Annotated in this window: 58 protein-coding genes and 1 tRNA gene (1 of these 59 cut by a window edge); 41 read left to right on the forward strand and 18 right to left on the reverse strand. The window is 38.7% G+C overall.

Features of this window, described 5'->3' with window-relative positions; translation table 11 throughout:
• Positions 1 to 337 precede the first annotated feature (337 nt).
• Positions 338 to 550 (reverse strand): ribosome-associated protein YbcJ, encoded by a 213-nt coding sequence (gene ybcJ, locus GWI58_RS07940; protein WP_004244244.1) that lies wholly within the window; start codon positions 548 to 550, stop codon positions 338 to 340.
• Between the two features lie 3 nt (positions 551 to 553).
• The gene (gene folD / locus GWI58_RS07945; protein WP_049197194.1) at positions 554 to 1,426 is read right to left on the reverse strand and encodes a bifunctional methylenetetrahydrofolate dehydrogenase/methenyltetrahydrofolate cyclohydrolase FolD; all 873 of its coding nucleotides are present in this window, start codon (positions 1,424 to 1,426) and stop codon (positions 554 to 556) included.
• A 190-nt stretch (positions 1,427 to 1,616) separates the two neighbouring features.
• Here folD and GWI58_RS07950 point away from each other — a divergent pair.
• The 23 genes from GWI58_RS07950 (at position 1,617) to GWI58_RS08055 (ending at position 18,646) form a co-directional block, all read left to right on the forward strand.
• Positions 1,617 to 1,693: transfer RNA gene (locus tag GWI58_RS07950), tRNA-Arg, on the forward strand.
• 165 nt (positions 1,694 to 1,858) lie between these two features.
• Entirely contained in the window at positions 1,859 to 3,070 is a 1,212-nt protein-coding gene (locus GWI58_RS07955) for a tyrosine-type recombinase/integrase (RefSeq protein WP_049257510.1), read from the forward strand.
• 207 nt (positions 3,071 to 3,277) lie between these two features.
• Positions 3,278 to 4,195, forward strand: coding sequence for a hypothetical protein (locus GWI58_RS07960; protein WP_152691671.1), 918 nt, complete (start codon positions 3,278 to 3,280; stop codon positions 4,193 to 4,195).
• A 116-nt stretch (positions 4,196 to 4,311) separates the two neighbouring features.
• Positions 4,312 to 4,530 (forward strand): helix-turn-helix transcriptional regulator, encoded by a 219-nt coding sequence (locus GWI58_RS07965; RefSeq protein ID WP_049257508.1) that lies wholly within the window; start codon positions 4,312 to 4,314, stop codon positions 4,528 to 4,530.
• On the forward strand, positions 4,530 to 4,925 hold the full coding sequence (locus GWI58_RS07970) for a hypothetical protein (RefSeq protein ID WP_049257507.1): 396 nt from the start codon (positions 4,530 to 4,532) through the stop codon (positions 4,923 to 4,925). Before GWI58_RS07965 ends, GWI58_RS07970 begins: the two co-directional genes overlap by 1 nt.
• 14 nt (positions 4,926 to 4,939) lie before the next feature.
• Positions 4,940 to 5,533 carry a BRO-N domain-containing protein gene (locus GWI58_RS07975; protein WP_049257506.1) on the forward strand — a complete coding sequence of 198 codons (594 nt, stop codon included), beginning with the start codon at positions 4,940 to 4,942 and terminating at the stop codon, positions 5,531 to 5,533.
• A complete protein-coding gene (locus GWI58_RS07980) occupies positions 5,533 to 6,561 on the forward strand; it encodes a host cell division inhibitor Icd-like protein (protein ID WP_237611674.1) in 1,029 nt (342 codons plus the stop codon). The genes GWI58_RS07975 and GWI58_RS07980 overlap by 1 nt, the downstream gene beginning before the upstream one ends.
• Positions 6,554 to 6,727, forward strand: coding sequence for a DUF4222 domain-containing protein (locus tag GWI58_RS07985; RefSeq protein WP_071843629.1), 174 nt, complete (start codon positions 6,554 to 6,556; stop codon positions 6,725 to 6,727). The genes GWI58_RS07980 and GWI58_RS07985 overlap by 8 nt, the downstream gene beginning before the upstream one ends.
• A 2-nt stretch (positions 6,728 to 6,729) precedes the next feature.
• A complete protein-coding gene (locus tag GWI58_RS07990) occupies positions 6,730 to 6,987 on the forward strand; it encodes a hypothetical protein (RefSeq protein ID WP_046334702.1) in 258 nt (85 codons plus the stop codon).
• Complete coding sequence (locus GWI58_RS07995) at positions 6,984 to 7,163, forward strand: hypothetical protein (RefSeq protein ID WP_036918882.1); 180 nt, start codon at positions 6,984 to 6,986, stop codon at positions 7,161 to 7,163. Before GWI58_RS07990 ends, GWI58_RS07995 begins: the two co-directional genes overlap by 4 nt.
• Positions 7,160 to 7,369, forward strand: coding sequence for a hypothetical protein (locus GWI58_RS08000; protein ID WP_036900274.1), 210 nt, complete (start codon positions 7,160 to 7,162; stop codon positions 7,367 to 7,369). The genes GWI58_RS07995 and GWI58_RS08000 overlap by 4 nt, the downstream gene beginning before the upstream one ends.
• A complete protein-coding gene (locus GWI58_RS08005; protein WP_161769066.1) occupies positions 7,366 to 7,950 on the forward strand; it encodes an ORF6N domain-containing protein in 585 nt (194 codons plus the stop codon). The genes GWI58_RS08000 and GWI58_RS08005 overlap by 4 nt, the downstream gene beginning before the upstream one ends.
• A complete protein-coding gene (locus GWI58_RS17710; RefSeq protein ID WP_162837557.1) occupies positions 7,947 to 8,120 on the forward strand; it encodes a hypothetical protein in 174 nt (57 codons plus the stop codon). The genes GWI58_RS08005 and GWI58_RS17710 overlap by 4 nt, the downstream gene beginning before the upstream one ends.
• Positions 8,120 to 8,305: a hypothetical protein gene (locus GWI58_RS08010; protein WP_049257504.1), complete on the forward strand. Its 186-nt coding sequence runs from the start codon at positions 8,120 to 8,122 to the stop codon at positions 8,303 to 8,305. The genes GWI58_RS17710 and GWI58_RS08010 overlap by 1 nt, the downstream gene beginning before the upstream one ends.
• A complete protein-coding gene (locus GWI58_RS08015) occupies positions 8,305 to 8,901 on the forward strand; it encodes a hypothetical protein (protein ID WP_161769067.1) in 597 nt (198 codons plus the stop codon). The genes GWI58_RS08010 and GWI58_RS08015 overlap by 1 nt, the downstream gene beginning before the upstream one ends.
• 14 nt (positions 8,902 to 8,915) lie before the next feature.
• Complete coding sequence (locus GWI58_RS08020; RefSeq protein WP_036900269.1) at positions 8,916 to 9,260, forward strand: hypothetical protein; 345 nt, start codon at positions 8,916 to 8,918, stop codon at positions 9,258 to 9,260.
• Positions 9,257 to 12,004, forward strand: coding sequence for a DUF927 domain-containing protein (locus tag GWI58_RS08025; protein WP_161769068.1), 2,748 nt, complete (start codon positions 9,257 to 9,259; stop codon positions 12,002 to 12,004). Before GWI58_RS08020 ends, GWI58_RS08025 begins: the two co-directional genes overlap by 4 nt.
• A 319-nt stretch (positions 12,005 to 12,323) precedes the next feature.
• On the forward strand, positions 12,324 to 12,761 hold the full coding sequence (locus tag GWI58_RS08030) for a ProQ/FINO family protein (RefSeq protein ID WP_161769069.1): 438 nt from the start codon (positions 12,324 to 12,326) through the stop codon (positions 12,759 to 12,761).
• 207 nt (positions 12,762 to 12,968) lie between these two features.
• Complete coding sequence (locus tag GWI58_RS08035; protein ID WP_152964302.1) at positions 12,969 to 13,145, forward strand: hypothetical protein; 177 nt, start codon at positions 12,969 to 12,971, stop codon at positions 13,143 to 13,145.
• Between the two features lie 9 nt (positions 13,146 to 13,154).
• Positions 13,155 to 13,496 (forward strand): phage tail assembly chaperone, encoded by a 342-nt coding sequence (locus GWI58_RS08040; RefSeq protein WP_115286920.1) that lies wholly within the window; start codon positions 13,155 to 13,157, stop codon positions 13,494 to 13,496.
• The gene (locus GWI58_RS08045) at positions 13,484 to 16,492 is read left to right on the forward strand and encodes a phage tail tape measure protein (protein ID WP_161769070.1); all 3,009 of its coding nucleotides are present in this window, start codon (positions 13,484 to 13,486) and stop codon (positions 16,490 to 16,492) included. Before GWI58_RS08040 ends, GWI58_RS08045 begins: the two co-directional genes overlap by 13 nt.
• A 65-nt stretch (positions 16,493 to 16,557) precedes the next feature.
• Positions 16,558 to 17,028, forward strand: coding sequence for a hypothetical protein (locus tag GWI58_RS08050; RefSeq protein ID WP_151252797.1), 471 nt, complete (start codon positions 16,558 to 16,560; stop codon positions 17,026 to 17,028).
• Between the two features lie 685 nt (positions 17,029 to 17,713).
• Positions 17,714 to 18,646, forward strand: a complete 933-nt coding sequence (locus tag GWI58_RS08055; protein WP_157742853.1) for an Abi family protein — start codon at positions 17,714 to 17,716, stop codon at positions 18,644 to 18,646.
• A gap of 235 nt (positions 18,647 to 18,881) precedes the next feature.
• Here GWI58_RS08055 and GWI58_RS08060 read toward each other — a convergent pair whose 3' ends face one another.
• The gene (locus GWI58_RS08060; protein WP_151252798.1) at positions 18,882 to 19,301 is read right to left on the reverse strand and encodes a hypothetical protein; all 420 of its coding nucleotides are present in this window, start codon (positions 19,299 to 19,301) and stop codon (positions 18,882 to 18,884) included.
• 810 nt (positions 19,302 to 20,111) lie between these two features.
• Between GWI58_RS08060 and GWI58_RS08065 the strand changes: the two genes are divergently transcribed.
• Together GWI58_RS08065 and GWI58_RS08070 are read left to right on the forward strand one after the other, a co-directional pair.
• Positions 20,112 to 20,300, forward strand: coding sequence for a hypothetical protein (locus GWI58_RS08065; protein ID WP_151252799.1), 189 nt, complete (start codon positions 20,112 to 20,114; stop codon positions 20,298 to 20,300).
• Between the two features lie 525 nt (positions 20,301 to 20,825).
• The gene (locus GWI58_RS08070; protein ID WP_129765454.1) at positions 20,826 to 21,113 is read left to right on the forward strand and encodes a hypothetical protein; all 288 of its coding nucleotides are present in this window, start codon (positions 20,826 to 20,828) and stop codon (positions 21,111 to 21,113) included.
• A gap of 611 nt (positions 21,114 to 21,724) precedes the next feature.
• Here the strand turns inward: GWI58_RS08070 and GWI58_RS17835 are convergent.
• Complete coding sequence (locus tag GWI58_RS17835; RefSeq protein ID WP_071593066.1) at positions 21,725 to 21,868, reverse strand: helix-turn-helix transcriptional regulator; 144 nt, start codon at positions 21,866 to 21,868, stop codon at positions 21,725 to 21,727.
• 5 nt (positions 21,869 to 21,873) lie between these two features.
• On the opposite strand from GWI58_RS17835, the gene GWI58_RS18010 reads away from it, so the two are divergent.
• Positions 21,874 to 22,059 carry a phage tail fiber protein gene (locus GWI58_RS18010; RefSeq protein ID WP_442958941.1) on the forward strand — a complete coding sequence of 62 codons (186 nt, stop codon included), beginning with the start codon at positions 21,874 to 21,876 and terminating at the stop codon, positions 22,057 to 22,059.
• Positions 22,060 to 22,136: 77 nt separating this feature from the next.
• Here GWI58_RS18010 and GWI58_RS08075 read toward each other — a convergent pair whose 3' ends face one another.
• Positions 22,137 to 22,832: a type 1 fimbrial protein gene (locus tag GWI58_RS08075; protein ID WP_161769071.1), complete on the reverse strand. Its 696-nt coding sequence runs from the start codon at positions 22,830 to 22,832 to the stop codon at positions 22,137 to 22,139.
• Positions 22,833 to 23,234: 402 nt separating this feature from the next.
• Between GWI58_RS08075 and GWI58_RS08080 the strand changes: the two genes are divergently transcribed.
• Complete coding sequence (locus tag GWI58_RS08080) at positions 23,235 to 23,906, forward strand: DUF7424 family protein (RefSeq protein ID WP_036895498.1); 672 nt, start codon at positions 23,235 to 23,237, stop codon at positions 23,904 to 23,906.
• 303 nt (positions 23,907 to 24,209) lie between these two features.
• Here GWI58_RS08080 and GWI58_RS08085 read toward each other — a convergent pair whose 3' ends face one another.
• Positions 24,210 to 24,836 carry a GrpB family protein gene (locus GWI58_RS08085; RefSeq protein ID WP_049219026.1) on the reverse strand — a complete coding sequence of 209 codons (627 nt, stop codon included), beginning with the start codon at positions 24,834 to 24,836 and terminating at the stop codon, positions 24,210 to 24,212.
• A 438-nt stretch (positions 24,837 to 25,274) separates the two neighbouring features.
• On the opposite strand from GWI58_RS08085, the gene GWI58_RS08090 reads away from it, so the two are divergent.
• Together GWI58_RS08090 and GWI58_RS08095 are read left to right on the forward strand one after the other, a co-directional pair.
• Positions 25,275 to 25,610: a metalloregulator ArsR/SmtB family transcription factor gene (locus GWI58_RS08090; RefSeq protein ID WP_036895495.1), complete on the forward strand. Its 336-nt coding sequence runs from the start codon at positions 25,275 to 25,277 to the stop codon at positions 25,608 to 25,610.
• Between the two features lie 75 nt (positions 25,611 to 25,685).
• Positions 25,686 to 26,975: an arsenic transporter gene (locus GWI58_RS08095; RefSeq protein WP_161769081.1), complete on the forward strand. Its 1,290-nt coding sequence runs from the start codon at positions 25,686 to 25,688 to the stop codon at positions 26,973 to 26,975.
• A 130-nt stretch (positions 26,976 to 27,105) separates the two neighbouring features.
• Here GWI58_RS08095 and GWI58_RS08100 read toward each other — a convergent pair whose 3' ends face one another.
• Positions 27,106 to 27,993: a PhzF family phenazine biosynthesis protein gene (locus GWI58_RS08100; RefSeq protein WP_094960078.1), complete on the reverse strand. Its 888-nt coding sequence runs from the start codon at positions 27,991 to 27,993 to the stop codon at positions 27,106 to 27,108.
• A 604-nt stretch (positions 27,994 to 28,597) separates the two neighbouring features.
• Between GWI58_RS08100 and GWI58_RS08105 the strand changes: the two genes are divergently transcribed.
• Positions 28,598 to 30,013 carry an NAD(P)/FAD-dependent oxidoreductase gene (locus tag GWI58_RS08105; protein ID WP_004248621.1) on the forward strand — a complete coding sequence of 472 codons (1,416 nt, stop codon included), beginning with the start codon at positions 28,598 to 28,600 and terminating at the stop codon, positions 30,011 to 30,013.
• Between the two features lie 86 nt (positions 30,014 to 30,099).
• Here the strand turns inward: GWI58_RS08105 and GWI58_RS08110 are convergent, their stop codons facing one another.
• From GWI58_RS08110 to GWI58_RS08140, 7 genes are all read right to left on the reverse strand, one after another.
• Positions 30,100 to 30,681: a DJ-1/PfpI family protein gene (locus tag GWI58_RS08110; protein ID WP_004244223.1), complete on the reverse strand. Its 582-nt coding sequence runs from the start codon at positions 30,679 to 30,681 to the stop codon at positions 30,100 to 30,102.
• Positions 30,682 to 30,686: 5 nt separating this feature from the next.
• On the reverse strand, positions 30,687 to 31,325 hold the full coding sequence (locus tag GWI58_RS08115) for a bifunctional 4-hydroxy-2-oxoglutarate aldolase/2-dehydro-3-deoxy-phosphogluconate aldolase (protein WP_004244222.1): 639 nt from the start codon (positions 31,323 to 31,325) through the stop codon (positions 30,687 to 30,689).
• Complete coding sequence (locus tag GWI58_RS08120) at positions 31,306 to 32,277, reverse strand: sugar kinase (RefSeq protein WP_094960081.1); 972 nt, start codon at positions 32,275 to 32,277, stop codon at positions 31,306 to 31,308. The genes GWI58_RS08115 and GWI58_RS08120 overlap by 20 nt, the downstream gene beginning before the upstream one ends.
• Entirely contained in the window at positions 32,274 to 33,128 is an 855-nt protein-coding gene (locus GWI58_RS08125; protein ID WP_004248618.1) for a tagatose bisphosphate family class II aldolase, read from the reverse strand. Before GWI58_RS08125 ends, GWI58_RS08120 begins: the two co-directional genes overlap by 4 nt.
• 114 nt (positions 33,129 to 33,242) lie before the next feature.
• A complete protein-coding gene (locus GWI58_RS08130) occupies positions 33,243 to 34,718 on the reverse strand; it encodes a DUF2264 domain-containing protein (protein WP_004244217.1) in 1,476 nt (491 codons plus the stop codon).
• Between the two features lie 53 nt (positions 34,719 to 34,771).
• A complete protein-coding gene (locus GWI58_RS08135) occupies positions 34,772 to 36,382 on the reverse strand; it encodes a sulfatase family protein (protein ID WP_094960083.1) in 1,611 nt (536 codons plus the stop codon).
• A 40-nt stretch (positions 36,383 to 36,422) separates the two neighbouring features.
• Positions 36,423 to 37,658: an anaerobic sulfatase maturase gene (locus tag GWI58_RS08140; RefSeq protein ID WP_004248616.1), complete on the reverse strand. Its 1,236-nt coding sequence runs from the start codon at positions 37,656 to 37,658 to the stop codon at positions 36,423 to 36,425.
• Positions 37,659 to 38,194: 536 nt separating this feature from the next.
• On the opposite strand from GWI58_RS08140, the gene agaR reads away from it, so the two are divergent.
• The 11 genes from agaR to GWI58_RS08195 all read left to right on the forward strand — a co-directional run bounded on the left by agaR (position 38,195) and on the right by GWI58_RS08195 (position 48,225).
• On the forward strand, positions 38,195 to 38,974 hold the full coding sequence (gene agaR, locus GWI58_RS08145; protein ID WP_004244214.1) for a transcriptional repressor AgaR: 780 nt from the start codon (positions 38,195 to 38,197) through the stop codon (positions 38,972 to 38,974).
• 54 nt (positions 38,975 to 39,028) lie between these two features.
• Positions 39,029 to 40,309: a tagatose-bisphosphate aldolase subunit KbaZ gene (gene kbaZ / locus GWI58_RS08150; RefSeq protein WP_004248615.1), complete on the forward strand. Its 1,281-nt coding sequence runs from the start codon at positions 39,029 to 39,031 to the stop codon at positions 40,307 to 40,309.
• 12 nt (positions 40,310 to 40,321) lie between these two features.
• Positions 40,322 to 41,512 carry an SIS domain-containing protein gene (locus GWI58_RS08155; protein WP_004244212.1) on the forward strand — a complete coding sequence of 397 codons (1,191 nt, stop codon included), beginning with the start codon at positions 40,322 to 40,324 and terminating at the stop codon, positions 41,510 to 41,512.
• A gap of 24 nt (positions 41,513 to 41,536) precedes the next feature.
• Positions 41,537 to 42,031, forward strand: coding sequence for a PTS N-acetylgalactosamine transporter subunit IIB (agaV, locus tag GWI58_RS08160; RefSeq protein ID WP_004244211.1), 495 nt, complete (start codon positions 41,537 to 41,539; stop codon positions 42,029 to 42,031).
• Between the two features lie 49 nt (positions 42,032 to 42,080).
• Positions 42,081 to 42,848, forward strand: coding sequence for a PTS N-acetylgalactosamine transporter subunit IIC (gene agaW, locus GWI58_RS08165; protein ID WP_004244210.1), 768 nt, complete (start codon positions 42,081 to 42,083; stop codon positions 42,846 to 42,848).
• Positions 42,838 to 43,728: a PTS system mannose/fructose/sorbose family transporter subunit IID gene (locus GWI58_RS08170; RefSeq protein ID WP_004244207.1), complete on the forward strand. Its 891-nt coding sequence runs from the start codon at positions 42,838 to 42,840 to the stop codon at positions 43,726 to 43,728. The genes agaW and GWI58_RS08170 overlap by 11 nt, the downstream gene beginning before the upstream one ends.
• Positions 43,729 to 43,827: 99 nt before the next feature.
• On the forward strand, positions 43,828 to 44,262 hold the full coding sequence (gene agaF, locus GWI58_RS08175) for a PTS galactosamine/N-acetylgalactosamine transporter subunit IIA (RefSeq protein WP_004244205.1): 435 nt from the start codon (positions 43,828 to 43,830) through the stop codon (positions 44,260 to 44,262).
• Positions 44,259 to 45,428: an N-acetylglucosamine-6-phosphate deacetylase gene (gene nagA, locus GWI58_RS08180; protein WP_004248614.1), complete on the forward strand. Its 1,170-nt coding sequence runs from the start codon at positions 44,259 to 44,261 to the stop codon at positions 45,426 to 45,428. The genes agaF and nagA overlap by 4 nt, the downstream gene beginning before the upstream one ends.
• Before the next feature lie 42 nt (positions 45,429 to 45,470).
• Positions 45,471 to 46,301, forward strand: a complete 831-nt coding sequence (gene kduI, locus GWI58_RS08185; protein ID WP_004244203.1) for a 5-dehydro-4-deoxy-D-glucuronate isomerase — start codon at positions 45,471 to 45,473, stop codon at positions 46,299 to 46,301.
• Between the two features lie 80 nt (positions 46,302 to 46,381).
• Positions 46,382 to 47,137: a 2-dehydro-3-deoxy-D-gluconate 5-dehydrogenase KduD gene (gene kduD / locus GWI58_RS08190; RefSeq protein ID WP_004248613.1), complete on the forward strand. Its 756-nt coding sequence runs from the start codon at positions 46,382 to 46,384 to the stop codon at positions 47,135 to 47,137.
• A 17-nt stretch (positions 47,138 to 47,154) separates the two neighbouring features.
• Positions 47,155 to 48,225 carry a glycoside hydrolase family 88/105 protein gene (locus GWI58_RS08195; protein WP_094960085.1) on the forward strand — a complete coding sequence of 357 codons (1,071 nt, stop codon included), beginning with the start codon at positions 47,155 to 47,157 and terminating at the stop codon, positions 48,223 to 48,225.
• Positions 48,226 to 48,633: 408 nt separating this feature from the next.
• On the opposite strand, the gene GWI58_RS08200 is transcribed toward GWI58_RS08195, so the two are convergent.
• The 4 genes in view from GWI58_RS08200 to GWI58_RS08215 are tightly spaced (at most 57 nt apart) and all read right to left on the reverse strand, a layout consistent with a single transcriptional unit that may run on beyond the window.
• Positions 48,634 to 51,675, reverse strand: a complete 3,042-nt coding sequence (locus GWI58_RS08200) for a chondroitinase family polysaccharide lyase (RefSeq protein WP_161769072.1) — start codon at positions 51,673 to 51,675, stop codon at positions 48,634 to 48,636.
• Between the two features lie 57 nt (positions 51,676 to 51,732).
• A complete protein-coding gene (locus GWI58_RS08205) occupies positions 51,733 to 54,798 on the reverse strand; it encodes a chondroitinase family polysaccharide lyase (RefSeq protein WP_161769073.1) in 3,066 nt (1,021 codons plus the stop codon).
• Positions 54,799 to 54,810: 12 nt separating this feature from the next.
• Positions 54,811 to 56,976, reverse strand: coding sequence for an autotransporter family protein (locus tag GWI58_RS08210; protein WP_017827203.1), 2,166 nt, complete (start codon positions 56,974 to 56,976; stop codon positions 54,811 to 54,813).
• Positions 56,977 to 57,013: 37 nt separating this feature from the next.
• Positions 57,014 to 57,671 carry the 3' portion of an OmpG porin family protein gene (locus tag GWI58_RS08215; RefSeq protein ID WP_004244192.1) on the reverse strand. Its footprint extends 227 nt past the window's final position, so the window shows 658 of its 885 coding nt (coding positions 228-885); the start codon falls outside the window, past its right edge; its stop codon occupies positions 57,014 to 57,016.

Here is a 57,671-nt window from a genome sequence, read left to right on the forward strand (position 1 = left end):
AAAAGGTTGCTGAAATTCTTACTACTAGCAGACTAAGCATTATTTATATAAAAAATAATAGGTTATGTAATCAATATTTAACTTATTCTTTATCAAAGCGTTAATGTGCTGAAACGAGATAAAGTATTATCACTGATATGAATAGCAAAAATAATAACCTACTATTATTATCTTAAATTGATGCAATTAAATCAATTTAAAATCAATGGATTAGTCCACTAATTTTACAGGCTTAAATAAAAGCTCGAAAAATAGCGTGTTTAGTAAAAAAAGGGTAGAAAGATAAAAAAAGCGTTACTAAAGAGTAACGCTTGAGTAACGAGTATGATTAGCTGAACTAGTTGCTGACAGTGACAGCAAACTCACCGAGTGTGACGACTTTACCGGCAGTAATTTTACAGCGTTTACGTGTTTCTACTTCACCATCAACGCAAACGAGGCCTTCAGCAATAATATTTTTTGCAGCGGCTCCGCTTTCTGTCCAGCCTTGGAGTTTTAATAGATCACACAGTTCTACATAGGGGTGACCATCTAATTGAAATGTTTCCATTGATTAATTATTTCCTATATCAGGATCGTGATATTCTTCGCAGGCTTGCAACGTATTTTGAATCAAAGTCGCTACAGTCATTGGACCTACACCACCCGGAACAGGGGAGATCCACCCCGCGCGTTGAGAGGCTTGTGCGAAATCAACATCACCAACCACTTTACCGTTTTCAAGGCGATTAATACCGACATCAATGACAATAGCGCCAGGTTTTATCCATTCACCAGGAATAAAGTTAGGTTTACCAACTGCCACAACCACCAAATCAGCATGTTCAACATGAAAACGTAAGTCTTTAGTAAAACGATGAGTGACAGTCGTTGTACAGCCTGCAAGCAGTAGCTCTAAACTCATTGGGCGACCAACAATATTTGAAGCACCAATAATTACCGCATTTAAGCCATTCATTGGAATATTGCAACGCTCTAAGAGTGTGACAATACCACGAGGGGTGCAAGGACGTAGCTTAGGTGCGCGTTGGCATAATCGACCAATATTGTAAGGATGGAAGCCATCAACATCTTTATCAGGATGAATACGTTCTAATACTTTGACGTTATCAATTCCTGCAGGTAAAGGGAGCTGCACTAAAATACCATCAATAGTATTATCTTCATTTAGAGTATCAATGAGATTGAGTAATTCTGCTTCACTTGTAGTATCCGGTAGATCGTAAGAGCGAGAGATAAATCCTACCTCATCACAAGCTTTACGTTTACTGGCAACATAGATTTGCGATGCAGGGTTATCACCGACTAAAATAACCGCTAAACCCGGTGCACGTTTTCCTACCTTAATACGTTGTTTTACTTTTTCTGCCACTTCACTTCTGATGGTCTGCGCAATCGTTTTCCCATCTATAATTCTTGCTGACATCTATACATCCAAATTATTCAATTATGGTATTGCTCTATTTTGTCAGATCATAAGCAATCTGTCAGTTGATTACTTACCATATTTTAACCATCTAGTTTGATTTTGTGGAAAAATCGTTGACTCTCAGAATGTTGAAAGTATAATTCACACCCGTTATCAGCATAAATGCTAACGTCTATTTCCCCTCTAGGCGCCCTTAGCTCAGTTGGATAGAGCAACGGCCTTCTAAGCCGTAGGTCACAGGTTCGAATCCTGTAGGGCGTACCATTCTCAAGTATTTCAACGTCTACAATAGTCCATAAAACCCTTATAAAATCAGCTATTACAAGAATTCCTAGTATTTCAAGGTCTAGTTACGTCTATTGAAATCTACATATATGTGGGGGCATAATTGGGGGCATTACCCCGTTCAATGAAAATTGGTGCCCCCAGATGAAGCTAACAGCCAGACAAGTAGAGACTTCCAAGCCAAAAGAGAAAGCTTATAAACTTTCTGACGGAGGGGGCATGTATTTAGAAGTTGCTCCGAATGGTTCTAAGTATTGGCGTATGAAATATAGATATGCTGGTAAAGAGAAAAGGCTGGCTTTCGGTGTATACCCATCAATATCACTCGCACAAGCTAGGGCGAAGAGAGAAGAAGCCAAGCGCATATTAGCGTTAGGTGATGATCCATCTTTAGTTAAGAAAGCAGAAAAGAGAGAGAAAGAATCTCAAGTAAATAATAGCTTTGAAAAAATTACGCTTGAATGGCATGACTATAAAAAGCCGAATTGGTCAAAAGGTTATGCGGATGATTTACTAGAAGCCTTCCAGAAAGATATCTTTCCTTATATTGGTAAAGTTAGCATTACGGAAATTAAACCGTTAGATATGTTAGAAGTGCTTCGGAAGTTAGAAAAACGCGGCGTGTTGGATAAGCTTAAAAAGATAAGGCAGGCATGTAACCAAGTATTCCGCTATGCAATTGTGACAGGACGGGCTGAGTATAATCCCGCATCAGAATTAGCCGGCGCACTGTCTACTCCAAAAGCTAAGCATTTTCCTCACTTAAATGTGAATGAGTTACCTGAGTTTTTACAGGCACTATCTGTATGTAGTGGAAGTAAGATCACTCAGATTGCGACAAAGCTATTAATGATAACAGGCGTTCGTACTATTGAGCTTAGAGCGGCTGAATGGTCAGAAATTGATTTTGATAAAGCTATTTGGGAAATTCCAAAAGAACGTATGAAAATGCGTCGCCCTCACATGGTGCCATTATCTACACAGGCCTTAGAATTATTCAAAGAAATACAAACCATAACAGGAAAGTTTAAGTATATCTTTCATGGTAGGAATGATGCTTCTAAGCCAATGAGTGAAGCGGCCATAAATCAGGTTATCAAGCGTATTGGTTATGATGGTAGAGCCACAGGTCACGGATTCAGACATACAATGAGCACCATCCTACACGAGCAAGGCTATAACACTGCATGGATTGAGACACAACTTGCACACGTTGATAAAAACTCTATTCGTGGAACGTATAACCATGCTCAGTATATTGATGGACGTAGAGAAATGCTTCAATGGTACGCTGATTATATGGATACTTTAGAGAACGGGGATAATATTATTTATGGCAAATTCAAACAGCCCTAATATAACTTGATACTTTATAGAACAAACAGCCAGCGATAAATAGCTGGTTTTTTTTATATAATTCATTGTAATTTAATTTAAAATTATATTTATTCACAGGTTGTTCACTTGAATGTGCAGAATAATAGTATTGTATATTATATATTTAGCTTTAGAATAGTTTTTAATATACTTCAATAGACCACAAGGAAACTCAAGGAAATGAGCGTGGATATATCTGCATATCGTGAATGGTTGAGTTATTCAGAAATAGTAACGCTTTTGGCGGATAAACATGGGATAGAAATATCTATTGGCGATATTGCAAGACTTGTTGCAGATGAGGCAATTTCTCCATCTATATACTTTCAAACTCCAACTCCAGCAAGAAAGGTTTCATTGAAAACTGTTCCATTATCAGTAGCACTAGATGATCCTGACGCATTGATAAAGGCTAATTTAGAAATGCTGAATAGCGACGCCGTAATGCCAGAAACCTTAATTCAGCACGCAATCCCAATAAATAATGAGATAGTTAGAATTGATGGACTATGGGATGCTATGTTTTGTGGTGTGATTAAGCACTTCAATGAATGCCTTTATAGCCAAGGAGTTGGACTTAATGAACCATTGAGAAGTTTGTATGGTGTAAGAGGGATTGTGTTAATTAAAGGAAATGACTTATACCAGATATTATCTCCCGTTGATATTGGTGAGTCTTTAAAGATAGTAGAGGCTATGAAATTAGCTCATGCAGATCGTTTGAATCCTTTAGTTGACAAACATATAGCTCAATTAACCCATCTTCTTAATTTGGTAAATAATGGCGATTACGCTCATCAACTCATGCCTTGCACAAGGTTGCCAAGTGGCGCATTACCTGTAATTAAAAGAGCTAATATTTTAAAATTAATAAATAAGAATAGCTGTAAAGCAGATAAAAAAGAGTCACCTAAAACCATTAATGCTATGGCTCAATATATATATGGATTAACTTGCGTGAAATATGGGAAGGATATTGCAGATAACCCTCGTTCTCATATTGATAACCCTAGAGGGGAGATAAAAACTGATTTTGACTTATTAAAACTTCCTTTACCTAGTGGCAATACTGTTTCCAGCTGGCTTAAGAATATTGATTCGTAATATTACGAACTATTTTTGTCATATTACGAAAACCTCCAATCTAAAAAAGTATATTTCCTCCTGAGATCTACGGACGTCTACTAAGACGTATCAAAATTGAACTAACAGGAGGCGTCATGCCAACAGCAACAACCTTAAAAGAAAACCTTATTCGCTTACCAGAAGTTATGCGTCGTACTGGCTATGGTAAGGCGTGGATTTATCGCCTCATTGAAGCAGGTCAATTTCCTAAATCAGTAAAAATTGGCGCTCGTTCTATTGCTTTTGTTGAATCAGAAGTAGATGAATGGATTGCTAATAAGATTGCTGAATCACGTTCTGGTGAGGTGGCATAATGGAAAAGAAAAACCACCCATCACAGGTGGCTTCTCAGAATAACGTAGCGTCGTCTATTCTATCAAAGAACCCACCTAAAAAACACCGTGCCCGTTTATATATGTTAGGTACTGGCATTAATGGCTTTACCGAGAATGAAATATTAATTCATTGCCGTTTATCGTCAGGCCGTAATTACCCGAATGAATTAGAGCGTTTATTGAATATCGAACTAGAACGCATTGATGAGCCTAATCCTGATGGTATCGGATCACATTATCGTTACCGCTTTAAAACGGCTCAAGATGTGCAGAAGGTTATTAACTTAATAAATAAACGTGCTGAACAAGGTAATTACCAACCCATAGATAACGAACTCATAAATAATATTTTAAGCCTGTACCCGACAAAATAACGGAGTAATAAATAATGAAATCAAAAAATAACAGCTTAAATGCTGGTGGATTCGCTCACCCTAAATTCAGCGACGAGACTATTTTAAATATTAACTCAGATGATATTTCCGTTATTCGATTTGAAAATGTTCAGGTGCGGATAGTTAAAATTAATAACAATCCTTGGTTCGTCGCTAAAGATGTTTGTGATGCTCTACAACTAACTAACTCAAGGGCTGCTTTGCTGGCTCTAGATGAGGACGAAAAGGATGTAAGTTTAATTTACACCCTTGGCGGTAATCAGAAGTTGAATATTATTTCTGAGTCTGGATTTTATAAACTGATTGCCCGCAGCCGTAAGGCAACCACTAAAGGCACATTCGCGCACCGTTTTACTAATTGGGTATTCCGTGACGTTATCCCATCTATTCGTAAAACTGGCGCGTATGGTGTGCCATTCTCAGCGTTAAATGATTTCACCAAACGTCAGCAACAATACCAAATTACAGCCTCAAAACATGGGCGTGATTTGCAATCATGTAAGCAAAAGAAAGCTGATTTACAGCGTGAAGAACGCGAATTATGGAAGAAGTACCAGCCTGATTTTCTTGATGGAGAAATCCACTAATGACGGCTATTAACTTACAAATGTTTGGTACACCCAAAGCGGTGTATCAAAGTTCAAATATTAATCAATTATCCCCAGAGTTGGGGAATATTGCCTACCAAGTGAATAATTCCCTACTGGCAGGTAATAACGTAAGTTCAACTTACACCAAGACTAATACTGTAGCTTTAAACTACGGTATTACGGGCAATCAATCAGCGAAAATTTACGCCAATCAATCAGGGCAATATTTCTCAGGTTACAAATCTGCTGATATTTTGCGCTACTCAAATTTGAGTCACTCAAAACGTGGGGAATTCACACCATTTGCTAAAGGTGATTTTTCTCACCTTTCTAAAGTCGGGAAATCTCGCTATTTATCGAGTGGAATTGAGCTTTTACAGTCCATAAAAAAGGGCGGCCAATCGGCTACCCTTGGGAACGTCGATATTAAATACCGAGCAAGTGAGAACTATAAGAATAGTATTCATCTTGTTATCGGTAAAGATGACAACCTTGAGTTAATACAAAAATGTGCAATACATCACTTGCACTTATGGGTAATTGTTGGCTATAGTGATCAGGCACTAGCAAAATCTAGTGTCAGGATTGAGACCCTGAGCTTACAAACGGCGACACATGACGCGCCTTGCGTCTTTTTTTGTGTCTATGCCTACGCATACCTATTAAATGCGGTATTATATCGCTCTTATTCAATGGTGGCGTTGGTAAGGCAGCCTTCGGGCTGGCTGGTTTCCGTTTGTGCCAGTAGTCTCAACCTTGCTAACGTCACCACCCCCATAGAGATTGAGACCTCTGGTGGTGACTCCGAGTTAATACAAACGGAGATCATCGTTATGATGGCAACCCCTACCCACACTCAATTCAAATTTTTGTTTCTGAGTATTAAACGCTCAGATACAACCGCTAAACCTTGTCGTATTGCTGTTACAGCATCGAATGAACACGATGCAAGACTGATGCTTGTACGTGATTATATCCTGTCATTCGCTGGTCGCTTACCTGCTCAGGAGGTGGCTCATGCGTAACCCTCAACCTAACGATTTCTACACGCATAAAAATAATAGCGAAACCGTCAAAGTTCTATCAGTTCAATTTAACCGTGTGACCTTTCAGCGAGACGGCTTTGATAGTCCTGTCATTGTTCCATTAAGCCAGTTCAGCAACGAATACATTTATTCGGGGAGGGCTTAATTATGGGCCGTTATCCAGAAAACTATAAGCGTATTCAAGCCGAAATTTCGAACATGTTAGGCAATGACCTCCTTTTATCTTCAGAAGAACGTAGCCGTGACCGATTACTTAGGGTTCGAAAAGGTATGGCTCATATTCTTAGTGAAGTATTTCCTCTAATTGATGATCCAAAAAAACAAGAACTCTATTACTGGTTGGAAGCCATTAGCCGTATCAGTGGCGCAGAAGCCGTAGACGCTAAATCGAAGGGGGAAGCATGAGCAAACCTATTCCATTGGACATAGCTGCATACAAGGCGCAGCAAAATAATTCATTACTTGCCGTTATCTTAGAGTTAGCAAGTAAAGATTGTTCGCGGGAGTTAATCGACCTCGTTTCTATTGCGTATGACTTTAATGCGGAAATATGTGAATCCCTCGAGGAGGCGACCAAATGAAAACAATCAAATTAAATGTTGGTCACTTATCTACCTTGGAAGAAGTCGAACACATCAACGAAGAACTTCAAGCGTTGTTAATCCCACTGTTAACAGCTGTAGAGAATGAAGCTGAGACGGATACGCATTTTATGCTGAGAGCAGTCAACCGCTTAGTGTGTGCTCAAGGAAAAGAAATCACAAGGTTGGTGGAGGTGATGAAATGAGACAAGTCACTATCAATGCCACCAGCTTAAGCCCATTCATGTATCAAGGTAAGCGAGTTGTCACCTTTGCCATGATTGACGAGGTACACCAACGCCCGAAAGGTACAGCAAAGCGCACATTCAACACGCATAAAAAGCACTTTATTGATGGAGTGGATTATTTTTTGCTCACTAAGTACGTCATACGTACCGAGTTACCCGAACTGGAAATAGCTGGAAAAGCAAAAGAGTTAATGCTTATCACTGAATCAGGTTACTTGATGATAGCCAAGCCATTTACAGATGATTTGTCGTGGCAGGTTCAGCGCTCAATGGTTAACAGCTACTTTCGTTTGTCTGACTTTCCAGAAATTAAACACATTCAGATACCCTCATTGACAGAACTTGAAGCCATGCCAATTGGTGAGGCTCAGAACTTGATTAGCCGCTTAGAGGCTGATTCTTATCAAGGGCACGGTAGGCGTGGCAGCTATGCCATGAACCTACGTCGCAAAGAGAAGAAAGTACTTAAACCAATGGTAATCGCCATTGAGCAAGCCTCGCAGCTACACATTCAGGATATGGGAGATTATCGCTCATGAGAACGTTTCTAATTGCAGGTTATGGCACAACACTAAAAGGCCTAACACTAGGCATTAACAAGCAAGTGATATCTGCCAGCCTAAAAGATGCTCAGTCACAAGTGGTGCGAGAGGCGCAACGTGACGGTTTAATTGATATCCGAATCAACTATGTGCGTGAGGTGAAGTAATGGCGAATAAAGAGATAGTTTTATCACTGGAAGTACCCCGCATGAAAATAAACCGAGTGCTGACGCTCTTAACTGTTTGGCAAGAAGCAAATCAGGACGAGGAAACAGCCCATATGATAGCTATTGCCTTCGCTGCCGTGAATGACGCACTCAAGGATATTGATTCTGCTATGGAGGGTAAGTAATGAATATTTCTAATATTAACGCATTCGAACACAGTGAACAGGGTGTGATCCTCATTACTGAAGCCGCCAACCAAGAGGCTATCAGTTATACCGAAGCATTAGAGGCATTAAACGATGGTAGCTTTGATGGTGATCTGATTTTTGGCTTTGAATTGGTTTTATCTATCTGCAAGGGAGAGTGTGACGGCTTTTTTAATCCAACTAATCAGCAGCGTGTGATCTTGTGGCGTTGGATTGTAGCCGCTTCGTTTGTCGCAGAGCAAGCAGACAATAACGGGACGCATCAAGTTGACAACGGCAGAGGTAAAACCATTACCGCCGCTATTTATCGCAACAAACATGCAGCGTTAACCGTCTATGCCGCAAGTGAACGTATGTTACTAGCTAATCACATTGAGGGCGCTGCTTATGAGCACTATGGGGCAGAGAATGGCGCAATTATGGCAGTAAAGATATATAGGGATTTTATCAATCTTGAGCCTAAACGTGGTTGCCGACTATCAGAGCGAGGGCGTGAGGGGTTATCTGTTCTTCATGATGATCTCATTAGGGCGATAGAAGATGGTGAATTTAGCGACACCGTAACCATTCATTAAAAGGACGCAATGACATGATAACGAAGAATTTTAAAGTTAATTCACTAGCGAATAGCTACGCAGCCGCTATTTACCACGATATTACCACACGTAATGGCGGTGATTGGTTTTCGATGAAGGTAGGCAACAAAACGATTGAAGTTGCCATTATTGACGGTGTGAAAGGTATTCGAATGCTCGTTGATAGCTATTTGCTGAAAGCCTTAAAAGGGCAATATCCCACATGGGAGGCAGTTGCTATTAGCTTGATAGAGCAATGTGTCATTAATGGATATGTCACAGGTTATGGTCGAGAGGTGTGGCAAAGCATGATTAATGATATGGGCGACTCTTTAGCTGATAAGGGGGCGTTTCAATGAAGCCGATTGATGTTATCCGTGAGGTGAAGCTGAAAGCTAACGGACAATGGCAAGCCATATTATCTCACCTTGGGGCAGAAGTGCCCCTAAACACGCACACAGCTTGTCCTGCTTGTGGTGGTAAAGATCGTTTTAGGTTCGACAACAAAGACGATAACGGCACGTTTATTTGTAATCAGTGTGGTTCAGGTGATGGGTTGGATTTAGTGCAAAAAATATTAGGTGGCAGTGTGACCGAGGCAGCGTATGAGGTTGCTAACATAATTGGTATTGATACCCGTTCAGCGTGTCCACCAGCCTACCGTCGTTCTGAGATAAAAGCACAACAAGACGAGCTGAAAGCACAGCAAGCCGAAAAACAAGCTAACGAGAAGAGAGAGAAGCATAAACGCTTTATTGAACGGTATAACCGCACTATTGCCAATGTTCAACGTGGGAGATCTGACTATCTCAAGGCTAAGGGGCTGCATGGTTTTGAAATGGATTTATTACAGGACGGTTCTCTTATCATTCCATTATTGGATGCTGGTGGCGTTATTACTGGCGCACAAACTATTAAGCCTAATGGTGATAAGCGTTTACTGTCAGATAGCTCAAAGTCAGGCAGTTATTACCCCATCAATGAGCCTGTAAACGTCTCTACGGTGATTATCGCTGAAGGATTAGCAACCGCCCTAACGTGTCACTTAATCCAACCAGAAGCGCACACAGTTGCGGCAATTGATGCGGGAAACCTCATTCATGTAGCTAAGGTAATGCGGGTTAAGTACCCAGAGAGCAAGATTATTATTGCTGGGGATAACGATATTAAGCCAGACCAAGACAATACAGGGAAATTAGCGGCAGAAAAGGCAGCTAAGGCGGTTAATGGTGTCGCTGTTTTACCCCCAACTGACGATAAAGCCGATTGGGATGACTACCGCCTATCACACGGTATTGAGGCGGCAAGACAGGCATTTAATGGCCAAGTGAATCAGCAAGCAGGTGAAATAGTGGAAGCGAATAACGTGATCCACATTGACGCAAAAAAGAAAGTCAGACCTCACGATGACTTAGCCCCATTTTTTGATAAGCGTCATGGTGGTTTGTATTACATCGAACGCAAGCAAAACAATACGACGGGTGAGATTGACGAAAAAGAAACGTGGTTTTCGGATGAAATGGCTACGGTAGGTATTGGCTCTGATGGCAAAGACAGCTATTTAGTTATCGAGATGAAGCAAGAAGGTAGCAACCGCATAATTTATGAAGCCATTCCGAGACGTGAACTAGGTTCGCCTCAAGGGTGGGGGAGGTTACGCTCCCGTGGCGTTAATATTACAACAAAGCGTGGTCAATTGGATTTATTAGCTAACTACCTTCAACGGAAAGGAAAGCGCGACGAATGGACGATCACACATACCGCAGGTTGGCATGATGGAGCGTATGTGATGCCCGATGGTCATATTATTGGTACACCTAGCCGCCCTGTTGCCTTTTGCGGCGGAACGTCTGCCGTTGCGGGTTATATCGTCAGGGGAACCGCTGAAAGCTGGCGGAAGAATGTCGGTAATTTAATGAAAGGCAACCAATCTATGATTTTAGGTGGTTTAGTTGCGTTAGCTGCCCCACTAAACTCATTATCGGGCGGTAGCTCGTTTGGCATTCACCTATTCGCTCAATCCTCAGCAGGGAAAACAACGACTGTAGAAGCGGCTTCAAGTATCTACGGTGTACCCGATGAACTGAAATTAACATGGGATGCGACAAAGTACGGGTTAACGATTGAAGCCGCCTCTCGAAATGATGGATTTATGCCAATTGATGAAATTGGGCAGGGTAACGATGTGCGGCATGTGGCAGGAAGTGCCTACAGTTTATTTAATGGTACAGGGCGCATTCAAGGTAATAAAGACGGGGGAAACAAAGCCGTTTTACGTTGGGCGATTGTGGCGTTATCAACGGGTGAGGAAGATTTTGAAACTTACCTCATTCGTAATGGTGTTACCCCAAAAGCAGGGCAATTAGTGCGACTGGTGAGTGTGCCATTTACCGATACTGTCGAGTTTCACAGCCTTGATGATGGTGATTTGCATTCACGAGCAATAAAACGCGCATCAACGCAGCATTGCGGGGCAGTTGGTAGAGCATGGATTGAGTATTTAGCCAACAATCAGGACATGGCCAACCAGAAAGTGACCTTCAAAGAAAACGAATGGTTATCGAGTTTACCCGAAGAGGTGTCACCACAGGTTAAGCGAGTCGCTACCCGTTTTGCCATGTTGGACGCTACCGCAGAGTTATCAGCCTCAATTACGGGTTGGGATAGTGGCGAATGTAGCCGATTTATTCGTAATAGCTTCAATGAATGGCTAGAGAACTATGGCACAGGAAACCGAGAAAAATACCAAGTCGTTAAACGGGCAAGGGATTTTATTCAACGCTATGGATTAAATCGCTTTCAGCCATACACCTATGGGAAGCGCAACGGAGATTTAGACCGAGTTTACGCAGGAAGAATAACAAACCTTGCGGGTTACTTGGTTTCTGGTCGCAGAGAGGACGGCAAGGACGAATATCATATTATCCCGTCAGTATTTGAAGATGAAATACTCTCAGGTATTCAAAAGAAATTGGGGGCGGAGGCGCTCGAAGAGGCAGGTATTTTAGTCAGACCGGAATCAGGGCGTGTAGACGGTAAAACTATCAGCATTAATGGTAGTCAGCAGCGATTTGTTGTCTTAATTGATAGTGAGGAAGAATAACCAGCCAGAACAGAATCCCCGTGATGAATTAAAAACGTTGGGATAAGTGGGATAACGGGATAAGAATTAAAAAAGATAATAATATTATTAAGTTAAGTTACTTCTATTTATCCCATGTTATCCCAAGTTACCCCAAATCAAATGATAATAATTTGTTACAAATGTTAATCAAAAAGCAAAGTTATCCCAAAAATAAAAAGTCTGGGATAAGAAATCGAGGTGTTTGGGATAAGTTAACTTGATGATATTAAATGAAAATAAGCAACTTATCCCGTTATCCCAAAGAAAAATCGTTTTTCGCCTATAGAGAGATATTTAAATGAGCACTCAAATACTCACACTAAAACGTAAAAATCCACCAGCAACGAACACACCAAAAAGCTTGCAAACTAAAACGCCACAGGAAGCCTCGCAGCAACCGAAGAAGAAAAATAAGGCAGATGTTCACGCGAAGAAGAAACAACACCGTATTGACCGTATAGCGAAGCACTGGACGATATTTAATGAGCCAGAGGCTAAACCACTGATGATAGGTATCAAGGAAGTCATGATTGCTGAGGTTAAAGATAAAGGGTTGGATATTCCAGAGAGCCATATTAAACAGGGATTACGATCATACATTAGTCGTAAAACCTATCTGAAAGCCCTTACTCTGGGCGGTAATCGTTTTGATATGAACGGGCAGCCTAAAGGAGAAATCACACCTCAACAACAAGCATTAGCAAAACAAATGCTGGTGGAATGGGGGAGACAATAAATAAAAAATACCGCCAGAGCGTGAGCAAAGGCGGTCACTAGAAGAAAAAATGTATAGACATAGCCTTCCTATCCTAATATCAAACAACAAATAAGTCATCAAAAACTGGTTATAAATACAGTGTGTTGATTTAAATTTATACCAGAACAGTTATAATGTTTCACAATACGCAATGAATTAATAAATTGATGCAAAAGGTGAAATGTTATGAGCCAATCTCAAAAAAAACATTCAGTCATTCTTACCCCGTCACAATCTGAGCTATTGAAATTTTTGTTACCCAAAGAGCAAGCAAACAACCCTAGCCACAGAAAAGTAACGTTACATAGTATTGCACGTAGAGCATTAGATATAGGTTTAGATATGATGCAAAAAAATCATTAAGGAATATTTATGACAGGAAAATTTATTCAACAATTTGAGCGTAAAAATGCCATCGTGAATATAAATACATCGGATGGCATAAAGTCACTTGCTGTCGTGTTTCGTCTCCCCAAAGACCCTAATACACAAAGTTATCTTCGAATGATCCAGGCTATTCCTGAAATGTCACCTACGGAAATTTTGCTTGAGGTTATCGAAGCATGGGAATTTGATGAGTCGCTTAACTCAGCCAATATGACTAAGTTGATTGATAATTGTCCTCAGGCCGCATTTGCCATCATGGAAGCGTTTGGGCGTTTGATTCACTCTCGTGAAATACAACAAATCTGGGGGCAAAAATGGCTGATGTAGCAACAATTTCGCTTGAGGTGAGAACGTCTGACTTAGAGCGCGGTACGCAAAAGTTAAAAGAGTTTGGAGATACAGCCGAAAAGGTGAGTAGTTCTTCGCGAAATTTAAATGACCAGTTTAATAAAGGGGTTGGTCACCAAAAAAAAATTTCTGATGTAATAAAAAAGCAAAGGGAAGAATTTGATAATTTACTTAACTCGATAAATCCAACCAATAAAGCGTTTCAAAAACTAGATGAATGGCAAGCTAAATTAGCTAGCGCTAGCAAAAAAGGTATTTACCCAAGTGATGAGATTGCAAAGTATAACGCCATACTTGAGCAGACTAGAGATAAATTAACACGAGTTAATATGTCCCTTACTGCTGAAGGGCAGGCGCTATTAGCTCAAGAGGCGGCAACAAATAGAGCTAAGCGAGCTGCTGATGATTTTTTAAATTCACTGAAAAATCAAACTGAAATCATAGGAAAAACGAGGACAGAGATTTTAGAGTTAAAAGCAGCACAACTTGGTGTGTCGCAACAAGCCGCGCCGATGATCAATAAGCTAAAAGAGCAAGAAAAAGCCTTTATGAATGGCTCAATTACCATTGGCCAATATCGAAACGCTATGCGGCAATTGCCAGCCCAAATGACAGATATTGTTACGTCATTAGCATCAGGAATGCCTGTTTGGATGGTGATGATACAACAAGGGGGGCAGATAAAGGACTCATTTGGTGGTATAGGTAATTCATTGAAGGCTGTAACTTCATTAATCACTCCGTTAAATGTAGGGCTTGCTGCCGCTGCTTTAGCCGTGGGAGGTTTGAGTTATGCGACATTCAAAGCCCAGATGGTACAGGAAGCCTTTAACCGAGCATTAATAACATCAGGTAAGTATGCTGGGCTTTCTCGAGGGGAAATTATTGGTTATGCGAACACCATTACTCAAGCTGGGCTAAGTGCTGATTCAGCCACAGAATCACTTACTAAGCTATTAGACGCGGGGTTAAAAATAGGTGTCGACATTGGCAAGGCTGGAAATGCTATTGCGGAATTTTCCCGTTATTCAGGTAAAAGCATTGATTCGCTTGTCTCGCATTTTGCACGATTATCTAATGATCCGTATGGTGGTTCTATTGAACTAAATAAACAGTATCGCTATTTAAGCGCTTCTGTATTACAGCACATTAAAGAACTAGAAGACCAAGGAAAGACCACGGAAGCCGTAACATATGCTACTGACGCATTAAGTGGAGCGATGGCAGATCGCGCAAATGAAATACGTTCAAGCATGGGGACACTACCAAGCTTTTTTGATGAGATTGGACGTGCTGCTAATAAAATGTGGGATTCGGTGATGGGGCTTGGTGCTGATCCTTCCAAAGCTGAACGATTAGCTAAACTAGAACAACAAATAAAGTTTGCTAAATCTGATCCTCGGAGGGGTACAGATAAAAGAAAAGGGCTTTCTTATAAAGATGATAAAGAATTGGAACTTCTAGAAAAGGAAAGGGATGAGTTACTAAAATCAATTGAAGCTGATAAAAAGGCAGCAGAACTCCAAGAGCGTAGTATTAACAACCAAGTATATTTTAATCAACTGGTTGATAAAGGCACAGATAATGCCGAGAAACGCAGGAGGGAGCACGAAAAATTAAATAAAGCTATACAGGATAATATTGAGCTAGCGAAAAAAGGTGAAGTCAAACTCTGGACAGATGAACAAATAAAAATGGCCAGAGAAGGAATTGATAAAGCTTTTAAGGATCCGGTTAAACGTAAACCGACTTTTCATAAAGCTGCTTTTGCAGGAATGCGCCGTGATGAAGGCACTCAAAGTCATGTCATTGCGTTAAAAGCTGAGCTTGAGATGTTGAGTCAAGAAAGCCGACATATAGGCACAATTAGTCAGCAACGTAGGGCATTATGGCAAGAGCAAGCTAAGTTTCAAATTCTTGAGCAAGCCAATAAAGAACGAACACTGAGCTTGGAAGAACGAGCCTTATTAGCAAGAAAAGACTCAATATTGGCAGAAAAAGAAAAGGCCGCCAGTATTGGAGATCAGATAGAGCAACAGAAACAGTTAAATCAGTTACGTTATTCCAATGATGACCTTAAAGCTGAGATCGAACTACGCAAAGCAACGATAGGAATGACTAACGAACAAATAGCACAACAAAGAGAACTACTCAAATTAAAAATGGAGTGGACTAAAAAAGGAGGGGCTGAAACGGATGAAGAATACCTACGTGGTGTAGATTTAATTCAGGAAAAATATGAAACAGAAAGCTGGCTACGTGAGCAATGGCGCGAAGGAGTTAAGAAAGCATATGCAGAATATGTGATTAGTGTTACAGATGCAAATGCGGCAGCACAACAATTAACTAAACAAGCTTTTGATAGCATGACGGGGGCAATGACTGACTTTCTAACGAAAAGCAAAGCTAGTTTTAAAGATTATGCTGCTAGTTTCTTTAATTTGGCAACAAAAATGATCGTCCAGCTTACAACGATAAGAATGTTAGAGGCTGGGCTTGGTGGTACAACACTTGGTAATTTTTTAGGGATAAAAGGGCATGCCACAGGTGGCTATACTGGTGATGGTGGTAAATATGACCCCGCAGGTGTAGTACATAAAGGCGAGTTCGTCTTTACCAAGGAAGCAACGCAACGACTAGGTGTGGATAATCTCTATCGACTAATGGATGCAGGAAAGCGAGGTTATGCTTCAGGTGGTCATGTCGGTGGTTCTGCTCCAATGTCGGTTATACAGCCAACAGCATTTATCGCCCGCAATCCTCAAATTGCTGGTGGTGTTAATGTCAATATCAACCTTGGAGGGATTAATGTTCCCCCTCAAAACGGTGAGAGGGAGCGATCATCAAATAGCGGTATTAGCAGTAGCCAAGCAGATAGGTTATTTAAAAGCAAATTAAGAAAGTTTGTTGAAGAAGAAGGTAGAGAAGGGGGATCATTAGATTTATTGATAAAAACAAAAGTAAGACGTTTTTAATGTGTAATTGCTAATACTACTTACAAAGTTATAATTAAAGCTAAATAGTGAATAAAGGGTTAATGATGAAAAAGTTACTGTTTGGCTTTATTTTTTCTTTGATATGTTCAACTCCTGTATTAGCAGGGTGGCAGTATACTACTGATGTGGATGAGATGAGAGGGAATACATCCTATTATGGTGTGTTATCTAATGAAACTAATTCAAAACTAGATGATGAGAAATTAAATATTATTTTGTTTAGCCCTGATGATGAATTAATTACCTCCATGGAGATACAAACACTTAAATCACCAATTAACTGTACTAGTTCTAATTGCAAAGCCTTAGTTAAATTTGGAGATAATCCTATAGAAACTATTTTATATGCAGTGGTAACTCCAGAACGCAATTTTATTGTTCCTATCGAATATATGGAATTTGTAAGAAAAATAAAAAATTCAGAAGTGGTTTATATTGAACTCCCTATTGAAGGCAAGGGAACACAGCAGTTTAAATTCAAAACAGCCGGCTTAAAATGGGAAGTAGAGCAATAGCAATACCTCATCATTTCATCATTGGCTGAATTTTATTATTTGATGAGTTCAGCCTCTTACTTATCTGCATTATTAAACTAATATCCTATCGTGATAGCTTTCTGTTATTAAGATAACTAGAGCTTAATATATTTAAAAGGGCAGAAATCTGCCTTTAACTTAGATACTTTCGTGAACAGTACGCGCGTGGAAGGAAATATGCAAAAAACAACCAAAAAGAAACCAACCATTATTTTTATGATGTACCGACAATGCGCCTAATTGTGACGTGTGAACAATCCATCAACATTCACATAAGAGCCGATAGAGTAACAGGGGCAATCATGAGGAGTTTGTGAGGCAAGCAATCATTGAGAAGCTAAAAAAAGCAACAGCACAAATAGCTAAATCGCTATATGTATGTGTAAATAACTTGGTTATAGCTATATATATTGTGTTTACGTTAAAAAAATAGACAGGTAATTACAAGCTCATAATGATTAGCCCCTAGACAAGATAAATATATTCAGTATTATTTATCTCAACAGTGCCCCTCATAACCTCTACGTAGAACGGAGAAATCTGGTTTGCGATACGTTTGGGGCTTTCTTTTATCTACTATCTGATAATTTTCCATGCTGCTATGCACCCTCTAAAACCTCATCTAACGTATTTTGACCAAATAAAAAAGCTAGAAAAACGAGGAATGAGTTTTGAGGATCTACCTCCTGAGCAGGCGGTAAAGAAAATAATGAATATTGGATATTACAGGCTATCTGGGTATTGGTATCCATTCCGTAAGTTAAAGTTAATCCCACCAGTAGCACCCGATGAAGCCAGACGCGAAGAAACATTCCTTGAGGGTACAACCTTTACAACGGTATACGCACACTATTTATTTGATGTAAAACTAAGAAGTTCTATTTTTTATGGAATAGAACGAATTGAAACTTATCTTAAAGCAAAAATAGCTTACGAACTAGGTAAAGTATCCCCTACGGCATACAAAGATAAGAATATCATCCAATACAGACATCACTACCGACATGATACATGGCTAGAAAAGTTAGATTCTTTAATAGAGCGAAATAGTGATAAAGATTGTATACGATGGAATTTAGATAAGTATGGGGATATTCCTATATGGGCTATCGTTGATATTTGGGATTTCGGTACAATGTCTCGCTTCTACGGAATGCTTGAAGATAAATACAAACATCAAATTTGTAAATCGCTTGGCTTTCTAAAGCCTAACTCAGCAAATGTAAGAGATGGACTGAAAACAGCATTAGAGCATCTTAATACAGTTAGAAACAGGTGTGCCCACCATGCGCGTTTATGGAATACCGATTTTTCAGACTCAAAAATTAGCATCGATGTGTTAGATAATATTGATTTAACAGCCTCGCGCTTGTCTCCAAAAAGCCCTGAACTATCAAGAATGGCAGGTATCATATTTTTAATATGGAGTCTGACCAAGAGAATAAGTTGTAATTCTACATGGCTAAGTTCAGTAAATGATCATTTAGAAAAACATCAGGGCGTTATTCCGTTTAATTCAATGGGATTCGATAATAACAATATCTCAGGATTAAAAAATCTATTGGATAAGGAAAAAGAACAATCAGCCCAATCATAAGCCAACCCAAATCAAATAAACTTTAATGATTTTCAGGCGCGCTAGCAATAAGTTTTCGGACACGTTAGAAAGGTTGTAAATAGAGGCTGATAGCGACAAATATAGACATTAAATCCTAACAAATCCTAACGTTTTTCTAATGCCTAGATCCTAAGTTTTCCTAAGGTAAATTGCGCATTCAATGCTAAGATTTGCTAAGTTTTTTCACAATGAATTTTCAGTGATATGAAAGTAGTTAGCTAACCAGCTTGTCAGTAATATCTTTATGGCGCTTCCACGCTGAATAAATATCTTTATCCCACGCTTTACCTGCCTTAGTTTGATAGCCTGCCTCATTAATTCGTTCAGCAATAATGCGCCCATTGGTTACACCCTCAGACAGCACAGAATTAACCACAGAAACAACAGTAGACTCATTATAGGTATACGGTGGGATATCTGCCTTACCAGCAATTAAAGATGCCACAGACGATTCTAGGCGCTCCACTAGCGACAGTATGCGAGCGTCAGGATTACTGTCTGGACGGTTTAACTTCTCTTTGATAGCGGAGACTATCCACGCTGTTTTATCGCTACCAGAGTTCGATACAGCCTCATTAAACAGGGTTTGTAGTTCAGCAGGGAGACGAAAGGCAATAAGATTAGATTTACTCATAATAATAGTCCTTTATTAACTCAGTGAGCGCTTATTATATCAGTGTATAACACTGTTATACAGATTAGGAAATGTATCATTGCTAGTGGATTTAACGAATAAGTCCATAACTTAAAGTTAGAGTAACCTACAGTAAAACAAGCAAAGCGTATTATTGCGCCTTGTAACTGATTGAATACATAGCAAAGCTCAAAAATGAGTGCTGTACTGTGGTGATTATCGCCATAGTCGGAAAGGGTAACAGTTGAAATGCTACCCTTGGTATCAAAACCACAAATTAGTGATTTTAGCTAAAGTAGCTAAATATTAGCCAATACAGCTAACCACATAAACATAGTGGTACTATGATGATCCGTTGGCTTTCAAACGTGAGGTATCCACTAAGGTATCCACCGAAAAGGCTATATTTTATTGGATACTTTACCCGCTAAATGTTGACAATTGTTAACATCAGAACCTGACAAAACCTGACATCGTTTATTTATTTTAGGTACGCAGTGGGTATGTGTTTAATTCTAACGATTCGTTATAATCAAATAAAATCAAGATGTTGTGGAAAAGTACGCAGAATGGTACGCAGCAAAATGATATTGCCCGCATCGGTAACTGTTTGATTATTCCAAGGCCGTCACTTTGGGTACGTACTGAAATAGCGTATTCAATCTGCTAACGTGGTTGCCACTTTGATGGTTGCCACTTTGGTTGCCAGCAAAACGGCATATTTTACGCTAGTGGATTGATAACCTTTGATTGTTCCAATTCAGCACAATCAAGGTATGGCGGAAATAACCACTCCTTTGAGGTATAGCCATGTTACAACGAGAAGCAATAGAAGTCGTTATGATGGAGTTAGCCCACCAGCAAGGGCAATCACTCAACGGACGTGATCGATTAGCGATTAGAACAGGTGTAGCACAGACAATGCAGGCTAAAGAACGTCACAGACGAAGAATGACAGCACCTACCTACCAATGGACGAAGCCAGCACCAAAAAGATAATAGGTCGCCTTGAAATTAAGGGGACGTGAGGCTCTGAAATCGGAGGCTCGTCACTGGCTGGCAATATTCCAATAATGGCTACGAGGTAAAAGTAACCACAATGCAAATAAGCACTCTGGATAAATATCAATAAGTTATCTATGCTGAGAGATAAGATTACAACAAAGAGCGACGGCAAGATTACGGCAAGGTATTAACAATCAGGTTTCAGTCGGTCAATTTGACCGTTAGCAATAAAAACAATGTGTTGCCAACTCTTACCATTGGTCACTGAAACGATGACCAATGAGCGTTAATCTGGTTTTGTTACAGAATTAAGTATTATCAATCAGTTGTATTTTGATTCCGTCGATTTACCGGAATTAAGTATAATCAACAGGTTATATCTACATACGGGATAATCCCGTATCATCATGGATAAATTAACGTTTAGATCACCTCTATAAGTTGGAATTATTATCCGATCTTCCAAAGTCCAATCAGCATTTTATTTTAGTCGATGGCTTATATTGTGATGGTATCAAGATGAATAAACCAAAAATGAGAAAAGCAAAGTTAATCAAGATCACCACATCAGGAACGGTAATAAAAGCACCTGAGAGAGTTAAAACAGCCACTGGTAAAGTTATGGCCACGATGACTATTCAGGCTGAAAGTGACAAGCGTAGTCCATACCCATTAAAAATAGTGGCATTCGATATTAACGCACTGGAGCTAATGACCTACCAGAAAGGAAATAAAGTAACTGCTACAGGTCGCTATGAATGGTTTAATGGTTATCAGCTAACAGGGGCGCAGATAGTTGCTGGTTAGTAAAACTTAGTATCAATAAGCTGATTTGAAATCGGTAAAGCTAAAGAGGACATTTTACCTCTTTAAACTAACCCACAATTAGTTACCTACCTTTAACCGACCCTCTTTAAGATGACCAGTTCAACTAACCAAAAAATATCGAGGTAGTTCGAATATAGCCACCAGCCTACCTATTCTGTTTTGTACACCTCATATTGAGGTGCGCAAATTAACCACACCTTTTAAAGAGGGTAGCCTATCGGATGAAAAATACTTTTCGGTTGCTATCGTTCCGTTTGAAACGGAGGCGGTAAAAAACGCGGTGAGATTACGGTGAGGGTTATTTCTGGTTGGTGTTTCGTTATCTGCAATAAAATCACTATTAATGATATTTATGCAACACTAGTAGCTTTGGGAAAACTGAAGCCTGAACTTCTTAACTTTTGAGTCACAAAATAAAAAGGGGGCATAATTGGGGGCATGATACAAAATTGAATGAAATTAAGATGTTTATAATCAATGTCATACGTCGTTATATTGAATCCTGTAGGGGCCATTTAAAATCAATAACTTATGCGATTTTTAAAAGAAACCTGCGAGATATGCGGGTCAAGTAACGGGTCAAATTAGCATTACCATTTTTCGCTTTTAACCCACTCTTCATAGACATGTTCAGGCCAACCTAAAAATGTACCGCCTTTCGTTTTTTGTGGTTTTGGAAACTCCTTTCTCTTTGCATACATTCTCCATAACGTAGTTTTACTTTTCTCTGTCAACTAAATTGGGCTGTGTTGATAACGGTATTGAAATTCCACTCGACGTTAATAAACAGTCACTTATTTGGGGCGACTGTGCAGTTATAGAGAACGGTTCTATTCTCGTGAAAATGCGTGAGATAGAAGAAGCACAGAAAGCGGAAAAAATGCAGACGGAAAGAAGAGGAAGAAAGCTAGGATGGCATAAATAACATTCATTCATATTAATATAAAAAGATAATCACAATATAATAAATCTTTATATTGTGATTATCAATTATTCTAAAAATTAGACACCAAAGTTAAAAGTGAGAACAGCCTCCCCGATAAAATCTAAACCATTAGATAAATCTATTCCTTTTTTACTTAATTCATCTTTAGATAAAATAAAGGTACCATTTGAATTACCATGCTTGAAATTTGATTGGAAAACTTGACCAGGAATTAGAGCCAGGGCATTTTTATCAACGCCTGATTGTTTTTCTGATGTCCAACCATTAGTTGGCCCTTTGTATAAGACGTTGGTGTAGATTTTTCCTGTAATTGCAACATCGTTTGCCCGTGAAATAAAAGCTGGCTTACCATCGACCGTAGCATCACTCCATATGAAATCAGCCGCTCCAACTGTATTTTCAGGATTTGCTTTATCAACTAAATGAAACCAGCCTGATGTATTATTAACACTTAATTCCGTGTCACCATAAGTATCAGACGCAACAAAGGTTAAATATATTTTTGCATCGCATTCAACCGTAACGACATTATGAGCTACAATGCCAGAGTAAGAGTAAATTTTCGATTGAGGGATAAGTGATGGGCTTATTCTTCCATAATCAAAAAGAACATCACTTTGTGTCGCCCCATTAATAGTACAAGTTGGTGGCTTAATATCACCGTTGATTTTTAAGTTAGCTACAGGGGATTTAGCCAATACCGGCGTTGATATTATAGCCAACATAGTAAGGCTAAGTAATACTTTTTTCATAAAATTATTCCTTTTTAGAGGATAAATAATAAAACAATATTATATAATACACCTTCTGTTTATTTGTTTAATATTAAAAGAATATATATTTTTAATATGTCTAATTAAGACTTTCTTAAAGTGAGTTTATTTTACTATCCGATATTCTTTAAAAGAAAGAATTAAAAATAGAGTGTTTACTTAGATGTTGTAAGTGTGGGTTTTATATTTATTAAATAAGACATGTAATTAGATACTCTTATTTTGATAGTTTTATATTGCCATATAAATATAATTAAATTAACAAGATTTAGAGCACTTATCTTTAATAAAATCCTCTTCTTTATTTTTTGCTTGCTATAAGCCCTTGTGATGGTTAAATAGAATTGTAAATTTTTGTTTAATTATCATAAGGGCTTTTTGATGAAAAAAATATTTATGGTTGCCGTTATATCTTCCTTATTAGTTGGCTGTAAGGTTGATTTAGAAACGAAAATAAATACAGATAACTTATTGTCTAGTGAGCAAAGTATTGTTAAAGGAGATATTAATTTCGAAGTCTCTTCATGTAATGATTTTGAAGACTCAAGGAAAGAGTCTAAATCATTGATAGAATTAAAAAATAAAGTTCCTGAGATTTTCAGAGATGCGGAATATGTTGAATGTTATAAGCAAAAACTTAATTCATTCGCCCATTTCTCAATACCTGTTGGTGTTGGCAAGGTTGAAGACGGCCAAAATACTGTTGATACGGATCTAATGGTCTTCTCTTACAAAGAGATATTGGCGGGGGTTTATGCTTCAGAAGGGGTAATTAAAAGGATCAAGCAAGCAGAAAAAAATTCACATCAAAAGATGGATTTTAGTATCAGCATTATTCTTATACCCGGTAACGTGAAAATGGATAAGGTAGTTGCGTTAGGCGTGACATTTACAGGAGATACATCTAAAAATGATCCAGTATTAATAAGCAGAATTAAATTTGGCAATAAACCACTGACTTTTAAATTATCAGATGTATCAGTAAACCAATTAATGCAATACGGTATGGTTCCATTCTTAGTAACTCCTGAATATTTCACACTATATAAGTAACAGATATATCATCATATTAAAGCCCTTTAACGGTGAGTTGGGGCTTAATTATGATGAGTAAATAGTTAGTCATCAACAAGTTGGCATTGAAATTGAGGTAACCGAGTCACTAGTGTGGATATGTAAGATAGATATTTTCGAGAACAGCACGTGCATAAGTGAAATGACTTTTGCACATGTTAGCTATAACGATTTATACGAACCATAAAAATAGTTTTTGGACACCTTAGGAAACCTATAAAGACGGTCTAAAAAATTGATATACAGAACATCAATAGCGCACTGTGCACTGATAACGGGTTATTAGTCGCCAATCAATGAGGTAAAAATCTTCTGATAAATTGCACGTACAATGCTCTGTTTTTTCAGGTTATAATCTTGAGTCGTCTTTACATTATGCTTAGCAAGCTGTTTAATCGCCTCATAATTGGCTAAATCTTCAGGATGTGTTGTTAACCATTGCTTGAATAATAGGTGACGCCAATGTTCGGGACAATTTTTTCCAAATACATGTAAGTTAACCATCGGATTACTCAGTTTAAGCATACGGTGCTGATACCATGAAGGCTCACGAATAATGAGTTCATAGCCCAATGCTTCTAATTGAGGAATATAAGATGATTCATCTTTAGGATTTTCTATAATTAAATCGATATCGATTATTGGTTTAGCAGCCAATCCTGCAACCGCAGTAGATCCTATGTGCTCAATTGATAATGCTATATCTGACAATGCATTCTGAATTAACAATTTTTGTTCATTAAATTGTATAAGCCAATTAGGATTATGGGGGACAATTTCAATGTGTATTTGGGCAGGTTTCCCTTTAACCCAAGGGTTTTCCGTCGGATCACCTTCTTCAAAAGTGCAAATATCCATTTTTTGTTGTGGTGTAAATTGATCTTTAAACATGACAATATCTAATCCCATAAAATATCAAAATTAACATGTTAGGTAATGAGGTTACTATTATCACTTTTACCTAAGAGCTGTAAATCGATAGTTTATTAATATTGACATAAAAAGATAATTACAATACAAAAATGACTTTTTTAATTTGATGTTATTTTAATAGTAGATTTAATTTAAATAATTTAAGTTGGATTTTTTATTTTTTAATAGGTTGGATGTGGCAGTGAAATTATGATAAATAATGTATCTTATTTTGATTTTCTTATTTTAACCCTATGAACTTCCTATCAATATTTAATTAAATTAATAATTCATTTAAATATAACTCGATAATAAGCATTTATTATAGGCATAATAGATAGCGACATTATGCCACAATAATGTATAACTCATATATGATTTGACGTATGTGTTTGATGGAGGTATTTTTAAGCTAAAGATCGTAAAGGGGGATACATGAAACCATTACAACTGTTTAAAATTTTAGGTGATCAAACCAGACTAGATATCGTATTGCTTTTAAAAGCATCTGGTGAGCTATGTGTTTGTGATATCTATACTGCGTTAAATTTATCGCAACCCAAGACATCTCGACACTTAGCTATGCTGAGAGAGTCGGGTCTTTTGCTCGATTCGAAGCAAGGCAAATGGGTTCATTATCGATTATCTCCTGCATTACTGCCGTGGGTGAAAAGTATCATTGATATAACTTACACCACAGAGAAAAATAGAGTTGCAGATTTACTCAAGATCTTAGAGAAAAAAGAGTCTAGTCATCGTTGTTCTGTGTAAAAAATTTAACTAAATATATTCGAAAAAACATATATGATTGGGTGTGTGTGAATGCACCTTTTAAACGAGGTTGTTATGTTTATTGCTGCATTAATTTTTGTTTTAACGATCACCTTGGTTATCTGGCAGCCGAAAGGGTTGGATATTGGTTGGAGTGCAACAGCCGGCGCTATATTGGCACTCCTTTTTGGTGTGATCAGTTTTCAAGATATTCCGACTGTTTGGAACATTGTGTGGAATGCCACAGCGACATTTGTTGCAGTAATTATTATTAGCCTACTTTTAGATGAAAGTGGCTTTTTTGAATGGGCGGCATTACATGTTGCCAAGTGGGGGGGTGGGAAAGGAAGATTACTATTCAGTTATATCGTGCTACTTGGTGCAATGGTTGCTGCTTTATTTGCTAATGATGGTGCAGCATTGATACTAACGCCTATTGTGATTGCGATGTTACTTGCACTTGGTTTCAACAAGGGTACGACATTAGCCTTTGTTATGGCTGCCGGGTTTATCGCAGACACAGCGAGCTTGCCGCTGATTGTTTCGAACCTCGTGAATATCGTTTCTGCGGACTTCTTTAATATTGGATTTACTGAATATGCATCAATTATGGTGCCAGTCGATATTGCGGGAATTGTTGCAACGCTTGTGATGCTACATTGGTTTTTCCGTAAAGATATTCCTAACCAATATGATGTTAAAAAACTGAGTGAGCCAGCTTTAGCCATTAAGGATATGACTACGTTTAAAGCAGGTTGGCTTGTATTGTTGTTATTGCTCATTGGTTTTTTTATTTTAGAGCCATTAGGCATTCCTGTTAGTGCAATAGCGGCAATTGGCGCTTTAATTCTTTGGGTAATTGCAGCCAAAGGCCGTACGATTAATACTAAAAAAGTGTTGCGTGGCGCACCGTGGCAAATCGTCATTTTCTCTTTAGGTATGTACTTGGTTGTTTATGGTTTAAGAAATGCAGGATTAACTGATTATCTTTCTGAAATACTTAATTACCTTACTGATAAAGGGTTATGGATAGCAACAATTGGTACGGGATTTATTACCGCCTTTTTATCATCAATAATGAATAATATGCCAACAGTATTAATTGGTGCTCTATCCATTGAAGGAAGTGAAGCGACAGGGGTAATTCAACAAGCGATGATTTATGCCAATGTGATTGGTGCTGATTTGGGGCCAAAAATTACACCAATAGGTAGCTTGGCAACATTATTGTGGCTACATGTTTTATCACAAAAAAATATGACGATCACATGGGGATATTATTTCAAAACAGGGATCATCATGACTATCCCTGTGCTCATTGTCACACTCGTTGCTTTAGTACTTCGGCTTTCACTGTTTAATTAAGAGCAACACAGTGGCTATCACCTGTTAAATTGTGACGTTTTGTTCTATCAACTTGTTTTGATTCGTAATAGTGGCGTTGCCAAATGATAAATAATCATCGGTTCAACGCCACTTATTAAATATAGTATTTTTAGATCTCAATTATTTTTGTACCAATCAATGTCGCTTTTCCACCAACTTGAACGCGAGTGACGTTTTTTGTTGTCGAATCAATAAATACGTCAATTAAAGAAGAGCATTGCATTGCTCTACCTTGTTCGAACAAAAATTGCCTTTTGTTTGGCAAAAGGTGATGAACAAGATAACACCCTAAAGCACCGCTTGAGCTACCTGTGGCTGATTCTTCGTTAATGCCATAGCGTGGTGCAAAGTTTCGGCAGTGGGCAGTAATATTTTGATCATGACTAAGTTCAAAGACATGAAAGCCGATAGTATCAAATTTATGGCTTAAAGCAGCGATAGCTTGATAGTCAGGCTGTAAAGCATCTAAATAGCCAAATTGTACAGGAACAAAAATATCGTTTAATCCTGTTGAGACAATCTCTATTGGTAAATCTGTCTTTTCTATCACTTCAGGTAGAATGCCCAGCGCCTTTGCGACATCGTTAACACAAGGCCCCTTACGGGTAATAGGAAGCGTTTGTTCCATCACAATATTATCGTGATTAATGGTAACGGTTAAAATTCCTGCCTTGGTTTTTTGGCTATAATCGCCAGGTTTGAGTAACTTAAGCGATGACAGAGTGAAAAAAACCGCTAATGTTGCATGCCCACAAAAATCAACTTCTCCTTCAGCAGTAAAAAAATCCACTTTAAAATCAGTGTCATCACCCGAATAGACAAATGCCGTTTCAGAAAATCCAACTTGTTGAGTAATGGCTATTTTTTGTTCTGTCGTTAGCTTGGGAGGGTTGAGGATGACTCCGGCAGGGTTGCCACCGCAATGATCACGAGTAAATGAGTTTACCAAGTATACCTTGATACTGTTTTTCATTGATTGTGCGACTTGATTTTGCATTTACTCACCGTGTTTGAGGCTAACCGATTGATTTATAGTTGTTAAATAATGGGATAGCAGTACTTAATAGATAATTAATTTTGATGATGGGTAGGGTGTTATTTTTTAAGCAATTTGAATTATATAAATATCTAGTCTGAAAGAACAACACACTATTGAAATAAGCATCAATACCCATCTCTAAAATAGAGGAAAAGATTAACATTATTCCAACGTTATTTAGTTGCCTGAATATTCTTTGATCAAAAAGTGCGTTAATAGATGAAATTATATTAGCACCGCTATGATAAAAAACGCCATGATAATAGCTTTTTTAGTGAAAAATTTTGTATCAATGGTTATTTTTCTATCAGTTATTATGAACTTGATTTATATAAACCCAATGAAAATATTAAATTTTTTATTAAAAAAATTATTTTAATCCAATAATGCCTTAAATATTAACATCTTGAATCAATTGCTTACATTTTGAATATATTAGCTCATTCATATACTATTTACCAAAAAAATAATCACAACTAGTTTACTATTGCGTTACAAATAGAATAAAATGCCGTGATTATATAATGATAATTATTCACTGCATGAAAGGAATTGTTTCGAAATGGCAATAAGTAGAAGAAAATTTATTCTTGGTGGCACAGTGGTTGCTGTTGCTGCAGGCGCTGGGATTTTAACACCTATGTTAACGCGAGAAGGGCGTTTTGTTCCTGGTACGCCGAGACATGGTTTTGTTGAGGGAACTGGCGGTCCATTACCGAAACAAGATGATGTTGTTGTAATTGGTGCGGGTATTTTAGGTATCATGACCGCGATTAACCTGGCTGAGCGTGGCTTATCTGTCACAATCGTTGAAAAAGGAAATATTGCCGGCGAACAATCATCGCGATTCTATGGTCAAGCTATTAGCTATAAAATGCCAGATGAAACCTTCTTATTACATCACCTCGGGAAGCACCGCTGGCGTGAAATGAACGCTAAAGTTGGTATTGATACCACTTATCGTACACAAGGTCGTGTAGAAGTTCCTTTAGATGAAGAAGATTTAGAAAACGTAAGAAAATGGATTGATGCTAAAAGCAAAGATGTTGGCTCAGACATTCCATTTAGAACAAAAATGATTGAAGGCGCTGAGTTAAAACAACGTTTACGTGGCGCTACCACTGATTGGAAAATTGCTGGTTTCGAAGAAGACTCAGGAAGCTTCGATCCTGAAGTTGCGACTTTTGTGATGGCAGAATATGCCAAAAAAATGGGTATCAAAATTTTCACAAACTGTGCTGCCCGTGGTTTAGAAACGCAAGCTGGTGTTATTTCTGATGTTGTAACAGAAAAAGGACCAATTAAAACCTCTCGTGTTGTTGTCGCCGGTGGTGTTTGGTCACGTTTATTTATGCAGAACCTAAATGTTGATGTACCAACATTACCTGCTTATCAATCACAACAATTAATTAGCGCAGCACCAAATGCGCCAGGTGGAAACGTTGCTTTACCCGGCGGAATTTTCTTCCGTGAACAAGCGGATGGAACGTATGCAACTTCTCCTCGTGTCATTGTTGCTCCGGTAGTAAAAGAATCATTTACTTACGGCTATAAATATTTACCTCTGCTGGCTTTACCTGATTTCCCAGTACATATTTCGTTAAATGAGCAGTTGATTAATTCCTTTATGCAATCAACACATTGGGATCTTAATGAAGAGTCGCCATTTGAAAAATATCGTGATATGACCGCTCTGCCTGATCTGCCAGAATTAAATGCCTCACTGGAAAAACTGAAAAAAGAGTTCCCAGCATTTAAAGAATCAACGTTAATTGATCAGTGGAGTGGTGCGATGGCGATTGCACCAGATGAAAACCCAATTATCTCTGATGTTAAAGAGTATCCAGGTCTAGTTATTAATACTGCAACAGGTTGGGGAATGACCGAAAGCCCTGTATCAGCAGAAATTACAGCAGATTTATTATTAGGCAAAAAACCTGTATTAGATGCCAAACCATTTAGTCTGTATCGTTTCTAACTCTTTTTTGATAAGAAATGAAAGCCCTCTAATAAACCGCTCTGTTATTAACGGCGGTTTAAAAAGAGGGCTTAGTTATTTAATATTTAGTCAAGGTAAGACAACGGCCAATGTTTAAAGTAAATGTGATTAGCTTGCCAATCTACTTTTTCTACATTGTCACTGAGCAAATATTTAGCTACCGTAAAGGCAAATTCAAAGCTAACACCTAATCCTTTGGCACTGATAAATTTCCCATCAACAACAACATCTTGGTCAAGATAATGACCATCATCATATTTATCAGCAAGTTTATCACCAGTGCTGTAATAACGACCTTCAAGAAGATGATGTGCTGCTAATACTTTTGCTCCGGAAGAGCATAGAGCACAAATGTATTTGTCTTGTGCAATATGGCGTTTAATAAAATCAATCACGAGTGAATTTGCACATAGACGATCTGTACCTTTAGGACCACCCGGCATCATTACTGCGTCATAACTGTGTGTGAATTTTTCGGTTAATAGGTAATCAGCACTGATCTTAGTGTTAAAATAGGTGTTTAATACCAGTGTATCCATGCAAGAAAGTACATCTACATGAATATCAAGGCGACGCATGATATCAATAAAAACAACCGCTTCACCTTCTTCAAAACCATCAGCCAATAAAACGGCAACCTGTTTCATTTTGTTTATCCTTTATTCTTAAGTAATGAATGGATATTTTGAATATTGCGAGCAATAGTCTGTTTGTCTTGATTATCAATTGCCTCAGTAGTAGCAATCCAACTGCCACCACATGCGATAACTTGCCCGATAGCGAGGTAATCACTAACATTGTTTAGACTAATTCCTCCAGTAGGCATAAATTGAACTTGAGAGTAAGGTGCCGCCATTGCTTTTAGCATTTTTACTCCACCAGAAGCTTCTGCTGGGAAAAATTTTAGCAAGGTTAAACCCCGCTCAAGAGCAACTTCAATTTGGCTTGGGTTATTTATTCCAGGCACAATATCAATGCCATTATGAAGGCAATAATCGACGGTTTTTGGATTATAACCGGGAGAAATAACAAAGCTTGCACCCGCTTCTTTTGCTATATCAGCTTGTTGCGCTGTTAATACGGTACCCGCACAAAGAATAAGCTCAGGAAAGTGTTCTCTCATCAGCTTTATTGCTTTGGCGGCTGCTGGAGTACGAAAGGTAATTTCAGCAATAGGTAATTGATTTTGGGTTAGTATTTCACCCAGCCAAATTGCATCTTCGGCGCGATTAATTTGGATCACGGGGATCACTTTCAGTACTGAAAGTGTATCAACAATTGACTGTCTCATGGTTATCCTTGATGAGTGAATAGAATGAATCAGTGATGTTATGGGGAATAATGGCGCCATGATGTTGGATAACTAATCCTGCTAATGTATTTCCCCATAAACAACATGTAGGCAAAGGGTAGTTTTGTAGCCATGCAGCAATAAAACCAGCATTAAAAGAATCCCCGGCTGCTGTAGTGTCTATGACATGCTGTATCGGTTTGGGGCAGATATAACCGGTATTTTCACCATCAGACCAGAAAGCCCCTTTTGCTCCTAGTTTAACAATGACGTTTTTATTGCCCCATTGATGAAGGCGTTCGACAATTTTTTGCTCAGTAAGGTTGGGTTGTTGCCAGAGAGCTTGTTCATCATCTCCGGTGACTAAAGCGATATCACTGAGTCGATATAGTTTTTCGAACCACTCTTGCGCATGAGGTATTAGATCCCATAAACGGGGCCGATAGTTTGAATCGACAATTAAGGTGATCCCTCGCTGTTTAAGGCGGATTAATTGCGTGATTAACGCTTCTTTTCCTTTCGGCGTTAAAATGGCCAGTGAAATACCACTAAGATAGATAACACTATCGTCGGGCAAGGTATTTAGATGTGTTGCAAAACGGTTGTCCGTTGCAATATAACGTGCAGCGGCATCACTACGCCAATAATGGAAGCTACGCTCACCACAAGTATCAATTTCAATGGCATATAAACCGGGAAGTTTTTCGGGAATGGTGATCACTGACTGGCAGTTGATCCCCTCTTTTTCCCATGCTTTTTGCATTAAGGCACTGTAATTATCAGTGCCTAAACCTGTTATATATTGCGGATGTAATGTAGGAATGAGGCGCGCTAAATACAGTGCTGTATTTAATGTATCGCCCCCAAAACGCTGTTGTTGTGGCAAAAAAGGTTGGCCACTTAGCTCTATCATACATTCGCCAATAATGGCGACAGTTCTATTTATTTTCACAGTTTCCCATCACTTTTACAGACGCGAATTTTATCTGCAACCACCGCTTTCATCGCCGCTTTACCTGGCACTAGGTAATGGCGAGGATCACTGGCATCAGGATTATCTAAAAAGTACTGCTTAATTGCGTTAGAGAAAGCAATTTTAAGTTCGGTTGCTACGTTAACTTTGCAAATACCTAAGTCGATACAATGACGTACATCAGTATCAGGAATACCTGACGCGCCATGTAGTACTAAAGGGATCTCTGTTTTTTGGCGGATGGCATGTAGACGATCAAAATCAAGATGTGGTTCATGTTTATACATACCATGTGCTGTACCAATCGCCACCGCTAATGAGTCAATTCCCGTGGCTTTGATAAATTGTACTGCTGAATCAGGATCGGTAAATAGCGCATCTTTCGCATCAACGATTAAATCATCTTCTTGCCCACCAAGACGACCTAATTCAGCTTCTACGGTGCAATCCCAATAATGGCAGAAATTGACGACTTCTTTAACCAGGCGAATGTTTTCTTCAAAAGGAAAATGAGAAGCATCGATCATGGCTGATCGCACCCCCGAAATCACCTTATTGCAAATATCAGGAATATTTTCATGATGATCTAAATGTAGTGCTACTGGGATGCGATATTGCTCAGCCGCTTGCTGGCAAATCGAAATTAAATAATCACTACCAGCATAAGCAAACGTGCTAGGTGTGCCTGCTAAGATCACAGGTGATGCCATTTCAGCCGCAGTTTCCATTACCACTTGGATAGTTTCCAAGTTATGAATGTTAAAAGCGGGCACAGCATAGTTTTCATGCTGTGCTTTATTGAGCATATTACGAGTAGAAACCAGATACATGTTTGCCTCTCATCTTTCGTTTAATTACGATTAATAATAAACGAAAGAAATAGAAAGGTAAAAGATCTAAATCACATTTTTATTCCCTTCGCACCGAAAGCAAATGAAAGAAAGTCAGAAGAAATGTGTCATTTTAGAACTGTAACTAGTGACTCCTTTGCGTAATAGGTTGTTTTTAGGGCGTCTTGATTGTCCAATTACAGTTTCTGTGATTTTTTGTACTCGCGTTTGTTTTTCTAAACGGCGAGTTAAAGGTGATTGTTGTTGTGTATAGTCCTCTCGAAAAATAACACTGACTTCTTGTGTTGCTTTCACCCCGATAATTGATGCTTGGATAGCGGGTATTTCGAAACGAAAGTCATTTTTTTCGATAGGTAAAGGAAGTGATGGTGCTTGCCATAAATTAATACGATCAGCACAATAAAGAGCGATAATGACAGCCCGTAATGACCAAAAAGAGCTTGCTGGACCGCTGTAATTATCAACTAAACGAGCATCATGATTAAATAGCCCTTGAGTTGGAGCGCCATTTTTGAGTGCACCTTGAGAAATAAAATAACGTAAGCTACTTTCAAAAGCCCGTTTAGCCTCTCCAACTTTGACAAAAGGGCATTGTAAATCAACGCCTGCGAGTAATGGCGCAGAAACAGCAAGACGATAACAAGCACTACGACCAAAAAAAGGAATACCTTTTGGGGTGATAAAATAAAGGTAGTGTTGATTAAAATTATTCAGGGATTGAGTAATAAAATCATGATCAAATTGTGGATCAATTTGCGCTAGCCAATAAAGAGAATAATAAAACCCCCACGCATTGTAGTAATCATAATTACCTTTTGCCCCATCACGAAACCATCCATCACCGACATAAAATTCTTTTAATCTTTCATAACGCCAATGGGCAATGGTATCTTTACCTGTCAGTGCTTTAATAACAAATTGGACGGTTAGTGGGAAAAAATGCCAGTTATTATCAACAATTTCGCAGTGATTAACTTGTTCAAACCAGTTAATTATTTGCTGTTTGATCTCCGAAGATAACGTATCCCAAACCCATTCACGGCTGATCCAAAGAGTAAGAGCGAGATCAGATGCCTCACAAATTCGTTGATCGTAATTTTCAAGTTTTCCCCAATAGCCTTTATGAAGAGGATCTGTTCCATGAATAAAGCTTTGTTTTATCATTGAGGGTAAATGGTAAATTTGCTGGTTTAAACCTAGTAATGTGCTTTTTTTGCTATTTACTGTCCATGCGGCAAGTAAAGGAAGTACTCGACTGACCCCTTCTAGCGCATCGGTTCTGACGGTTTGTTGGCCAGGACTACCGGGGTAATAGGCATGGGAATAACCCCAAACCTGATAGTGATGAAAAGCTTCTGTAATATACTGAGTAAGTCTTTCACAGAGCGAAAAAAGAGAGTGTGTCTCATCCTTAAAAAAGTCAGCAATAGCATTATCATGACGGTGATAAGCCGATTTTCTGACTAATCGCCGGATTATGTTTTCTTTAAATAAGCGTTGATAAATTTTTACATCAGGGTGCTCATAAGGCAGTTTAGGCCGTGGTTTAGATGCAATTTCAATAACCATTTTCGTATCTCAGAAAAAAGACGCATCCTTGCGAAACAAAACGGAAGTTGAGTTTAAGGTTTGGCTGAATCTACTAGTATTTGATAGTGATCTTGCCCCCAAATAACAGGTTTAGGTTTATCTTTGATCCACTGGTAATACGCATTTTTTAGTTCAGCCACTTTTTGTGGATATTGTTTTGCCAAATCGATTGATTCGCCAGGATCGGTGTTATCGTTAAAAAGCTGTGGTTGATTTTTACCATCATCATAAAAATAGAGCGCCCATTCACCATCACGCACTGCCCAAGCACCTTTAGACAGTTTCTCTAAGTTAGGGTTTACTGGAGGCGTTTGACGTTGATAGGTGATCCATTGGTGATAACCATGCCAAAACTCTTGGTTTTCTTCACTATAATGCTTAGTGCCGGGGCCAGCCCAATACAGATAAGCATGAGGCGAACGCGTTGTTTCACCTTTAAGCAATGGCATAATGTTTTTACCTTCTACTTGCAGGCTATCAGGAATTTGAATATCAGCGACTTGTAACGCGGTTGGCAAAATATCAAGTGCGGAGATCATCGCATCGCTTTTTGTTCCCGCGGGAATAGTTCCGGGTTGATAAGCAATAAAAGGTACTCTAACTCCACCATTAAACATCTGGCCCTTAAAGCCTCTATCCATGGCATTCATGGGCATGGGGGATTCATTAACTGCACCATTATCAGATAAGAAAAAAATTAATGTATTTTCTAGCTCACCATTTTCTTTTAATTTCGCAATGATTTGTCCAATACCTTCATCTGCTGCATTTAAGGCGGCAAAATATTTATCTGCCTCCACATTCCCTGTATCAAATTTATCCATATACTTAGCAGGAGATGCTTGCTCTAACGGTATGTGTGGAACGCTATAAGAAAGATTGATAAAGAAAGGTTTATCTTTATGTTCATCAATAAATTTTAGTGTTTCATCCGTTAATAGATGGGTGGTGTAACCCGGAGCAGGAACATTGACACCATTACGCCAAAATGCAGGCGAATTCCATAAGGCAACACCTGATGCATAATAACTAAAGGCGTAATCAAAGCCCCGCTCATGAGGCGCATAACCCGCTTCAGGGGTTGAGATCATATTGTCGTGATAATCACGGGTTTGTTTATTTTCATTTATTTTCGGTTTACGGATAACTTTTGCATTATGCCATTTACCAATGCTGGCAGTGGCATAGCCATTTTCTTGGAAAAGTGAGGGTAACAATTTGATATCTTGGGGTATACCTAAAATGGCATCATCATTGCTGTAAGTACCAAAACTGGCGGGTGAGCGTCCTGTAAAGATACCTGCACGAGAAGGGCCACAAACGGGATGAGCTACAAATGCATTAGTCATTTTTGCACCGTTTTCTGCCATATCACTGACATTAGGCATCGCAATACGTGCGGCTTCTATCATTTTATTGATATCACCTTTATAACGAGGAGGCGTTGGTCGCTGAGCTAACGCATCTACATCTAAGGTATCCAGTACAAAATCAAGTTGTCCTGTGCCTAAATCATCCATTACGATTAACAGTACATTCGGTTTTTCAGGTGTGCCACCAGCATGGGCTGATATTGGAAGGCTTAAACATGACGTGGCAATGATCCCCGCGAGTATGCTTTTTTTAACAAAAGGTAAGGTCACAGATTGTCTCCAAAATAAATAAAATGAAATAAAATAAGAGTCACTTGAGATAGTTTTTTTGCATCGCCCCAAGTGCATCACTGGCAAGGCCTCCACGAGCTATCGCTTGACGCATTAATTGCATGCCGATTGCCGTGTGATGAAATATTTTTTTATAAGAGTGACATAGATAATTGTGGCGATATTTTTCGCCTTCTATCGCAATAATGCGATGTTTAGGACAACCGCCATAACATAAGCTTTGCACTTCACACTGTTTGCAAAGGTTGGTTTGTTTATCGTATTTATTTTGACCAAAGCGTTGCTGTGTTTTTGATGTTGCGAGCTGTGCAAGACTTGTTAGTTGTATGTTGCCTAAATTATTAGCGGGATAAACATAGTGATCACAAGAGTAAACATCACCATTGGCTTCAATAATTAATGCTTGACCACAAGTTTTAGATTGAATACATGTTGATGCAGGATATCCCATCCATGTCCCTAATAAGCTATCAAATAAGCGAATGTATATTTTTCCTACATCACCTTGGCGTATCCATTCATTGAATATATCGGTCATAAATTTTCCGTAACCTTCAGCAGGAACAGAGAAAGCCGCTAATTGTGCGTTAGGACCGGGAGCATAATGTCCGCCATGAGTGTGTGGGAAACGTCTATCCACTTCGACTATGGGAATAAATTGAAAAAAAGTTGAACCTAAATTTTTTAAAGCTTGATAAGTCTCTTTTCCTTTATTCCAGTTTTGATCATTTACAACGGTTAATGTATTAAATTCAACACCATACTCATTTAGTAAATTGATGGCGCGTTTTACGCGTTCAAATGTTGGGCTACCATTGACTGAAATACGATATTTATCGTGAACGGCTTCAATGCCATCAATTGAAACGCCTAATAGAAAGTGGTTATCAGCAAAGAATTGTGCCCATTGACGATTAATGGCAATCGCATTGGTTTGTACACTATTGGTAATTGTCTTGCCGTTAGCAAATTGCTTTTGGTATTTGACCACTTTTTCAAAGAAGGCTAATCCTGCCAGCGTTGGTTCACCACCTTGCCAAGCAAAATCAACCTGATCGCCACTGTGTGACTGAATATAGTCTTTAATATAACGACGAAGTACACCATCAGGCATCACTGTATGGCCTGTTTCTTTTGTCTCATCTTGAAAAATATTTTCTTTTTCCAGATAAAAGCAATATTCACATTTAATATTACAGTGGTAGCTTGTCGGCTTTGCCATCATATGAAATAAAGCAGGTTGATTTGATGCCATTATTTATTTCCTGAGTTTATTTTTTATCCTGTTACATTACGTAAATTTTTACAAAACAAAAGAGATTAAAATCACAAATATAGAATATCGAAAGTAAATGAAAGTTTATTGATAAGTATATAACACAATAATTTTCAATTTAACGATGTTCTAATGGCGATAATTTCGTGTTCTTTTGATTATTTGAGCGATATGACTCTTTTATTTTTCGAAAATAAATAATCATTTTGAATTTTTAATCTGATTTTTGTGAAATATTTCGCTATTAACTCTATTTTATGGCATTTTATATAGCTATATATGGTGTAATCATAAGAGTGACATTACCTTATATCATTTTATTTATTGGAAACTGATGCCCTCAAGGCTATCATTGACATGACACGAAAATAATCGTAAGCAATCGATAGTGAAATCGAAACTTTGTGAAAGAGATCAAAAGTTTTGTTTTTTTGCGTTGTCGGTTAAATTTGGCGTAGTAAACTACATTCGAAATCAATCGAAAGTAAATCTTTTGGTTTCGTAAGGAGACGAAAGTGAAAGCGGCAGTTGAGAGGCGTATGGAAATCCTCGATATGGTTAACCAACAGGGCAAAACCAGAGTCGAAGATCTCGCTGAATTATTTAAAGTCTCAAGTGTCACTATCCGCAGCGATCTAAGTTTTCTTGAGAAAAATGGCTATATCGTTCGCTCTCATGGCGCAGCAATTCCTAATACAGGCTTTATTGCTGAACTGAGTATCCATGAAAAACGTGGACAAAATGCGGGCATTAAAACATTAATCGGGAAAGCTGCCGCAACGCTGATAAAGGATGGAGACACCGTCATTCTTGACTCGGGGACAACTACACGCGAAATCGCGACACATTTAAAGTCGCGCGAAAATGTAGTCGTCATGACTAACGGTCTGGATGTCGCAATGGAGTTAGCAAATACCACAGGTGTTGAAGTTTTAATGACAGGTGGTGTATTGCGAAAAAGTGCATTGTCTTTTTCTGGCTCACAAGCTGAAAATAGTCTAAGAAATTACCGTTTCGATAAGGTTTTTCTTGGTGTTGACGGATTTGATTTACGTGTTGGTATCACTACTCACAATGAACAGGAAGCCAGTCTTAACCGTTTAATGTGTGATATCTCAGAAACGATTATTGCGGTTGCAGATTCTACGAAATTCGGTAAACGCAGCTGTCATATGATCAGAGAGTTTGGTGATATTGATGTGTTAGTGACGGATTCAGGTATTCCTGATGAGTATGTTCAGGAACTGAAAGATCATAAAATCGACGTTATCATTGTGGACGATAAGACAGCGTAATTTGCTAACTCCATTAGCAACACCGCCGGTGTTGATTATGGAGTTAGTATTTACATGCATCCTTTAGAAAAGATTGTTCAGCAACATAAATCAGGCAAACAGAATGGTATTTATTCTGTTTGTTCTGCCCACCCTTTAGTAATAGAAGCTGCTTTATTACAAGCGCTGGACGATGATTCCTTTCTGCTGATTGAAGCCACCTCTAATCAGGTTGATCAGTTTGGTGGTTATACAGGTATGACTCCCGCTGATTTCTACCAATATGTTATTGAGAAAGCGGAAAATGTCGGTTTTCCTGTCGAAAAGCTTATCCTTGGTGGTGACCATTTAGGGCCTAATCGCTGGCAGCATCTTAATGCTGAAGAAGCGATGGCAAATGCGGATGTACTTATTGCACATTATGTTGCCGCGGGATTTAAAAAAATCCATCTTGATTGCAGTATGTCTTGTGCAGATGATCCTATTCCTTTAACAGATGAAATCGTGGCATCGCGTGCAGCTCGTCTTGCTGTTATTGCAGAAAATACCGCCAAAAAGACATTTGGTTTTAGTGATATTGTTTATGTTGTTGGCACAGAAGTCCCCGTTCCTGGTGGTGCTGCTGAAGAGCTTGATACCGTTGAGGTGACTTCACCTGATGCTGCCCGTAAAACATTAGCGTGCCATCGCCAAGCATTTTATGACGCTGGTGTGGGAGAGTGTTGGACTCGTGTTATAGGTTTAGTTGTACAGCCTGGGGTTGAATTTGATCATACCGGTATTATTGATTATCAATCTGAAAAAGCACAAGCGTTAAGCCAAGTAGTAAATGACTATTCTCATCTGGTTTTTGAAGCTCACTCTACAGATTATCAAACCAATCAAGCTTATCAGCAACTCGTCCATGATCACTTTGCTATTTTAAAAGTTGGGCCGGCGCTAACATTTGCTATGCGTGAAGGTTTATATGCACTTTGCGCCATTGAAGAAACATTATTTCCTCTTGAGAAGTGCTCTAGATTACGTGAAAAAATGGAACAATTGATGTGCCGTGAGCCTAATTTTTGGCAAAAATATTATCACGGTGATGAACGTCAACTCGCCTTTGCTCGTGTTTATAGTTTTAGTGATCGTATTCGTTATTATTGGCCTGATGCCGAGATTAATACTGCTATTGACACATTAATGGATAATTTATCTGTTAAGCCTATTCCACTTCCCTTACTTAGCCAATATTTGCCTTATCAATTTACCCAGTTTAGAGAGGGGAAAATTGCGGGTACGCCTGAGTCATTTGTTATTGCGAAAATTCGTGATGTGTTGTCGGTTTATGCCGATGCGTGCAATGTCCATTAATTGAGGGAAACCATGGAATATTTAAGCTATCAAACCGCTGAACTTGAGCAGTTAAACGCATTTTGGACAGCGAAAGAAATTGACCAGCAACCAGAGTGCTGGAAAAAAACATGGCTATCAATTCGAGAAAAACGTGCTGATATTGAGTCTTTTTTAGAAAAAGCATTGGAGGCATCAAATAGCAGAATAATTCTTACGGGAGCTGGAACATCCGCGTTTGCCGGTAGAGCGTTAGCACCTATTTTGACGGGAGCTATAAAACGTCGTGTTGATGCTATTGCCACAACGGATTTAGTTGCTGATCCTCAAGAATATTTAGCCGAAGATATCCCTACATTACTGATTTCTTTTGCTCGTTCAGGGAATAGCCCCGAAAGTGTGGCTGCGTTAGATATTGCAAAGAAGTGCTTATCGCAATGTTACCACTTAGTTTTAACCTGTAACCCTCAGGGCCAGCTTTATCAATATTGCCAAAATAGTCATAAGGCATTGGCGTTATTAATGCCGGAAGAGTCAAACGATCGTTCATTAGCAATGACATCAAGTTTTTCTTCAATGATGATGGCGGCGGTCACTATCTTTTTAGGCGATAGTGTATTTACTGATGCTATTGCGCCGTTTTTTAGTGATTACAAAGCGCAATTTGACAAAGCAAATAAAATTATCCGCCATCAATACGCAGGAAAATTCAAACGCGTTATTTATCTTGGTAGCGGAGGATTACAAGGGCTAGCACAAGAAGCCGCATTAAAAATGTTAGAGCTGACGGCGGGTAAAGTCGTAGCAAATTTTGATACCCCATTAGGCTTTCGACACGGGCCTAAATCCATCGTAAATAAAGAAACCCTTGTGGTGATGTTTTTCTCTAATGATCCTTATACACGTCAATACGAGACAGATTTATTACGAGAGGTTATTCACGATAATGCATCAGGCAAGGTGATCGCGATCACCGCACGAAATGATAAAACTTTTTCACCAGAGAGTTTTGTTTATATTCCAGCGTTAGAGAACTGTTCAGATGTGGCGCTATTGTTCCCTTATTTGATGTTGGCGCAATCATTTGCATTTCACAGTTCTATTGCACTAGGGAATACGCCTGATAATCCATCTCCAACCGGAGAAATCAATCGAGTTGTACAAGGCGTCACAATTTATCCGTTCTCACTTAAAACAGAAGACACACAGTCTGCTTTAAATTAATAAAATATAATAAGAGAGCTAGTTATGAACACACCTAATATTGTCTGGACCCGCATTGATGAACGTTTACTTCATGGACAAATCCGCATTACATGGGGTAAACATACGGAAGCAAACCTAATTTTAGTCGCTAATGATGATGCTGCTGAAGGTCCCAATGCTGCATTTATGCAGGCGGGAATGAAAGCATCTGCTGGCGGCGAATATGCGGTTCGCTTTTTCTCTATTCAAAAAACTATTGATGTTATTAGCAAAGCATCTCCTCGTCAGAAAATTTTTGTTCTGTGTAATAACCCAACTGATGTAGCCCGTTTAGTTGAAGGTGGCGTGCCTATTACTCATTGTAATGTTGGCAATATGCATTTTCATGAAGGTAAACGTCAAATTGCGAAAACAGTCTCTATCGATGAAAAAGATCTTAGTGCTTTTAAGCGTCTTATCGAAAAAGGGGTTACTTGCACAGTCCAAAACACACCAGATCAAACTCCTGTTGATGTACTAACACTCGCATCAGCCTGATTATTTCCTGATCAAGAAAACCTGCTATAGGCAGGTTTGAGGATAATTTATGATTTTTGAAGCTTCTTTAGTGGCTTTATGGGCCTTCTTTTGCGGTATCGATAAGTATGACGTGGCATTAAATATCCATCGACCATTAATTACAGGGCCCGTTGTCGGCCTGATTATGGGAGATATGCAAGTAGGATTAATTGCAGGTGCTACCTTAGAACTTGCATGGTTAGGGCTTGTACCTAATGCCGGAGCTCAGCCACCAGATGTGACATTAGGCACTATTGCAGCAGTTGCTTTTGCGGTAATGACAAAACAATCACCGGAAGTTGCAATGGGAATAGGTATGCCTATTGCTGTTTTAATGCAGATGTTGGTGATTGGTTTCTTTGCTATGACTGCATTTACCATGGGTAAAGCGGATCGATATGCAGAAAAGGCTGACGGTGCGGGGATCTCTCGCTTGCTGATTATTACACTTATTGTCCGTTCACTCCTTTATGCTTTAGTCGCTTTTGTTACTGTTTATTTTGGTGAACATGCTGCTCAATGGATTGATGAGAACACGCCAAAAGTCTTATTAGAAGGATTAGGTATTGGGGCGAAAATGGTACCCGCAATTGGTTTTGCAATGCTTCTAAAAATTATGTGGTCAAAAGAAGTGGCCGGTGTGTTCTTTATTGGTTTCGTGATGACAACCTATCTCAAACTCCCAATTATGGCCGTCGCTATTTTAGGCGCATCAGCCGCCGCACTCTACTTCTTCTTTAGTGGTAACAATAAAAATTCAAGTCAGCAGAATGAGGATTTCGAAGATGGTATCTGATAACAGCACCGCATTGAAAACGCAGGATAAACCAGAAACAGGTTCTTTGATTGATGGCATTGATGAGTATCAAGATACTGCTGTCAGAAAAGTTATTACTAAAGGCATACTTTGGAAGTGTGCATTCCGTGGCTTATTTATGGAAGGTAACTTCAACTTTGAACGTATGCAAGGTGGTGGATTCGCTTTCTCAATTATCCCAGCATTGAAGAAAATTCACGGCAATAATAAACGCGATTATGCAACATCGTTGAAAAACCATCTGCAATTTTTTAATGCCAGTCCAAAGCTGTTTACCTTTTTATTAGGAACGGCGGTGGCAATGGAAGAGAACAAAGAAAAGCCATCGACTGTTAATGTGATGAAAGTGGCAGGAATGGGGCCGACTGGGGGCATTGGCGATGCTATCGACCATATGACCTTAATGCCTTTGACCTTAGCATTAGGTGCTTCTATTGCAATGGAAGGCTCGATTGCAGGACCTTTCGTTTTCTTCTTCTTGTATCAAATTGTGCATTTTTTAGTGTATTTCGGACTGATGTTTATGGGCTATCGCGCAGGTACTGCGGCAATGGTCAATATGAGCGATGCCACTGAAAAATTAGCGAAAGCGGCAAATATTATGGGGATCTTTGTGATTGGTGCGCTCTCGGCGACCTTTATCAAAGTGCAAACCACCGCCTCGCTGGAACTTGGCGGAAAAGTCGTTGAATTACAAACAGCCCTCTTCGACAAAATTATGCCGAATTTACTGCCACTGTGCTTAGTTTTCTTAATGTACAAAATGGTGAAAAGTACCGGTTTTTGGGGTAAGCCACCAGTATTGATTTTTTCAACCCTAGCATTTGGCGTTATTGGGCATGTATTAGGATTCTTATAAAAAAGAGATGCCCTAATTGTCGACACGGTTAATCGAAATACATTATTAACTTGCTACAAACGGGTAGTAGAACTATCTGCTACTCGCAAGGAGTTACTCATGATAGGTCTTATTGTCTCAGGACATCTTAATTTTGCTACAGGTATGGCATCCGCTGTAAAGGCGATTGCTGGTGAGCAAGAAAATATCGCGTTTATTGATTTTATTGAGTCAATTTCTCCGGATGAGCTTGAACAAAAAATGCGTGAAGCGATTAACGCTATGTCATGCCAGCAATATCTCTTCTTAACAGATTTACCTGGTGGTACCCCTTGTAATCGCGCAATGGCAATCATGATGCAAAATCCCTCTGTTGAGGTGTTAGCTGGGGTTAATTTACCCATGATTGTTAATGCGGCATTTGAACGGGAAGGGTGTTCAACGACGGAATTGGTGCAAACGCTACGCGAAATTGGTCAAGACAGCATTCAAGATATTCGAGAGCAATTGGCACAAATAGATAGTCATGATGTTGAAGAAGAAGACGGCTTATGAATCAGCGATATGCCATTTTAGCAGATAGAACCTTTACTCCTGAAGGTATCCGTTATCTCTGCTATGTCCATGTTAATGGTGAAAATATTGAATCAATCACCACACAAGCACCAACAGATTGCCCAGTTATTCGCTTAAAAGGAAAATCATTATTACCCGGTTTTGTGGATATCCATATTCATGGTCGTGAAGGGGCTGATGTGATGGATGCAACGCAACAAGGGCTACAAACTATAGCCGATGCGCTGGTTAAAACAGGGGTTGTGGCTTGGGTTGCAACGACTGTCACAGCACCGATGGAGGATATCCGTCATGCGCTATTACAAGTCCGTGAGTTTGTATCAAAACCTCAAGCAACAGGTGCGTTGTTACTCGGTAGCTTTTTAGAAGGCCCTTATTTTACAGAACGCCATCGTGGTTCACATCCTGTGAAATATCTCAAAGCGCCGACCATCTGTGAATTAGAAACATTACTCGACAGTGCTGGGGGATCGCTATTGCGTGTTGCTGTTGCACCTGAAGCTGAAGGTGCGATGAATGCGATTGATTGGTTGGTCAGCCGAGGAATTAAACCAAGTGTGGCACATACAGCAGCAACTTATGAACAAGCTTCACGAGCTTTTTCACACGGTGCTGATTGTGGTGTGCATCTGTATAACGGCATGACCGGGCTTCATCACCGTGAGCCGGGATGTTGTGGTGCAGTGTTATATCACAGCGTATTAGCTGAACTTATTGCTGATGGTATCCATGTTCACCCTGTAATGATGCAACTGGCATATCGCATGAAAGGATATCAACAGATTGCCCTAATTACAGATTGTATGCGGGCAGGAGGTTTAGCTGATGGTGATTACACATTAGGTGCTCAAACGGTCACCGTCACCAATGGACAGGCAAAAACTGCCGATGGGTCGCTAGCTGGCAGCACTTGCAGTCTTGATAGTGCGTTAAGAAACATGGTGCAACTTGCACATATTCCTGAGTGGGAAGCGGTTCAAATGGCATCGGCGATCCCCGCTGAGTATCTCGGCATAGGGGATAAATTGGGTTATATCAAAGCAGGTCAACAAGCCAGCTTTGCCGTGGTGGATGAGTGTTTTCATCTTACCGATACATTCATCAGAGGAAATCATATTTACTCTGTATCCGGGGATAATGCATAACCTTTTCGTTATGCTCCCATCAGTAAAAATGAGGTATTTATAATGGAAATTCGTCAGCCAATTCATAGTGAACATGCTAAAAGGCTTGATACAGAAGGACTTCGTAAAGAGTTCCTGATTGAGAACCTATTCTGTGAAGGGGAAATGAATCTCACTTATAGCCATATAGATCGGATTATTGTTGGGGGAGTTGTCCCAACAACTCAACCTTTAGCATTAATGGCGGGTAAAGCACTTGGTGTTGATTTCTTCTTAGAAAGACGTGAATTAGGTGCTATTAATATTGGTGGTGCGGGTAAAGTTATTATAGACGGTGAGGTATTTGAAATTGGCCCTCGTGAAGCCATTTATATTGGTATGGGAGCCAAATCTGTTGAATTCACCAGCGATTCTGTAGAGACACCGGCGCGTTTTTATATTAACTGTGCACCAGCACATCACACCTATCCTACTCGCAAAATTACTCAACAGCAGGCCTCACCTGAAAAGTTAGGTAATGCAGAAAATTGTAACGTTCGTACGATTTATAAGTTTTTACATCCTTCAGTGTTACCAACATGTCAATTATCCATGGGGATGACAGTGCTTGAACCGGGTAGCTTGTGGAACACAATGCCATGTCATACTCATGAACGTCGTATGGAAGTATATCTTTATTTCGATATGAAAGATGACAATGTGGTTTTCCATTATATGGGAGAGCCAACTGAAACTCGTCATTTAGTGGTACGCAACGAACAAGCTGTCATTAGTCCTAGTTGGTCAATTCATTCTGGCGTAGGAAGCGCATCTTATACCTTTATTTGGGGAATGGTGGGTGAAAACCAGGTATTCCACGATATGGATCATGTTGCTATGAAAGATCTGAAATAACAGATAATTAATTACATTTTATTCTTTATTCCTACAAAAAAAGTGTGGCAATTATTGCCACACTTCTAGAGGTTTTAATCATGAATTTATTTGATTTAACAGGCAAAGTTGCCATTGTTACTGGGTGTAATACAGGCTTAGGGCAAGGAATGGCAATAGGTTTAGCACAAGCCGGTGCGGATATTGTTGGCGTGGGTATTCAAGATGCTCCTGAAACACGTCAAAAAGTCGAAGCGTTAGGCCGTCGTTTTCATTACATCACGCAAAATTTAATCCAACAAGATGGATTAGATGCTTTAGTGGATGAGGCTGTTAAGGTGATGGGACGTATTGATATTTTAGTGAATAATGCCGGTATTATTCGCCGTGAAGATCTTTTGCAATTTAGTGAAAAAGATTGGGATGATGTGATTAATATTAACCAAAAGACACTGTTTTTCTTATCGCAAAAAGTGGCTCGCCAGTTTGTCAAACAAGGCGAAGGTGGCAAGATAATCAACATCGCGTCAATGCTTTCTTATCAAGGAGGTATCCGAGTTCCTTCTTACACGGCAAGTAAATCCGCGGTAATGGGATTAACACGAGCATTAGCGACGGAATTATCACAATATAATATTAATGTAAATGCAATTGCTCCAGGCTATATGGCAACCGATAACACCGCTGCACTTCGTGCTGATGAAGCGCGTAATGCTGCTATTTTAGAGCGCATTCCAGCGGGGCGTTGGGGAACACCTGAAGATGTCGCAGGTCCTGCCATATTTTTAGCCTCTAAAGCTAGTGATTATATCAATGGATATACCATTGCGGTTGATGGTGGTTGGTTAGCTCGATAATCTTATGGAGAACTAGGATGGAACACGCTAATACAGAGGCTTTACAAAGAGATCTCGTGTTACAAAATATGAAACGGGTTTATCGTTATCAATCGGCTCATCAAGTTCGTAGTGTTCGTCGCCGTAGTGGTAAAACTCGTTTTATTAAAGATACAGATTGGGAACGCGGTGTTTTATGGACCTGTGTAAGTGCGGCATGGCAAGCGACACAAGATAAAGAGTACCTTAATGGTGTGTTAAATTACACCTTACATACTGGATTTAGAACAGGTCCTAATGCACGTTTTGCGGATGATCATGTTTGCGCTCAAGCTTATTTGGCGATAAGTCCTTTGTTTGAACAATCTGAAATTCTTGAACCGACGATTAAAGCGTTTGATATCATGCTAAATGATCCAAAACCAGGGCGTGAAGACTGGTGGTGGTGCGATGCACTTTTTATGGCACCTCCTGGTTTTGCTGCTTTGGCTGAAATTATTAGCGAACGACGTTATTTGGATTATATGCATACCGCTTATTGGGATGCTATTGAACATTTACGTGATGCTGAAACTGGACTTATTTTCCGCGATCACCGCTATATTCCTGATAGTCAGGGAAATGAAATGCGTGAAGCTAATGGTGAAAAAGTATTTTGGAGTCGCGGTATTGGTTGGGTTTTAGCTTCTATTCCTCGTATTCTTCAATATATGCCTGATGATTATCATGAGCGCGATCGTTATATAACACTGTTTAAACAATTAGCGCGTTCTATCCTAGATTACCAACATGAAGATGGTTTTTGGCGCACCAGTTTATTAGATCCTGATAATTTCCCTGCACCTGAAAGTTCAGCTACCGCGCTTTTTTGTTATGGACTTGCATGGGGAATAAATCAGGGTGAATTAAATAAAGAAGAATATTTTCCCGCATTACATAGAGCGTGGTCAGCATTACAATCCTGTATTCATGATAATGGTATGATTGGTTGGGTACAACTTCCGGCATTTAATCCGCGAGAGGTAAAGTTTGAGCATAATATGGATTATGGCGCTGGAGCATATTTATTAGCGGGTAGTGAAGTATTAAAAATGACGTTAAATAATTAGCTCTTTATATTAATAATTGGTAATTTAATACCTATTCCTTTTAATTTATTTCTAACTAATATATTGGCTAAAATAAAAGTCGATTTTTTTCATTTCCTCTTGCGCTCCGATAAAAATGGAGGCAGAATCAAATTGTCTATGTTTGAGTCCGCCTCGGTTAATATACTGTATATTTTCCGGGGCTTTTCTCTTTCTGGTATTGGCATAATGCTTGAACCAGATTGATCCAAGCACCCGGCGCAGAGCATAACAAATTATTAAAATGAGACAACAGATTTATTATCAATAATAAATGAAGATATGATTATTTATTATTTAAATAAAATAATTGATTCGCTAAATTGATTTATAAATAAAAAGAGTCTCGATGTTTTATATCGAGACTCTTTAATTTAAAAGTTACGACTTTTACTTAATTAAATAAACTGTTATTGGTATTGCTTGTATAGTCGTTGTTGTAATTAGCGTATTATTATTTTGATATCTAATATTAACACCTAATTGTGGTGTGGCTAATTTCCAAATCCCTTTTACAGTAACTGTACTACTTATTGGTTGAGGATCGGCTGTAAGCCATTGGCGAGAATAAACACTCACTTCAACCTGGTTACCCTTATTATCAATTTGGTCAGCTTCAATACCCTGATATAAATTTAAATCAGGATTAACAATACTTAGCGTTAATTGTTGTTTTTGTTTTTTTACCATTACCATAGTGGGGGAATCACTTGATAATAATAAAGCTTGAGATGAATTGACTTCGGTGGCATTAAAAAAAGCATATCCCTCTTCTTGCGTGATTTTATCTTTTACTGCATGAAGTTGATTATTATGCTGCAATACGGTGTATTCAGGCGCTTTATTATCTTGTGCTTCTATGGCTATTGCATATTCATAATTTGCATTTTTAGGGGCTTTACCGTGAGAGATAACGGCTGTTGCAAACAATTGTTCTGTTTGCTGTGAATTTCTGTCATCAACAGAGTATTGTTTTTGATAACTAAATTCTACCGTTTGCCCTTTAGCTAATTTATACAAGTTACCCGCCGGATCAATTAATGTATCGGCATTATTTAAGGTTAATTGAGTACCGAGTTGGTTCACTTTTTTACCATTAATTATAATTGATTGTAACTTAGGAACAGCAAACTGGAACAGTGTCGTTTCTGTTGTATGTTGTTTATCATTATTTTCAATACCAGAGCCTAATGCGATCACTCTATTATCAAATAAGAAATAGGATTTATTCGCTCTTAGACTTTGTTGTTGATATTTACTGTGACCATGTAATTTCATGGCAAACATACTGTTATTATTTAGTGTATTGGCACCAGAATAACGTTGTGTTGAAAGCAACATTTCTTCTATGCCTGCACTTGGCAATTGGCTTAGTTTTGCTTCTAGTTCATCATAAGGAAGGTGGATCGTAGTCGTTCCTGGATATCGATTCCAATCCCAACCTGCATGACTAAAACCCGATTTAGTTAAATCCGCAGGAATAATTTCAAGTTGCCCATATTGCAAGTAACGACCATAACGGTTGTTATTCTCATAACTTTCATTACCCACTAAATAACGACTAAAACCACGAGCGATAGCAAGCCAGCTTTGCTGTGGCGCTGTTATTGATGCTCTACGCTGGATTGCCATTGAAGCATAATTCATTGCCCATGCACCTACCGGTTCATTTTCTGCTTTAATACCTTCAAAGCTATCTTTGTTTGCTAATTTTGCATAAGCGGCTGCTAATGTAGTATCTAGCTCTTTTTTACCATCGGGCGTACCTGCAAGAGCCATCCATTTGAAGGGATCAATACTTATTTTATGTAACCCCGTAGGATGTCTGCCACTTAATACCAGAGGAATTTGTGTTTCTTTGGTATAGATACGCATTTTTAATAATACATCTTTTAAGCGTGCATGTGCTGGTGATGAAAGACGAAAAGGGGAATGACTTAAGGCATAAACACTAGGCGCTAAGCCACCAAATGCATCCTTGGCATAAGCTGGATAATGTTGTGAATGGTGAAAAATAGAGCCATCAGATTTAAAGCCACCAGCGACACCTTTAGAACTAAGAATGGTTTTGTTTAGCCAACTTTGCAATTGTGCTAAGGCTTGTTGGCGCTGTTGATAATCTGGCAACATCAATAAACTTTTTATCATCCACTGTAATTGGGTATTGAGAATATCGACATTTGCATCAACGATTTCATTATCTTTTTCAAATATACGCCCTGTTGCGTTATACCACATCATGGCTTGTTGTGTCGGTGCTAACAGATTATGTTTTGCTAGAATATGGCGACCAATAAACCATGCATCAAAAAGCTCTCTTGTTTGATAACCTACGTGAGTAATAATTTGGTAACCACTCCCCCGTGTGAAACCTTGTTCAAGAACGTAACGAGTGCCTAATAAATAGAGCGTTTCTAATTTTTTTCTATCGATTGCTGATAAGGAGTGACTACGCAAGTAAATCGCTGTTTGAAGAAGCGTTTTGCCTACATCTCTTAGCATGTTGGCATCAAGTAATGCTTTTTGGGTTTCTTCACTAAAGACCTCCTCGACTTTGATAAAATTCTGGCGATTAGGATGATCAAGGGCTTTTGCGGTTATTGAGCCATCAGCATGTTGTTCTAAGGCTAATTTTTTCCATAATGCTAAATTTTTGTCGATCATTTCAGCGGTGATTTTTTTATCACGACTGACACCTTGATAGTATTCAAAACGTTGATAAATAGATGCCACTTCAGGCTGATCATCACGAAACTCAGTCGCAAAATTTAATGTAGGATAATGCGCTGTGAACATTTGATCGTACATCAATAATGCACTCCAATTTTTACTCACCATTGTATTTACTGCATTATTAACATATGGAATTTGATAGTCAGGAATAGGCCAACGATTATCTAAAGGTACGCTCATAATTATTTGATCAAAAAAAAGCGTACCTGCTTGATCTGGTGCAGTAATGACTAATTTATCTAATTTGCCTGTTGCTGAGCCTTTCATATCACGAAAAGGAACTGCAATACCTCGCCAACCCGTGAAATTCAGTTCCGTTTTAAAACTTAATGCTACTTGATTATTTTGTTTAAATTGTAATGTAAGGGGCGTTGACTGTGGTTTTTCATTGTAAATCCACATCATAAAAGTGAGTGGTGTTGCTGTATTTTTATCATCTTGATAATTAACTTCATTATTAAGTGTTAATGTTGATTGGGGTTGATACTGCCATTTGAGTGACTGTACGCCATCTTTAGCATGCTCTTTACTTAGTGATAGCTGATGGTCATTTGATGTGCTCAAGGTATTTGGCATTTCATCTTCAAAAAGATAAAGATCGCCAAAAGGTTCATGAGAAAGAGAAGGTAATGCTTGTGCGGGTAAGGATAAGCAGAAACTTAGTGTAATCGCATAAGCTAAAGAATTTTTTATTAGCATAATCAGATTTCCTGCAAAATAAAAAAGGAACGCGAATGCGCTCCTTTAAAGGTTTAATCAAGAGAGAGGAGAAAGTTTAATTTCTTGTGGAATGCCAAAGTAACTGGTGAAAATAAGTTCGGTATTATCCCCAGAAACGTTATATTTTACCTCACTGTCTTGAGCTGTGGGTTGCCATTTCCCTTTCACTGTCACATTAATGGTGACGGGGGTTGCCGCTTTTTGGCGAGTCATATTTAAATCAGGTGTTACAGCACTCACCGTCAGTATATTTCCTTCCTGATGTGTCATAACAATGGACGGCTTATCGACTTTTTTGATCCATTTATCGTCAATGACTGCTGGTTGATAAAATGCATAACCTGTTATTTGACTGAGTTTATCGTAAATAATATGTACATCTTTATCTTTACGAATAACTTGGTATAACCCATTGTTAGCACGGAATTTCTCGGCTAGTTGCGCCATTTTTTCCGGTGTTGCATCTAAGAAAACCATGTACTCATAACTATGATCTTTGGGTTGAATACCGTGGTCGATCCATGCGGAGCTAAAATTTCCTTGCGTGGGTTGACGATTTTTATTTTCAGCCGAAGTCTGGTGTTGGCGGCTGACATTCACTTTTTCTGCTTGAGTAATTAAATAACCGTTACCATTACTATCGATTATCCAATCTCCTTGTTTTAGCGTAGTTTGATAAGGAAAACCTTCTATTTTTTGGCCATTAATCCAAATAGTGTTTAACTCAGGCGTAATAGCATGTTGGAATAACGTTGTTTCCACAGGGTGATCTTTATCGCTGCTATTAATATTGCTACCGACAAAAATTAAATGGTTATCCGCCGCTAAGACGGTTTTTTTAGCGGTAAAGTTAGCATCAAAACGCGCAAGATTAGCGGGATAAAGAAGATCAAACGCCATCATGCCATATTTTCCTTCAAGGGCTGATGTGCCGCTAAATCCTCGCTCACCTCGTTGCATTAAGGTGTGTGGGTTAGGGCTATCAAGTTCTTTAAGCGGAAGATGAATGGTTGTGGCGCCAGGCATTCTATTCCAATCCCAGCCTTCTTGCTGATAGCCTTGTGAAAGTTGAGAGCCATTGCGAACGATTTGAGCAACACCATGACTTTGATAACGGCCATAACGGTTATCTTTATTGTAAATTTCAGATGACCATACATTGGTATTATAGGCTTTTAATGTCACCATTTTGTCTTGCCAACGGTGAATACCAAAGGCACCACCGTTAAAGGCATAGAACCCTTGAGGAAGGGACGCTGGCGTTATCTCTTCACCAAAAATAGTGGGAGATTCATTTCGCGATTTACCACTAATTGCTAAATAAATAGATGCTAACTGTTTATCTGGTGCTGGTTGGGCAGACATCGCGAGCCAATAGTAACCTTGTGCTATAGATTGTAGGGAAGGTGAGTTAAAGGGGTGCCTTCCCGCTAAAGGTAAGCCAACTTCAGGATTACTATAGATCCATGCTGAAATCATTGCCTTTTTTAGGTTATTCCAGCCACTTTCACCTACAGCAAAAGGTGTTTCTCGTAATAAATAAATCAGCTGTGAGGCATTTTTAAATGCTGGGAAAGAGTAGCCGGGATAATTACCTTCATGTCGCCATGCCGTACCATCAGGACGCAAACCGTCTTTACTCCCCGGTGGTACTTGAGTTAAGGCACCAGTGATATAATGACTAAAAGAATTGACTAAGTTAATACGTTTTTGATCATCGGGTTCAAGTAATAATAGCGCTAAATGTTGACGAGATAAGGTATTAAAATAGTCTAAATCAGAGCTATTTGTGCCAACTTTCATATCAAAACTACTTTTAAATTCTCGTGAATACCAAAGTAGAGAATCATAGACTTCTGTCTGTAGATTAGCTTCTTTTAGTGCATCAGCCATTAATAATGTAGAGATATACCACCAACGTGAACTATATCCCCAGTGGTGAGTGGTTACTAGGGCACTACCTTTGACAAATCCTTGATCTAATAGATGCTTGGTCATCAAGAGGTACATCTGTTTTAGCTGTTCTTTTTGTGTTGGATCTTTTTCGAGCACATAAGCACGGCTAATATTAAACATTAATGTGGTGTAGTTACCAAGAATGACGTAATTATCAAAAAGTTGCTTGTCTTGAGAATTAAGCTGTTCTGGCTGATAGATGATAGTTTGTTTATCGGTGATAAGATGTCGACCTTGCATTCCGCCATCCGAAAGAGGGCGAATATTCAGTGCCTCAAAATCCGTTTTTAGCTTGCTGATATTCTCTTCTAAAGCAAGATTCGTCTCTTTTTCACCACCAACAAATTCATTGATAAGACGTTGGCGAATAAGATCTATCGCAGCTAAATTTTCTGGTGTTACAGGTAATTGAGGTTGTACAGTGTGAAATTCAATTTCCGGCTCTGATAATCGTGTTTTTATTTGATAATCAGACCATTGGTAACGGGCGTCATCAATAGAAAACATAATACGGTCGATATAGATTTCACCCTGACTGATATTAGAAGGGGCTTTAAAACGAATGCTGTCGACATTCGCACCTAAAGAGCGACCAATACTATCTTGAGTACCATCGGATGATGTATTTGTTGCATTTAAAGTCATCTCACGATTTTCAAGATCGTTATTTAAAGAGATACCAATAGCACGCCAGCCAGTGAAATTTAGTTTTACTTTAAAACCAGCTTGGGCTTCGCTGGTGGCATTGAGCTTTTCCCCTAAATCAACAGTGAGATAACCATCAATAGGTTTTTCGTTGTAAAGCCAAAATGATAAAACAGGTGTAGAAGCGCGTCCCCATGCTTTAGAGGCTTCTTTATCTGTGGGAACTATAAGCTTTTTATGTAAAGTAAAACTACTGCCACCTTTCCATTGCCATAAAAGGGATTGGTTTCCCATAATGCTACGTTTATCAGATAAAGTTAGTATTGAATTTTTATCTGATGAAAAATCAGCTAATGGATCACTTTGTGCAAAATGATAGATTTCTGATTGCATAAGATGATTGGGATCAAATGCAGGATTGCTGGTGGCAGCAATAACATGATAGGGGGTTGATAATAACCCCAATGTCATTGCAAGCGCAGTAAAACGAAATATCGGCATTATATTTTCTCCTTAGAAACGCTGGCTAACAGTAAAGCCGATACGCCCTTCATTGAATTTGTCATAACGCTGATATCCCATTGTTGTACCTAAATTTAACGATTGGGTAATATCAAGGTTTGCACCTAATTCAGCACTAATGATGTCACCACCAACGGTATTTCCTTTAATATCGAAGGTGCTTCCTCCAGTATTAAAATAGGTAAGGCTGTGGCGTTGATTAATATCGTTATTACCTGCAATATCTTTGATATAACGAAGGTTAAGAGAAGGGGTTAATTTGCCATAAGAGGTTTGGTAGTCATTCCATAAAGCAACAGAGCCACCTAATTGATTAACTGCGTAGCGTTGGCCATAAGTACGCATAGATAATGTAGAGCCTGTTTCTTCCCAAGAATCAATATTGAGCCATTGATATTGGTAAGTTAGCATCGGTTTAATATGGATAAAATCAAAATCCAAATAGGTGCCAGCGTTAATCTGATAGCCTAATTGCACACCAGAGTAGTCACCTTTTGCTTTGGTATTTCCTTGCCATCCCGTATTACCACCGATATCCCTCTCACTATCGACAGTGTAATAACCAATATTTAAATTACCGTTTAAGAATAATGTATCACTATACCAACCGGCATAAGGCATAAATTCAAAATGGCTAATTTCTTTGCTTGCATTACGTTGTTTAGCATCGGCTTTAGCGTAGTTATATGCTAAAGAAACGCCAATTAGCGCATCTTGATTTATTTCATAATCAGTACCGATTTGAATACCAGTGCGATAAGTATTGTAGCCGTTAATTCCACCTTGTTGACTTTGCGTACCATAACCGTACAGAATATTTGCCCAGCTATTCCAACCTATTTCTCTTTCTTCAATGGGGAGCTGATTATCATAGCGTAAGTAGCGATGAGCAATATTGTTGCGCATATCTTCAACCATGATTAATCCTGCTTGAATATCACTACCGTCAGCAATGGGCGCCAGATCATTTGATAGTGCAGCAATATTATTATCATTATTACCAGCGGCGACTAATAAACTTAATGCTTCATCTGAAATCTGGCTACGTGTATTATTAAATTCATTTAATACTGTTGGAATAATAAAATTAGCTGCTGCTAATCCATTCTCTGTGACATTGCCACGTTCAGCAGCGCTAATAAAATTATCCCCCCCTTCGTAGCTAATACCATAACGTGCAATTAATTGATTACCACTGACACCACCGCTAATATTTGGTGGTGTCGTTTCTAACCATGAATCTGTTTTTTCTAATAAAGGTGAAATATCTGGCGCTATGGCATTTGCATCAGTCACTGTAATGCCCGCTTCATCTTTAATTGCCGAGTCTGAAGCAATTAATACAATATCTTTATTAATGATGTTATCAACACTGGTGCCTTTAAAATCAAGTTTTGCTTGGCTACCTTTTTTAAAGGTGACATCGCCGGTAACATGTAAGATAGTTTCATCAGTATTGGTATTATCATCAAGGCGGAAAATAAGCTGGCTATTTTCCTTATTCATGAAGTTACCTTCCCATTGAATGGTTTTATCTTTACCTTGGATAGTTAAATTGCCATGGTTTTCAATTAAAGGAACACCGGTAATTTTATAGCCGTCAAATAATGCATTTTGTGCTCCTCCCTGATAAGCAAAATTGATTTTGGTATCCACATGATTATTCCCTAAAATATCACCGTGGATCTCGCCATTAACATCACTTCTAAAGCCTGTTTTTAAAGTGCTAAAATCAATCGCTGCGGTTTTTCCTCTGATAATAGCACCATCTCGGATATAAACACCTGTTCCTCGTTTAGGAAAGTTACCTTCAACTAATATTGCTGTACCATTTTCACTAGTAACGTTAGCGCCATTTAAATTAATATTACTACTAAAAGTAGCGCCCTGATTTATTTTAATTGCATTTGCTCCATTACCAGTAACAGTAATGTTTTTTGTAATTGCTTGAGCTTTATATTCTGTTGATGAGCCATTAAATACTACACCGTCACCTTGTGATACATTAACATCTTTATTTATTTGCGCTGTATCGCCATTATTAATGTTTACGGTTTCACAAATGTTTAAAGTACTATCGCAATCAGCCGCTACGGCTGAGCCATATATAGCTGAAAGGACAGCAGCACTTAAAAATAACAAATTTTTATTTTTCATGAGATATAACCTTATGACTATTATATGGTTTTAATTATTAGAAAGTTGCTCTTACCGATACTTTAAAATAATCTTGAGTTGACTTGCTGCCGTTATTTTTATTCTCAACACGCTCATTATAATATTCTGTCATAACACGCCATTGAGGAGATATTTGGTAAGCCATTTGTAAGGTATAACGAGTCATATCTTTATCGATATATTCACCTTTATTTGTTCTGTCTTCTATTTTTCCAAAAATAGACTTACGCATTGAGGGAGAAATAATAACACCGATAGGTGTCGTCCAGTTTACATACATACGTAATTGCTGGTTGTGATTTGTTTCTTTTGTATCATACTCTTCATGTCTTATTGCTTGTTTCCCACCATCAAAATAAGCCACTGTTGTATTTAGATTCGGGGTGATAAAGTAGCGAATACCGGGTTCAATTTCCCAACCTAAATAATCCGTATTAGTGACGCCATTACTTCGTTTGTCCTCTTTTTTTTGTAATCCAAACAAAACACTACCGGTTAAAACCCAGTCTTTATTAATAGGAAATTGATAATTTGTTTTTGATTCATAAAAGTCGATAGTTAAACGGCTACCATTATCATAGTTAGTTAAATCTTGACGTATTTTTAATCCTGGTTGTATCCAACCATTATTTAATTTAAAACGATAACTACCTTGTAAATCATAACGCTGATAA

Source organism: Proteus sp. G2674 (assembly GCF_009915195.1).
In the GTDB taxonomy this organism is placed as follows: domain Bacteria; phylum Pseudomonadota; class Gammaproteobacteria; order Enterobacterales; family Enterobacteriaceae; genus Proteus; species Proteus mirabilis.

Coding starts and splice junctions, on each gene's coding strand:
- ybcJ (WP_004244244.1), bottom strand. CDS start 550: ATGGAAACATTTCAATTAGATGGTCACCCCTATGTAGAACTGTGTGAT.
- GWI58_RS08000 (WP_036900274.1), top strand. CDS start 7,160: ATGAAAACAATCAAATTAAATGTTGGTCACTTATCTACCTTGGAAGAA.
- GWI58_RS08005 (WP_161769066.1), top strand. CDS start 7,366: ATGAGACAAGTCACTATCAATGCCACCAGCTTAAGCCCATTCATGTAT.
- GWI58_RS08170 (WP_004244207.1), top strand. CDS start 42,838: ATGGTATCTGATAACAGCACCGCATTGAAAACGCAGGATAAACCAGAA.
- GWI58_RS08050 (WP_151252797.1), top strand. CDS start 16,558: ATGAAAAAGTTACTGTTTGGCTTTATTTTTTCTTTGATATGTTCAACT.
- GWI58_RS08065 (WP_151252799.1), top strand. CDS start 20,112: ATGTTACAACGAGAAGCAATAGAAGTCGTTATGATGGAGTTAGCCCAC.
- GWI58_RS08110 (WP_004244223.1), bottom strand. CDS start 30,681: ATGAAACAGGTTGCCGTTTTATTGGCTGATGGTTTTGAAGAAGGTGAA.
- nagA (WP_004248614.1), top strand. CDS start 44,259: ATGAATCAGCGATATGCCATTTTAGCAGATAGAACCTTTACTCCTGAA.
- GWI58_RS08075 (WP_161769071.1), bottom strand. CDS start 22,832: ATGAAAAAAGTATTACTTAGCCTTACTATGTTGGCTATAATATCAACG.
- GWI58_RS17710 (WP_162837557.1), top strand. CDS start 7,947: ATGAGAACGTTTCTAATTGCAGGTTATGGCACAACACTAAAAGGCCTA.
- GWI58_RS08035 (WP_152964302.1), top strand. CDS start 12,969: ATGAGCCAATCTCAAAAAAAACATTCAGTCATTCTTACCCCGTCACAA.
- folD (WP_049197194.1), bottom strand. CDS start 1,426: ATGTCAGCAAGAATTATAGATGGGAAAACGATTGCGCAGACCATCAGA.
- GWI58_RS08070 (WP_129765454.1), top strand. CDS start 20,826: ATGAATAAACCAAAAATGAGAAAAGCAAAGTTAATCAAGATCACCACA.
- GWI58_RS07955 (WP_049257510.1), top strand. CDS start 1,859: ATGAAGCTAACAGCCAGACAAGTAGAGACTTCCAAGCCAAAAGAGAAA.
- GWI58_RS08095 (WP_161769081.1), top strand. CDS start 25,686: ATGTTTATTGCTGCATTAATTTTTGTTTTAACGATCACCTTGGTTATC.
- agaW (WP_004244210.1), top strand. CDS start 42,081: ATGATTTTTGAAGCTTCTTTAGTGGCTTTATGGGCCTTCTTTTGCGGT.
- GWI58_RS08100 (WP_094960078.1), bottom strand. CDS start 27,993: ATGCAAAATCAAGTCGCACAATCAATGAAAAACAGTATCAAGGTATAC.
- GWI58_RS08200 (WP_161769072.1), bottom strand. CDS start 51,675: ATGCTAATAAAAAATTCTTTAGCTTATGCGATTACACTAAGTTTCTGC.
- GWI58_RS08020 (WP_036900269.1), top strand. CDS start 8,916: ATGATAACGAAGAATTTTAAAGTTAATTCACTAGCGAATAGCTACGCA.
- GWI58_RS08195 (WP_094960085.1), top strand. CDS start 47,155: ATGGAACACGCTAATACAGAGGCTTTACAAAGAGATCTCGTGTTACAA.
- GWI58_RS07995 (WP_036918882.1), top strand. CDS start 6,984: ATGAGCAAACCTATTCCATTGGACATAGCTGCATACAAGGCGCAGCAA.
- GWI58_RS08030 (WP_161769069.1), top strand. CDS start 12,324: ATGAGCACTCAAATACTCACACTAAAACGTAAAAATCCACCAGCAACG.
- kduD (WP_004248613.1), top strand. CDS start 46,382: ATGAATTTATTTGATTTAACAGGCAAAGTTGCCATTGTTACTGGGTGT.
- GWI58_RS08045 (WP_161769070.1), top strand. CDS start 13,484: ATGGCTGATGTAGCAACAATTTCGCTTGAGGTGAGAACGTCTGACTTA.
- agaF (WP_004244205.1), top strand. CDS start 43,828: ATGATAGGTCTTATTGTCTCAGGACATCTTAATTTTGCTACAGGTATG.
- GWI58_RS07990 (WP_046334702.1), top strand. CDS start 6,730: ATGGGCCGTTATCCAGAAAACTATAAGCGTATTCAAGCCGAAATTTCG.
- GWI58_RS08205 (WP_161769073.1), bottom strand. CDS start 54,798: ATGCCGATATTTCGTTTTACTGCGCTTGCAATGACATTGGGGTTATTA.
- GWI58_RS08040 (WP_115286920.1), top strand. CDS start 13,155: ATGACAGGAAAATTTATTCAACAATTTGAGCGTAAAAATGCCATCGTG.
- GWI58_RS08125 (WP_004248618.1), bottom strand. CDS start 33,128: ATGTATCTGGTTTCTACTCGTAATATGCTCAATAAAGCACAGCATGAA.
- GWI58_RS08155 (WP_004244212.1), top strand. CDS start 40,322: ATGGAATATTTAAGCTATCAAACCGCTGAACTTGAGCAGTTAAACGCA.
- GWI58_RS08115 (WP_004244222.1), bottom strand. CDS start 31,325: ATGAGACAGTCAATTGTTGATACACTTTCAGTACTGAAAGTGATCCCC.
- GWI58_RS07970 (WP_049257507.1), top strand. CDS start 4,530: ATGGAAAAGAAAAACCACCCATCACAGGTGGCTTCTCAGAATAACGTA.
- GWI58_RS08130 (WP_004244217.1), bottom strand. CDS start 34,718: ATGGTTATTGAAATTGCATCTAAACCACGGCCTAAACTGCCTTATGAG.
- kbaZ (WP_004248615.1), top strand. CDS start 39,029: ATGCATCCTTTAGAAAAGATTGTTCAGCAACATAAATCAGGCAAACAG.
- GWI58_RS07985 (WP_071843629.1), top strand. CDS start 6,554: ATGCGTAACCCTCAACCTAACGATTTCTACACGCATAAAAATAATAGC.
- GWI58_RS08085 (WP_049219026.1), bottom strand. CDS start 24,836: ATGGGATTAGATATTGTCATGTTTAAAGATCAATTTACACCACAACAA.
- GWI58_RS07980 (WP_237611674.1), top strand. CDS start 5,533: ATGACGGCTATTAACTTACAAATGTTTGGTACACCCAAAGCGGTGTAT.
- GWI58_RS08105 (WP_004248621.1), top strand. CDS start 28,598: ATGGCAATAAGTAGAAGAAAATTTATTCTTGGTGGCACAGTGGTTGCT.
- GWI58_RS08090 (WP_036895495.1), top strand. CDS start 25,275: ATGAAACCATTACAACTGTTTAAAATTTTAGGTGATCAAACCAGACTA.
- GWI58_RS08060 (WP_151252798.1), bottom strand. CDS start 19,301: ATGAGTAAATCTAATCTTATTGCCTTTCGTCTCCCTGCTGAACTACAA.
- GWI58_RS08010 (WP_049257504.1), top strand. CDS start 8,120: ATGGCGAATAAAGAGATAGTTTTATCACTGGAAGTACCCCGCATGAAA.
- agaV (WP_004244211.1), top strand. CDS start 41,537: ATGAACACACCTAATATTGTCTGGACCCGCATTGATGAACGTTTACTT.
- GWI58_RS07965 (WP_049257508.1), top strand. CDS start 4,312: ATGCCAACAGCAACAACCTTAAAAGAAAACCTTATTCGCTTACCAGAA.
- kduI (WP_004244203.1), top strand. CDS start 45,471: ATGGAAATTCGTCAGCCAATTCATAGTGAACATGCTAAAAGGCTTGAT.
- GWI58_RS08210 (WP_017827203.1), bottom strand. CDS start 56,976: ATGAAAAATAAAAATTTGTTATTTTTAAGTGCTGCTGTCCTTTCAGCT.
- GWI58_RS08140 (WP_004248616.1), bottom strand. CDS start 37,658: ATGGCATCAAATCAACCTGCTTTATTTCATATGATGGCAAAGCCGACA.
- GWI58_RS07975 (WP_049257506.1), top strand. CDS start 4,940: ATGAAATCAAAAAATAACAGCTTAAATGCTGGTGGATTCGCTCACCCT.
- GWI58_RS08015 (WP_161769067.1), top strand. CDS start 8,305: ATGAATATTTCTAATATTAACGCATTCGAACACAGTGAACAGGGTGTG.
- GWI58_RS08055 (WP_157742853.1), top strand. CDS start 17,714: ATGAGTTTTGAGGATCTACCTCCTGAGCAGGCGGTAAAGAAAATAATG.
- GWI58_RS08080 (WP_036895498.1), top strand. CDS start 23,235: ATGAAAAAAATATTTATGGTTGCCGTTATATCTTCCTTATTAGTTGGC.
- GWI58_RS08025 (WP_161769068.1), top strand. CDS start 9,257: ATGAAGCCGATTGATGTTATCCGTGAGGTGAAGCTGAAAGCTAACGGA.